At 36.2% G+C, this 57671-nt stretch carries 48 protein-coding genes (1 of these 48 running past the window's edge); 39 read left to right on the top strand and 9 right to left on the bottom strand.

The annotated features are described in order from the left end of the window. A protein-coding gene (locus JST55_13215) for a T9SS type A sorting domain-containing protein (GenBank protein MBS1494468.1) crosses the window boundary here: on the top strand, positions 1 to 349 show its end. The gene continues 2513 nt to the left of window position 1, outside the view; 349 of the gene's 2862 nt are visible here — the last part of the coding sequence; its start codon lies off the left edge, out of view; the stop codon is at positions 347 to 349. Between the two features lie 98 nt (positions 350 to 447). On the opposite strand, the gene JST55_13210 is transcribed toward JST55_13215, so the two are convergent. Further along, positions 448 to 1059 carry a hypothetical protein gene (locus JST55_13210; protein ID MBS1494467.1) on the bottom strand — a complete coding sequence of 204 codons (612 nt, stop codon included), beginning with the start codon at positions 1057 to 1059 and terminating at the stop codon, positions 448 to 450. Between the two features lie 279 nt (positions 1060 to 1338). On the opposite strand from JST55_13210, the gene JST55_13205 reads away from it, so the two are divergent. The 3 genes from JST55_13205 to JST55_13195 all read left to right on the top strand — a co-directional run bounded on the left by JST55_13205 (position 1339) and on the right by JST55_13195 (position 3376). After that, on the top strand, positions 1339 to 2379 hold the full coding sequence (locus JST55_13205) for a T9SS type A sorting domain-containing protein (GenBank protein ID MBS1494466.1): 1041 nt from the start codon (positions 1339 to 1341) through the stop codon (positions 2377 to 2379). A 115-nt stretch (positions 2380 to 2494) separates the two neighbouring features. After that, positions 2495 to 2854 carry a VOC family protein gene (locus tag JST55_13200; protein MBS1494465.1) on the top strand — a complete coding sequence of 120 codons (360 nt, stop codon included), beginning with the start codon at positions 2495 to 2497 and terminating at the stop codon, positions 2852 to 2854. A 66-nt stretch (positions 2855 to 2920) separates the two neighbouring features. After that, on the top strand, positions 2921 to 3376 hold the full coding sequence (locus JST55_13195; protein ID MBS1494464.1) for a hypothetical protein: 456 nt from the start codon (positions 2921 to 2923) through the stop codon (positions 3374 to 3376). Between the two features lie 22 nt (positions 3377 to 3398). On the opposite strand, the gene JST55_13190 is transcribed toward JST55_13195, so the two are convergent. Both JST55_13190 and pyk read right to left on the bottom strand, forming a co-directional pair. Then, a complete protein-coding gene (locus tag JST55_13190) occupies positions 3399 to 4358 on the bottom strand; it encodes a YpdA family putative bacillithiol disulfide reductase (protein MBS1494463.1) in 960 nt (319 codons plus the stop codon). Between the two features lie 10 nt (positions 4359 to 4368). Further along, positions 4369 to 5796, bottom strand: coding sequence for a pyruvate kinase (gene pyk, locus JST55_13185; GenBank protein MBS1494462.1), 1428 nt, complete (start codon positions 5794 to 5796; stop codon positions 4369 to 4371). 248 nt (positions 5797 to 6044) lie between these two features. On the opposite strand from pyk, the gene JST55_13180 reads away from it, so the two are divergent. The 4 genes from JST55_13180 to JST55_13165 all read left to right on the top strand — a co-directional run bounded on the left by JST55_13180 (position 6045) and on the right by JST55_13165 (position 11991). Continuing rightward, on the top strand, positions 6045 to 6818 hold the full coding sequence (locus JST55_13180; protein MBS1494461.1) for an SDR family NAD(P)-dependent oxidoreductase: 774 nt from the start codon (positions 6045 to 6047) through the stop codon (positions 6816 to 6818). A gap of 1114 nt (positions 6819 to 7932) precedes the next feature. Beyond that, positions 7933 to 8358, top strand: a complete 426-nt coding sequence (locus tag JST55_13175) for a T9SS type A sorting domain-containing protein (GenBank protein MBS1494460.1) — start codon at positions 7933 to 7935, stop codon at positions 8356 to 8358. Between the two features lie 1021 nt (positions 8359 to 9379). Further along, entirely contained in the window at positions 9380 to 9886 is a 507-nt protein-coding gene (locus JST55_13170) for a T9SS type A sorting domain-containing protein (protein ID MBS1494459.1), read from the top strand. Positions 9887 to 10026: 140 nt separating this feature from the next. After that, complete coding sequence (locus JST55_13165) at positions 10027 to 11991, top strand: T9SS type A sorting domain-containing protein (GenBank protein ID MBS1494458.1); 1965 nt, start codon at positions 10027 to 10029, stop codon at positions 11989 to 11991. 80 nt (positions 11992 to 12071) lie between these two features. Here the strand turns inward: JST55_13165 and JST55_13160 are convergent, their stop codons facing one another. From JST55_13160 to JST55_13140, 5 genes are all read right to left on the bottom strand, one after another. Next, entirely contained in the window at positions 12072 to 12698 is a 627-nt protein-coding gene (locus tag JST55_13160; protein ID MBS1494457.1) for an aquaporin family protein, read from the bottom strand. A 75-nt stretch (positions 12699 to 12773) separates the two neighbouring features. Further along, a complete protein-coding gene (gene bcp, locus JST55_13155; GenBank protein ID MBS1494456.1) occupies positions 12774 to 13226 on the bottom strand; it encodes a thioredoxin-dependent thiol peroxidase in 453 nt (150 codons plus the stop codon). 18 nt (positions 13227 to 13244) lie between these two features. Next, positions 13245 to 14117, bottom strand: coding sequence for an ABC transporter permease (locus tag JST55_13150; protein MBS1494455.1), 873 nt, complete (start codon positions 14115 to 14117; stop codon positions 13245 to 13247). Beyond that, positions 14114 to 14608 (bottom strand): DinB family protein, encoded by a 495-nt coding sequence (locus tag JST55_13145; GenBank protein ID MBS1494454.1) that lies wholly within the window; start codon positions 14606 to 14608, stop codon positions 14114 to 14116. The genes JST55_13150 and JST55_13145 overlap by 4 nt, the downstream gene beginning before the upstream one ends. 11 nt (positions 14609 to 14619) lie before the next feature. Continuing rightward, the gene (locus tag JST55_13140) at positions 14620 to 16386 is read right to left on the bottom strand and encodes a Na+:solute symporter (GenBank protein ID MBS1494453.1); all 1767 of its coding nucleotides are present in this window, start codon (positions 16384 to 16386) and stop codon (positions 14620 to 14622) included. A gap of 176 nt (positions 16387 to 16562) precedes the next feature. Here JST55_13140 and JST55_13135 point away from each other — a divergent pair, with 176 nt between their 5' ends. From JST55_13135 to JST55_13000, 28 genes are all read left to right on the top strand, one after another. Further along, a complete protein-coding gene (locus tag JST55_13135; GenBank protein MBS1494452.1) occupies positions 16563 to 17429 on the top strand; it encodes a T9SS type A sorting domain-containing protein in 867 nt (288 codons plus the stop codon). A 168-nt stretch (positions 17430 to 17597) separates the two neighbouring features. Then, entirely contained in the window at positions 17598 to 19658 is a 2061-nt protein-coding gene (locus JST55_13130) for a hypothetical protein (protein MBS1494451.1), read from the top strand. Between the two features lie 1247 nt (positions 19659 to 20905). Then, entirely contained in the window at positions 20906 to 21976 is a 1071-nt protein-coding gene (locus tag JST55_13125) for a T9SS type A sorting domain-containing protein (protein ID MBS1494450.1), read from the top strand. A gap of 67 nt (positions 21977 to 22043) precedes the next feature. After that, positions 22044 to 23390, top strand: coding sequence for a hypothetical protein (locus tag JST55_13120; GenBank protein ID MBS1494449.1), 1347 nt, complete (start codon positions 22044 to 22046; stop codon positions 23388 to 23390). Positions 23391 to 23417: 27 nt separating this feature from the next. Further along, on the top strand, positions 23418 to 26231 hold the full coding sequence (locus JST55_13115; GenBank protein ID MBS1494448.1) for a TonB-dependent receptor: 2814 nt from the start codon (positions 23418 to 23420) through the stop codon (positions 26229 to 26231). Between the two features lie 77 nt (positions 26232 to 26308). Then, positions 26309 to 26908, top strand: coding sequence for a carbonic anhydrase (locus JST55_13110; GenBank protein ID MBS1494447.1), 600 nt, complete (start codon positions 26309 to 26311; stop codon positions 26906 to 26908). A 72-nt stretch (positions 26909 to 26980) separates the two neighbouring features. Continuing rightward, entirely contained in the window at positions 26981 to 27676 is a 696-nt protein-coding gene (locus JST55_13105; protein ID MBS1494446.1) for a carbonic anhydrase, read from the top strand. 41 nt (positions 27677 to 27717) lie between these two features. After that, the gene (locus JST55_13100; protein MBS1494445.1) at positions 27718 to 28701 is read left to right on the top strand and encodes a PorV/PorQ family protein; all 984 of its coding nucleotides are present in this window, start codon (positions 27718 to 27720) and stop codon (positions 28699 to 28701) included. Between the two features lie 33 nt (positions 28702 to 28734). Next, entirely contained in the window at positions 28735 to 29820 is a 1086-nt protein-coding gene (locus JST55_13095; GenBank protein MBS1494444.1) for a hypothetical protein, read from the top strand. Positions 29821 to 29908: 88 nt separating this feature from the next. After that, positions 29909 to 31687 (top strand): hypothetical protein, encoded by a 1779-nt coding sequence (locus JST55_13090; GenBank protein MBS1494443.1) that lies wholly within the window; start codon positions 29909 to 29911, stop codon positions 31685 to 31687. A 2-nt stretch (positions 31688 to 31689) separates the two neighbouring features. Then, entirely contained in the window at positions 31690 to 34029 is a 2340-nt protein-coding gene (locus tag JST55_13085; GenBank protein ID MBS1494442.1) for a T9SS type A sorting domain-containing protein, read from the top strand. 103 nt (positions 34030 to 34132) lie between these two features. Beyond that, positions 34133 to 34828, top strand: a complete 696-nt coding sequence (locus JST55_13080) for a CTP synthase (GenBank protein MBS1494441.1) — start codon at positions 34133 to 34135, stop codon at positions 34826 to 34828. A gap of 705 nt (positions 34829 to 35533) precedes the next feature. Continuing rightward, positions 35534 to 36523, top strand: coding sequence for a PASTA domain-containing protein (locus tag JST55_13075; GenBank protein MBS1494440.1), 990 nt, complete (start codon positions 35534 to 35536; stop codon positions 36521 to 36523). Further along, the gene (gene rpe / locus JST55_13070) at positions 36520 to 37173 is read left to right on the top strand and encodes a ribulose-phosphate 3-epimerase (GenBank protein ID MBS1494439.1); all 654 of its coding nucleotides are present in this window, start codon (positions 36520 to 36522) and stop codon (positions 37171 to 37173) included. The genes JST55_13075 and rpe overlap by 4 nt, the downstream gene beginning before the upstream one ends. 7 nt (positions 37174 to 37180) lie before the next feature. Then, on the top strand, positions 37181 to 38737 hold the full coding sequence (locus JST55_13065; protein ID MBS1494438.1) for an NAD(P)H-hydrate dehydratase: 1557 nt from the start codon (positions 37181 to 37183) through the stop codon (positions 38735 to 38737). Then, entirely contained in the window at positions 38734 to 39138 is a 405-nt protein-coding gene (locus JST55_13060) for a VanZ family protein (protein ID MBS1494437.1), read from the top strand. The genes JST55_13065 and JST55_13060 overlap by 4 nt, the downstream gene beginning before the upstream one ends. After that, entirely contained in the window at positions 39135 to 40559 is a 1425-nt protein-coding gene (locus tag JST55_13055) for an NADH-quinone oxidoreductase subunit N (GenBank protein MBS1494436.1), read from the top strand. Before JST55_13060 ends, JST55_13055 begins: the two co-directional genes overlap by 4 nt. A gap of 140 nt (positions 40560 to 40699) precedes the next feature. After that, positions 40700 to 41662 carry a VWA domain-containing protein gene (locus JST55_13050; GenBank protein MBS1494435.1) on the top strand — a complete coding sequence of 321 codons (963 nt, stop codon included), beginning with the start codon at positions 40700 to 40702 and terminating at the stop codon, positions 41660 to 41662. Positions 41663 to 41719: 57 nt separating this feature from the next. Then, positions 41720 to 42535 (top strand): DUF1207 domain-containing protein, encoded by an 816-nt coding sequence (locus JST55_13045; protein ID MBS1494434.1) that lies wholly within the window; start codon positions 41720 to 41722, stop codon positions 42533 to 42535. A gap of 1 nt (position 42536) precedes the next feature. Next, on the top strand, positions 42537 to 43409 hold the full coding sequence (locus JST55_13040; GenBank protein ID MBS1494433.1) for a hypothetical protein: 873 nt from the start codon (positions 42537 to 42539) through the stop codon (positions 43407 to 43409). Between the two features lie 3 nt (positions 43410 to 43412). Continuing rightward, a complete protein-coding gene (locus JST55_13035) occupies positions 43413 to 43838 on the top strand; it encodes a single-stranded DNA-binding protein (GenBank protein MBS1494432.1) in 426 nt (141 codons plus the stop codon). A 137-nt stretch (positions 43839 to 43975) separates the two neighbouring features. Beyond that, complete coding sequence (locus JST55_13030; protein ID MBS1494431.1) at positions 43976 to 45289, top strand: HlyC/CorC family transporter; 1314 nt, start codon at positions 43976 to 43978, stop codon at positions 45287 to 45289. Between the two features lie 130 nt (positions 45290 to 45419). Further along, a complete protein-coding gene (locus tag JST55_13025) occupies positions 45420 to 46058 on the top strand; it encodes an ABC transporter permease (protein MBS1494430.1) in 639 nt (212 codons plus the stop codon). Positions 46059 to 46061: 3 nt separating this feature from the next. Further along, the gene (locus JST55_13020) at positions 46062 to 47339 is read left to right on the top strand and encodes a dihydroorotase (protein ID MBS1494429.1); all 1278 of its coding nucleotides are present in this window, start codon (positions 46062 to 46064) and stop codon (positions 47337 to 47339) included. Then, positions 47339 to 48013, top strand: a complete 675-nt coding sequence (locus JST55_13015; GenBank protein MBS1494428.1) for a fumarylacetoacetate hydrolase family protein — start codon at positions 47339 to 47341, stop codon at positions 48011 to 48013. Before JST55_13020 ends, JST55_13015 begins: the two co-directional genes overlap by 1 nt. A 41-nt stretch (positions 48014 to 48054) precedes the next feature. Next, positions 48055 to 48837, top strand: a complete 783-nt coding sequence (locus tag JST55_13010; GenBank protein MBS1494427.1) for a ParA family protein — start codon at positions 48055 to 48057, stop codon at positions 48835 to 48837. Positions 48838 to 48852: 15 nt separating this feature from the next. Continuing rightward, on the top strand, positions 48853 to 51486 hold the full coding sequence (locus JST55_13005; protein ID MBS1494426.1) for a valine--tRNA ligase: 2634 nt from the start codon (positions 48853 to 48855) through the stop codon (positions 51484 to 51486). Further along, a complete protein-coding gene (locus JST55_13000; protein ID MBS1494425.1) occupies positions 51487 to 51954 on the top strand; it encodes a hypothetical protein in 468 nt (155 codons plus the stop codon). On the opposite strand, the gene rocF is transcribed toward JST55_13000, so the two are convergent. After that, positions 51951 to 52895, bottom strand: a complete 945-nt coding sequence (rocF, locus tag JST55_12995) for an arginase (protein MBS1494424.1) — start codon at positions 52893 to 52895, stop codon at positions 51951 to 51953. The genes JST55_13000 and rocF overlap by 4 nt on opposite strands. A gap of 877 nt (positions 52896 to 53772) precedes the next feature. Between rocF and JST55_12990 the strand changes: the two genes are divergently transcribed. The 3 genes from JST55_12990 to JST55_12980 all read left to right on the top strand — a co-directional run. Beyond that, positions 53773 to 54237 (top strand): acyl-CoA thioesterase, encoded by a 465-nt coding sequence (locus tag JST55_12990; protein MBS1494423.1) that lies wholly within the window; start codon positions 53773 to 53775, stop codon positions 54235 to 54237. Next, positions 54238 to 55737: a beta-propeller fold lactonase family protein gene (locus tag JST55_12985; protein MBS1494422.1), complete on the top strand. Its 1500-nt coding sequence runs from the start codon at positions 54238 to 54240 to the stop codon at positions 55735 to 55737. It abuts the gene before it with no gap. A 78-nt stretch (positions 55738 to 55815) separates the two neighbouring features. Then, positions 55816 to 57671, top strand: a 1856-nt coding sequence (locus JST55_12980) for an exo-alpha-sialidase (GenBank protein ID MBS1494421.1), incomplete at its 3' end; no start/stop codon positions are given.

Raw genomic sequence — 57671 nt, 5'->3', positions numbered from 1 at the left:
AGTTAATTCCGGATCTGATATAAAATTAAATACATTTTCTTCTTATATTGTTGCAGTTGAGAAATCCGGAGCAAACATTACCGATAGTTATTCATTATCTCAAAATTACCCAAATCCGTTCAATCCAAGTACAATCATAAACTATCAGCTTCCCAAAAATAGTTTTATTAGTTTAAACGTTTACGATGCAAACGGACGTCTTATAAAAATTCTTGAAAACGGCAATAAACCGGCAGGGAACTACTCTGCAAACTTCTCCGCCGAGGGACTTTCATCAGGGGTTTATTATTACAACTTAGTTGTTGACGGAGTTGTATTTGATACAAAAAAGGCTGTGGTGATGAAATGAAAAATTATGAATTATGAATTATGAATCGAAAACTCTGTTTGAGCTTTATCTCCAATTCATAACTCATAATTCTGAATTCTGAATTCATAATTAAAAATTTATTTCTTCTTAAATTTAATTGCTGAGAAAAATACGGCTGCATGACCCGCAATTTCCCTGGCGGCATCAAGTCCGTTAATAATTTTTCTTGCATTATAAAAATCATACCCGTTATCAGTAAAGTAATTTGATAATTTCTTTCCTGTAAATGAACCATGCACCATTCCGTATTCCATAATTTTGAAAGCATTTTGGGGGTCAAGTGCAATGGAAGGGTCTTCTAATAACTCCAAATCTAAGGCATCACCAAGTTTTTTATAATTAAAGTTGTGAGTAAGCTGAACATATCCTCTGCCAAGATAATTACCACCGTTTTTTCCGTGCGGGAAAATTGTGCTGAGTGCTCCGGGATTGTGGCTCGAATAGTAGCTATAGAGCTTTCCGACTCTGTTGCTGCTCATCCAGTAGCCTTCGTTTACGGGTTTGTAAGTATCGGCAGTCTCACGTTTAATTGTGGCAAAGCCGTACGCTATTTTCGACTTTGAATCGAAATCAGTAGATTCATCAAATTTATCTAAAAGAAAATCGATGCCTTCTACCTGAGAAGCTTTGAAACCTCCGAAACTGTTTCGGCATGTGTCAAAGAAAAATTTTCTGTCAATTACGTCCATAGAGTTGTTCCTTTGGGGTTAATTTAATTACAAAAATTTTAGGCTGCAAGCTTGTAACGTTGATTAATTTACAAAAACTATAAAATATTTACAAAAAATAATTATTGGAATTGTTAGAGATAGTTTTAATAGTAAAAAACCACATAAAAATATTCTTTAAATTGCTTTTTTCACTTCACAAAAGGCTTAAATAGTTAACCAAATAGTAATATTATCTTATTTCTTATTAAGCAGAAAACCCTTATATTTATGTAATTTCGAAAACTAAAGAAAAACGCTATGAAAAGAATTTTCATTACTTTCTTATTTATCTTCGCTGTGACGCTTTCCGCAAACAGTCAGGTCAGATTTACAGAAAATTTCTCATATCCTGCAGGTGATTCCATCGGAGCACATGGTTGGGTTTATAATTCTGGTACAGTAAATCCATTATTAGTAACTGCTCCGGGTTTAACATATGTTGGATATCCTCAATCAGGTGTTGGTAATGCTTTAACAATGCAAGAAACAGGAAACGATGCTTACAAGAATTGGGATGTAGCGGATTCTGTTGGAACACTTTATTGTTCTTTCATGCTTAACGTTACAACAGCAACAGCAACAGGTGATTACATATTTGCTATGCTTCCAAATAACTCTACATCACTCTATACTTCAAGATTAACAATTGCAACAGATGCTACCGGTTATAAAATCGGCTTAAGTAAAGGTACTGTTGGTTCAGGAGTAGGATATTCAACAGTTCCATACGCTTTTAATACTACAATTTTGGTTGTTATTAAATATAAATTTAACACCGGTACAACAACTGATGATGAAACAAGCTTATATACATTTACAGCAGGAATTACTCCTGTTGAACCACCGGTTGCTACAATTCCGGTTGTGGCTAGTACTGCTAATGATGTTGGAAATCTTGGAAGATGTGCAGTAAGACAGGGTGGAGCAACTACAGGTCCTAAATGTATTATCGACGGCTTCAGAGTAGGAAAAACATGGATTGACATTGCAACTAATGTGATTCCTGTTTCAACAGTTGCTGATAAATTTTCTTTATCACAAAACTATCCAAACCCATTCAACCCAACAACAACAATCAGATTCTCTTTACCAACATCAGGCGTAACTTCATTAAAAGTTTACGACATAATGGGTAAAGAAGTAAGCAGCTTAGTTGATGCTAACATGAATGCAGGTGAATATACAACACAATTAAATGCATCTAATTTATCTTCAGGAATGTATTTCTACAAACTTGAATTCACAGGCGCTAACGGACAAAACTTCAGCGAGCAAAAGAAATTAATGCTTGTAAAATAATTTTATAGAAGTTCAGTTCTAAAATTTTAAAAGCCCTCGCTTGAAGAAAGTGAGGGCTTTTTTTATTTGTATAAAATTTTTGCTTTTATTAATTTTTCTATTAAAATTAAAATATATGTCTTGTAAACTCTCCAAAATTACAATTGCCTGTACAGATATTTTAAAGATGACAGAATTTTATTCTAAAGTTTTTAATATTCGCTTTGCAGAACATGAATTCCCCGGTTTTAAAATGTATTCTTCTAAAATTACTGATATAAATTTTTTGTTCTGCCCAAATGAAATAGCAGGTGTTATTGCCGAGCAGAACAGACATCAGTTTGATTACGTCACAGATAATATTCAGGAGGTGATTGATAACACTTTAAGTTCAGGAGGTTCCATGCACGGCGAATTACAAAAATCTGATAACGGCTCTTCTGTTACAGTTTTAGATCCGGATGGCAATACAATTAATTTTATTCAGATGAGTTAAATTAGAAGGCACTTTTTACAAAGATAACAAGTTAAATATATAAACTGAATCATTATCAGGTTATCTATGAAAATCTTATCCGCAATAATTTTAATTCTCTCATGTTTCATTGCAGTCAATGTATCTGCAATGCAAATCACAATTTACAATAAAGGCGCATCAAGCAAAGTGGAATTTACATCTGCGCAGGAAAAAAAGATACTGAATATAGTAAAAGAGCTTTATGAAAAGACCGATAAGATAAATAATCTGAATGTTGATAAGAAAAATATAACGGAAATAAAAAGTAAGGACAGATGTGTAGAAATAATTTTTGATATGAGCTATCTATTTAATAACAGCGCAATAGGGAATTCAGTTTTAAACAAAATTCTTATTCCTCTTTCAGGCACTTATGCTGGCGATATTAAAAAGGGAGGTTTAAATTTTTTTGGAGGATTAGATGACTACAACGGTAAGCAGTATTTTAATAGTAACGGAATGAAGTATGCAGAGCAAATATATCAGGAATTGCTAAAGTAATTTTTAAGTGATTCTAAAGTGATTAATGCCGATGCTTTAAAATATTTTCAATGATTTGTTTGCCGTGCTTTATAGTATTTTCAATAAATAGTTTTTCAGTTTCCATCCCTCCGCATACAACTCCCGCAAGATATAAACCTTCAATATTTGTTTCCAGAGTATCTCTGCTGTAAACAGGGCAGTGGTTTTCTATTTTTATTCCTAACTGTTCAAGAAAAGTAAAATCCGGATGGTAGCCCGTCATTGCAAATACAAAATCATTTGCGATGTTTTTCTCTTCTCCCCCTTGTTCAAAAAATAATTCATTTTCAGTAATTTTTGTTACTGATGCATTAAAAAAAGATTTTATTGTTCCTTCTTTTAATCTGTTTTCAATATCAGGTCTTACCCAATATTTAACTGATTGCTTTATATCATCTTCACGTATAATTAATGTTATATCTGCGCCTGTCCGGAAAAGCTCAAGCGATACATCGACAGCAGAATTTCCTCCGCCGATTACTGCACAGCTCTTTCCTGCGTATGGATGCGCTTCTTTGAAGTAATGAAAAACTTTATTCAACTCTTCACCGGGCACATTCATATAATTTATATTATCATAATATCCGGTTGACACGATGACATTCTTAGCTTCGTAGTTATCTTTTGAAGTCGAAACATGAAACATATTATTTTTTTTCTTTACATCTTTTACTTCTTCAAATGTATTTACTCTAAGATTATAGGCTTCTTTCACTCTACGATAATATTCAAGCGCTTCTCTGCGTGTTGCTTTCGGACCATAGGATACAAACGGCACTCCGCCGATTTCCAGTCTTTCCGAAGTAGAAAAGAATGTCATGTTGACAGGGTAATTATAAATAGAGTTCACTAAGCAACCCCTATCTATAATTAAATAGTTCAGCTTTGCCTTCTCTGCTTCAATTCCGCATGCAAGGCCGATTGGTCCTGCGCCAACTATAATTAAATCCAGCTCTTTCAAATTTTATAAATTAAATTGTGGTGACCATAATATCATTTGCAGAAGGAGCCTGCGGAATTGGATTTCTTGAAACAATCACAATTCTGTCACCCTTCTGGAAATAATCATTTGCAACAAGCCTTGACTTAATATCGTCTATGATAGTCTGCAAGTCATCCTGTTCAGTTGTAAGCATTGACTCCACACCCCATACTAATTTTAATCTCTTAAGTTTCTTCTCGTCAAAACCGACTGCAATGATCTGCGCTGCAGGTCTGTGGTTTGAAATTATAAGAGGAGTATTTCCTGTAATTGTAGGCACTGCAATAATTACTTTTGCGCTCACACGCTCTGCAATCATACAGGCAGAGTTACAAATTGTGTGTAAAATATTTTCAGGAGAATCTTCAACGAAAATTTCATTGAAGTAAGTTGTCTTCTTATGAGTCTCGGTTTTCTGAATAATTTTTTTCATCATGCTTACTGCCTGCAGGGGATAAAGCCCCGTAGAAGTCTCCGCAGATAGCATTACGCAGTCAGTTCCATCGAGGATAGAGTTTGCAACATCTGATGCTTCAGCGCGTGTAGGGGACTGGTCGTTTATCATCGACTCTAACATTTGTGTCGCCGTTATAACAGGTTTTATCTTTGCATTACATTTTTTAATAATCATCTTCTGAAGCTGAGGAACTTCTTCAACAGAAATCTCAACACCAAGGTCTCCCCGGGCAACCATTATCATATCTGCTGCTTCAATTATTTCATCAATGTTTTGTATTGCTTCAGGTCTTTCAATCTTTGCTATGATAGGCAGCTCTTTACTGCGCGAGCGAAGGATGCCTTTAAGAAGTTTAATATCGTCAAGAGTTCTAACAAAACTCATTGCGATGAAATCAACTCCGTTGTTTATTGCAAAGTCCAGATCATTCATATCCTTTTCAGTTAGAGATGGAAGTGAAAGAGCTGAGAAAGGAATATTAATGCCTTTGTTCTGTTTTAAAATTCCGCCGATGATAACTTTACAGGTAACTTCGGGTTTAGTTCTTTTTATTTCTGTTATTAAAAGTTTTATGTTGCCGTCATCAAGCAATAAAATTTCACCGACCTTAAGCTCCTGAATCAGTCCCGGAAATGTTGTGCAGAATACTGCTTCGTTGCCAAGAATTTCTTCTGAAGTAATTTGTATTTCAGCATTTTCTACGAGAGTTATGAATCCATTCTCTAATTTACCGACTCTTATCTTTGGTCCCTGGAGGTCTGCAATAATTGCGATTTGTTTGCCTGTGATTTTACAGGCTTCGCGGATATTTGTAATGTAATCTTTGTGTTTGCTGTGTTCACCGTGAGAGAAGTTCAAGCGCGCAGAATCCATTCCTGCGTTTATTAGCTGTACAATCATATCAACTGATTCCACCGAAGGCCCGATCGTGCAAATTATTTTAGTTTTCTTGTCTATCAATTTTTGTTTGTTAATTAATAAAATAATAATATTTCATCGTCAAAAAAGTAACTTGAATATAGAAACCTTTACTTTGAAATTTAGGAACTTTAAAAATAATCAATATAGCAACTATTTTATAGCCAAATTTTTATCAGTTAGCAATTAGTAATTAACAATTAACAGTTTTTATGTTATTGTTTTGCACTTTTTATAGTAACTGAATTTGGATCTGATAATTGTTAATTGTTAAATATTAATTGAAAGAAATGATTAGTTTCAAAAACAAAACCGTTTTCATAACAGGAGCATCAAGCGGAATAGGGAAGGCAGCTGCAGACTTATTCGCTGCCGACGGCGCAAAGCTATTACTCTGCGCAAGAAGATTTGAAAAGCTTGAACAGATAAAAAAAGAATACGAAGAAAAATATAATTCAAAAGTCCATATTTTTAAATTAGATGTCAGGAACAGTGACGATGTGGAGCGCGAAATAAATGCCCTGCTTGAAGAATGGAAGGACATTGATTTACTATTGAATAATGCCGGGCTCTCACGCGGACTGGATAAAATTCAGGACGGAAAAATTCAGGACTGGGATGAAATGATTGACACAAATGTGAAAGGTTTGTTATATGTTTCAAAAAATGTAATTCCTTTAATGATGAAAAAGAAATATGCTCACATAATAAATCTTGGTTCGATTGCAGGAAAGGAATTGTATCCTGCCGGAAATGTTTACTGCGCATCTAAGTTTGCAGTAGATGCCATTACTAAAGGAATGAGAATAGATTTAATGGACACTTCAATAAAAGTCTCGACTGTTGACCCCGGATTAGTGAAAACTGATTTTAGTCTTGTAAGATTCAGAGGAGATCAAGAACGGGCAAAAGTCCCTTACATGGGCATAGAAGCTTTAACTCCGGAAGATGTTGCTGAAACAATTTTTTATGTGGCTACAAGGAACGAGAATGTAAATATAGCGGAAGTAACTATGTTTCCTAAAGCGCAGGCCGGTGCAGCATTTATTTTAAGGAAAAACTAAGCCTATTAGTAGTAATGGGGAAGAAAAGATTTTCTTCTATCAGGATTTTATGTATATTTGATTTGCAAAAGAGATTAATAAAGATGCATGAAAAAATGTGACAATAATGTGACAATTTATAATTTACAAAAACCCGACTATTTCCCGACTTTTTTTCAATTAACAATTATCAGTTAACAATTAACAGAAAACCCGACAAAAATCCAACTCTATAAACAAATAATTTTGAACTTGAAACTTGAAATTTGGAACTGAATTAAGAATCCGACTATTTCCCGACTTTTTATCTTACGAGAAATTGAATTTTTTAAGCAATAATAAATGTTACAATAATGTGACCTTTGTTATACGGTTTCAGGTCTGTTCATTGTTAAATACTAATTGTTAATTGCATAGATTTTCTATTGCATTTAAAAAAGAAAACTCATAGTATTACTTAATTATTTTAAATAAACTTAAAGCGGGGACACAAAAAATGAAGAAGATTCTACTCTCATTTTTAATCGTATTTACCTTCTCAATTTCCAACAATTCTTTCTCACAAACAACAGGTAACACTACAAATGCAGTGCTCGAGTATTGTACAGGCACATGGTGCCAGTATTGCCCGTGTGGACACGATATTATCAACGGTATTTTATCCAATTATCCTAACACAACTGTAGTTGCTTATCACGGCGGCGGAAGCAGCGATCCATGGCTTGCTCCTTCATCAGGAATGATTTCAACTTTTGGATTTAACTCGTATCCTACAGGTGTAGTCGGAAGAAAAACCGGAATTATTGACAGAGGTGTATGGAACAATAAAGTTATAGTCCAATCATTTGCTTCACCTACTGTTACAATTGCTATTACAAACAGAAACTACAATTCAGCAACAAGAACTTTTTCATGTGACGTAAATCTTACAGCTAGAGTAGATTTGACCGGTAACTTTTCAATGAATGAAATTTTAACTGAGAACAATCTTATTTATTCACAGACAGGAAACTCAGGCTGCATAGGAGCAGCAGCTTATCATCATAACCATGTTGTGAAAGCCATGATTAACGGCAATATGGGTGAATCTGTTTCAACAGGAAGCTGGACAACAGGTACAACAATTACAAAGCATATGAATTATGTAATTCCTGCAGATGTAGTTGCAGATAATTCTGTTGTCAATATTTTTGTTTACAAAAACGGAACTTCGATCTCAACTGATTATGATATACAGCAGTCATTAAATTTCTCACCGACTATCACAACAGGCGTTGGAAATAACGGCTCACTTGTTACTGATTATTCATTATCACAGAATTATCCTAATCCTTTCAATCCGACTACAAATATCAGATACTCAATTCCGAAAGACGGAAACGTAACTTTCAAAGTATATGATATGCTTGGAAACGAAATCGGAACATATGTAGATGGTATTCAGCAAGCCGGTACATATTCAGTAGTATTTGACGGAGCTAATCTATCAAGCGGAATTTATTACTACAAACTCGAAGCAAACGGCTTCAGCGAAACCAAAAAAATGATGTTGGTTAAATAATATTTGAAGTTTTACAAAAGGGAGGGGATTTAATTCCTCTCCCGTTCTTTCACCTCTGAGATAATTCCCAAATACTTTAATACAGATTTTTATTCTAAAAATTTTTATATTGTTTCAATTATTTAATTAAAAAACTTAAACGGAGATTGGTTTGAAGAAATTAACCTACATTTTTATCGTTACCCTCTTAGTATTAAGCTCCAATGTATTTGCTCAATGGAGTTTCGTTGGCGGAGTTACAGGTATTGCCGGAAGCGGTGAATCACCTAGTATTTCAGTATGTTCACCAACATGTGCATGGGTCGCAACAGGTTCCAGCGGAACAGCACCACTTGTAGCCAGAACTACAAATGGCGGTGTTACATGGACACCTACAGGAACAACCGGTTTAGCTGCATTCGATTTATTCTGCTGCTGGGCAGTAGATTCACTTACATGTTACGTAGGTAACGGCGGTGGTTCAGGCGGTGCAGGCGGAAACGCAACATTCTACAAAACAACTAACGGCGGTACATCCTGGACAGCAGTTGCAAGCACAGGTGGTACAGGCGGATTCTTCAACGGAATAGTTTTCGGTAGAAACGCTTCTAACTTCGGTGTTGCTCAATCAGATCCTCCTACAGGTTTAGGCGGTGCTTATTATATTAATACAACAACAAACAACGGTGCAAGCTGGACGGTATTAGCTACACCTCCTCCGGGAATTGCAAATTGCGCATCAGCACAGAATTCCATTTTCGTAAATGATGCAAGTTTCTTCGGTTTTGGTGTCAGTGTTGGTTCAGCTGCTGCAATCAGATTCTACATGACAACAAACGGTGGTGCTAACTGGGTATTAAGAACAACAGCTTTAGCAACAGGTACATTCACACCATGTATTGCTTTTGCTGATAACAAATTAACAGGTGTTGTTGCAAGCTCTACATCTTTACCAAACATTGCAAGAACAACTGACGGCGGCGCTACATTCACAAATATCGCAACAGGCGTTACAGTTGGTGGCGCTTCACAAATTAAATGGATGAAGAACTCAAACACTGTTTACATGAGCGGTGGTACAGGTGCTTCAGGCTGCGTAATGAAAAGCACAAACGGCGGTTTAAACTGGACAGTACAATCAACATCAGGTCTTACTGGTATAACTTCAATGGATATTTTACAAAACGGAAATACAATCTATGGTTATGCAATTTGCGCAGACGGTTCAGTATTAAAAATCAACGAAACAATCACAGGTGTTGAAAATCCATCAACTATCGTTCCTGATAATTATTCATTAGAGCAAAACTTCCCAAATCCTTTCAATCCTACAACAACAATTAACTATTCATTACCTGTTGCTACAGATGTATCATTAAAAGTTTATGATGCATTAGGTAACGAAGTAATGAGCCTTGTTAACGGATTCAAGAATGCAGGAACACACTCAATTACAATGAATGCATCTGAATTAACTTCAGGTATCTATTTCTATAAATTACAAGCAGGTAACTTTGTATCAACAAAGAAACTTACTTTAATAAAATAAGATTTATTTAAAACCGGTTTCGGTTTTTAAAAGCCCGTTGGAGAAGATCCGGCGGGCTTTTTTAATATATACTTATAAAATACAATACCATTCAATCATTTTTTTTCCTATTTTTAGGGACTAAAAACTAAACCCTCAGTATGAGAAAAATATTCATCATTTTTACAATGTTGATTTCAGCCAATTTGTTTGCGCAGATGGACTGGAGTCAATATAACCCAAACTACGTTCCGCTTCCATTAAAAACAATTTTCCCGAAAGTCTATGCACCAGAGGCTTACGGAGTAGATGCAGTGGTTTCAGTAGGAGCATTCGATAACTACAAAGTAACAACAACTCCGGGATTTGCAGAAACACATATAGCAGTAAACCCAAGAAATCCGCTAAACTTTATAGCAGGTGATAACAGAGCTGTTGTTTCCTCTACAAACGTTTATGTAACTACAAACGGCGGAGTATCATGGAGCAATATTGCTACCAGTGTTTCACAAGGTGATCCTGTATTTGCCTTTGACAGTTTAGGTAATGCATATTATACAGTTTTAAACAACGGTGTTAGAATTTGGAAATCTACTAACGGCGGATTGAACTGGACAAACTTGGGAAACATTTTTTCTAATTCAAGCGCTGATAAACAATGGATTGAATGTGACCAAACTGCAGGACCATATTCAAATTACATTTATGTAGGCTATACAGATTTTTCTGTTACTCCTGCACCAATAAGATTTTACAGAAGTACAAACCAAGGTGTAAGCTGGTCTGCACCTATACAGCTTTCTACTACAAACTCACAAGGTTCAAACATTGCAGTAGGACCTGACGGAAGAGTTGTTGTAGCGTGGAGCCAGGGCGGAGCTGCAGTAAGATATTCTACTGACGGCGGAGCTACTTTTGCTCCTCAAGTTCAAGCTGCTTCTTATACTGAACCGGGTGTTTTCAATTCCACATTCGGCAGATATGTTTTAAAGGGTGATATCAGAGTGAGCGGATTCCCGCAGATTGCCTGTGACTTAAGCAACGGACCATACAGAGGTACTTATTATATTAACTATGCTGCAAATCCTTTAGGACCGGATAATGCCGATATCTTTGTAGTTAAATCAACAGATAAAGGTGTGACCTGGAATAACTTAACACCTACAAGAGTAAATGATGACGTAGGCACAACAGATCAGTGGATGTCAGATATTTCAGTTGATAACCAAGGAAGAGTATGGGTAATGTGGTATGATTCAAGAAATGACCCTTCAAATATTTTAACAGAGACATATTGCGCAGTATCAACAGATGGCGGCGCAACATTCACAAATATAAAAACCGCAAACCAAAGCTTTAACCCGGGTAATGTAAAACAATCACAGGGTTCAGGACAGGCATATTATATTGGCGACTACCATTCAATCGCAGGTAAAACCATTACCATGCCTTTCTGGATGGACGGAAGAAATAACACATTGGATGATTATTCAGCATACTTACCTGATTATGGAATTTCATTTTCAAAGCCTGTTGACTCAATCAATGTAAATTCATCAAGACAAAACAGATTGAGACTTCCTGCAATGGGACCTATGACCGGACCAATTAATTTTACAGCGACAGTATTAAATCCTCCTGCAGTAGGAACCTTAACAGTTTCTTTAAGTAACGGCGGAGTAGTAAATAACTTCCCTGATTCATTGATTATAAATCAGAGCACTAATGCGTTAGTACCTATTGGAACATATAATATTCAGATTACAGGTACTGAACCGGGCGGTGTGAGAAACCACACAAGAACTTATCAGTTAGTTGTAAGTCCTTTAGTTGGAATTTCAGGAAGCGAAAATTCAACTCCTGTTAAATATTCTTTGGAGCAGAACTTCCCGAATCCGTTTAACCCGGTTACAAAAATTGCATACTCTATAGAGAAGGCAGGATTTGTAAAACTAACAGTGTTTGATATAACAGGAAGAGAAGTTCAGACATTAGTTAATGGAAACGTTAACAGCGGTTCATACTCAATAGATTTTGATGCATCGAAATTAAACAGCGGAATGTATTTCTATAAATTAGAAGCAGGTGATTACAGAGAAGTTAGAAAAATGATTTTGGTTAAGTAAGAAAAATAAACAAAGAATAAATAAAAAAGCCCGTTCGGCATAAGCAGAACGGGCTTTTCTTTTTATAAATAGTAAAAATTTTATGCCTGATACTCGTCAGGATTACAAATTCTGAAAACAATTGCTGCAATAGCTCCGCCTGCAAAACATCCGACGATATAATACCAGCTGTACATAATTGAAGAGCCGCCTTTAATTGCGTCAACAATCTGCGGTCCTAATGCCACGGCAGGATTGAATGCTCCGCCGGATATTGGTCCGAATGCAAATGCAGATGCAAGTACTGTAAAACCGATTGCCAGACCGAAGTAACTGTTACCTGCAGCTTTTTTTGTAGTTGCTACATTCAGCACTACAGAAACTAAAGCAAATGTACCAAGTACTTCACAAAGAATAACTTTTACGAAGTCTCTGCCAACAGCAGGAACAACCTGCATTGTTTTAGTTGTAAGAACAAATACCACAAAGGCTGCAATGATAGCGCCGAATAACTGGAATACCCAGTACATTATCATATCTTTTGCGTCAATTTTTCCTCTGATGAAAACTCCAAGAGTAACAGCAGGATTATAATGTCCGCCTGAAATATTTCCTCCCATATAAATCATTACCATCAGGATTGCTCCGATTGCAAGAGGATTGCCGGTTAATCCTATTACAAGGATTAGAAAAAATGCGCCGATGAACTCGGTTAGGTATTTATTCATGGGGTGTGATTTTTTGGTTAATAAAATGGATTTGGTGGAAAAATAATTATAACAATATTATAAGTAAAGTTAATTCTATAATTTTGATATTACATCTTCTATATGACCTTTAACGGAAACTTTATCCCAGATTTCTTTTATAATTCCTTTTTCATCTATGATAAAAGTAGTCCTTATTATGCCCATATATTTTTTTCCGAACATACTTTTTTCTTTCCATACTCCGTAAGCTTCAAGCATTTCTCTGTTTTCATCACTGAGCAAAGGAAAGTTAAGGTCATACTTCTTTTTGAATTTTACATGTGACTTAGTGTTATCTTTACTTACACCGATGACAACTGCGTTTTTCTTTTCGATAACTTTAATGTTATCACGGAATGAACATGCTTCTTCTGTGCATGCTTCCGTATCATCCTTTGGGTAGAAATACAAAACAACTTTTTTGCCTCTTAAATCTTTTAATGAAACATTTTTACCTTCATCACTTATTAAAGTGAACTCGGGCGCTTTATCACCAACTTTTAACATTAGAATTTTATTTTTAAATTAACTGTCAAATTTTAAATATCGTCTTATTGATATTGCGCTTCCTGCAATACCGAGAATTATTCCGAGAACTATTACAATCAGGACATAAAAGAATCTTCCTATTTCTATATACACATTCACTTCTCCAAGCTTACCTGCAACATACTCCATAAGGACATATAAAAAAACAGATGCAATAATTCCTCCTATGAGTCCCTGCATAAATCCTTCAATCAAGAAAGGTGAGCGGATGAATTTTTTGGTAGCGCCGAGAAGCTTCATTGTGTAAATCAGTTTCTCTTTGGAGGCAATTACAAGCCGGATTGTATTTGATACTAAGAATATTGAAGAGATAGTGATAACTATAAGAATAATAAGATTGAGTGAAAGAATGGATGAAAAGTTCTTATCAACCATTTCAAGATTTTTTTTAGGATAGATAACATCTGAAACAAATCCTAACTCTGAAATCTGCTTTTTTAATTTTTCAACTTTATCGACCGTTTTATATTCATCGTACAAAGCAAGTTTGAATGAAGAGGGAAGGGGATTTCCTTCGAGTATTTCAAGCATTTCCTTGCCGTATTCCTTCTCGAAAATTTTAGCAGCTTCTTCCTTTGATACAAATGTAATCTGTTTAACTCCGCCGAGGCGTTTTAAATTTTCTTTGAGAGAATCGAGTTCATTTATAGAGTAACCGTCCTGCAGAAAAACTTCCAGCTCAACTTTATCTTTTATTTTTTTTGTGTACGAAGAAGAATTAACCGAGATAAAAAAATAAATGCCTATGATTATCAGTGACAGGGCAATAGTAGAGACTGAAGCTAATGTACTTAGCTTTGCCGAATTAAAACCTCGTAATGATTCTTTTATTAAGTATGAATACTTCAATTAAGTGCTACTTTCGTTTGCGACACCCATACAGGTAAATCGTGATCTATCTGACCTAATAATAAATTCAGCTGTCCGGTATGATGCTGGACGTGCCTTAGATTATAAATTAACATTTCAAATATACTGTAATTCTTCCATTTGTTTATCCATCGCATCTTTGCCTTTTCTTCAGTTAATCCTGAGAGAAGTTTCCGGCACTTTTCCCGGCAAAACTTTGTGTAGCTGATTAACTCTTCCTTTGTATAAACTTTTGGGGGCATAGTCCCTTCCTCAAATTCTGAAAGTGTAAATGGTACAGGAGGATGAAAATTATCAGGGTCTTCCGATAAATAATAATCAGTGTAAAATAAAGTATGGAATGCCCAATACCAGACAATGGTATCTTTATTGTTCCATAATTCAGCCGGACATTTCTCAATAGCATTTTCAAACATATCGAGTGCAGCGCCGAACTGTTTCCACAAATCGTTTTTTATAATCTCTATCATGAAGTTATGTTTTAATTGATGGACTTCCATCCTCTTCTGTTTAGGTCCCAGAAAATTACTCCTGCTGCTGCAAGTCCTATTAATATAAATACTGAGCCCATAAGATAATCATGGAATAAAATTTTACCCATTCCGAACAGGAACATATATACTAAAACAATTCCGCAAGCCCAGTCAACAAACAAAAAGAAATATCCTGAGTCGGGTGTTACATCAGTAAGTTTATCTGAAATTTTCTTCCAGCCTATACCGCCCGGATGAACCTGTCTATAGAATGAAGTTAACTTTTCATCGTCAACGGGCTTTGTAAGATACATTGCAATTATCCAGACTAAAGTAGTGATTGGAACAATAACATATAACGACTGCGGGAACTGAATATTGAATTTTCCAAAATATAAAACTCCGTATACTATAAAAGGAGTAACAGTTGCAGCTATTTCTGCAATAGCATTTACTCTCCACCAGAACCATCTTAATATTAAGACCAATCCTAAACCTGCGCCGCATTCAATAACGAAACTCCAAACTCCGGAAATACTTTTCATCTGTGTTGTTACTAAAATAGAAAGTATCATAAAGACGATTGTCATTAAGCGTGAGACAGTAACATAACTTTTTTCACTGCCGTCTTTTTTGATGAAGCGTTTATAAAAATCATTTATAAAGTATGATGTTCCCCAGTTAAGGTGAGTTGAAATTGTTGACATGTATGCGGCAAAAAATGCAGCGAGTAATAACCCTTTTAATCCTACAGGAAGAAAATCATTCATAGCTTTTACAAAGCCGAGTCCTTTATCTGCGTGCGATAAATCAGGATATAAAATTAAGGATGATAGTCCTACTAAAATCCACGGCCATGGTCTTAAGCAATAATGAGCAATCTGGAAAAACAAAGTTGCGAACAAAGAATTTTTTTCATCTTTAGCGCTCATCATTCTTTGAGCAATATATCCGCCGCCGCCGGGTTCTGCGCCCGGGTACCATGAAGCCCACCATTGTATGCCTATGAAAGCAAGGAATGAAGAAATGGTCATTGCCAATGCGCCGCTTGTATCGGCTACGGGAGTTTCGCTCGTAATTTGTGGAGTGAACCTTAATGCCCAGTCAGGAAGTTTTGCCTGTAAGCCGTCTATTCCTCCTATCTGCGGTGAGTTTACAACTATCACTGCTAAAACTATACAACCGCCCATTGCAAGAATAAACTGAAATGCATCTGTAACTGCAACTCCCCATAATCCCGAGAGTGCTGAATAACCTGCGGTAAGGACCATACAAATTCCAACATACAAAATAGCATTGCCTTCATTCACATATTCAGGGAACATTCCTATAAGAATTTTTATCATTGCAAGGTTTACCCAGCCCATGATAATTGTATTCATAAAGATACCCATGTAAATTCCTTTAAATCCTCTCAGCACTGCTGCAGATTTACCTGAGTATCTCAATTCAATAAACTCAACATCGGTTAAAATATTTGCGCGTCTCCATAATCTTGAAAAAAAGAACACAGTCATCATTCCGCCAATAAGCATATTCCACCATAGCCAGTTGCCCGCGATACCGTTTTGTCCGACTAACTCAGTTACAGCCAGGGGAGTATCGGCAGCAAACGTTGTTGCCACCATCGATATACCCGCAAGCCACCATGGAAGCTGTCTACCAGAAAGGAAAAAATTTTCAGTGGAACTTCCGGCTCTTTTAGAGTAAACAATTCCAATCAGCAGAGATATAACAAAATACAATGCTACAATAATCCAATCTATTAGATGCATTAATGTTGAGATTTAAATGAAGTGAAAATTTGATGAAGATAATTATTTTTTTGTTGTTATAAAGTAGAGATTTTAATCTTAAATGATATAAAAAGTAATCAAGAAGATACTGCAAAATAAATTGAATGTTTCAAAGCATAAGACTAAATTATATAAAACTAAAAAGATAATCCTCAATGTTACGAAAATTCACCATTTCAATTCTGGCGATAGGATTCATTTCAATTCTCTACATTAATTTAACAGCATTTCCCGACGGCATTTTTGACACAACTAAAAGGCCCGGCACGAACAGTTTTGACAAAGGATGTATCTGTCATAACGAAACACAGCCTGCACCTGAGGTTAAAGTTTTATTCTTTGGACCTACAAGTGTAAGAGCAGGGGACACTGCAACTTTTAAATTAAAAATTACCGGCGGACCTGATAGCGCAGGCGGATGCAACATTGCCTCATATTACGGGAAATTAACTACATCGCCGCTGGACCCATTTGTTCAGATAAAAGAAAATGTTTATTATGGTGGTACAGCAGATTCGGTTCGTAAAAATGAACTGACTCATACTATGCCTAAACCTTCATTACTGGATACAATTACATTTACATTCAGATACATTGCTCCGAATGTACCAAATTTAGTAGATACACTTTATGCAAACGGGAACTCGGTAATAGTTGACTTCGACCCTCATGATGATAAATGGAATTTTGCAAATAACAGACTAGTCAGTATTACTTCAACCGGGATAAATGATCCGTCTGAAGTTGTAAAAAACTTCACGCTTGAACAAAACTATCCTAACCCGTTTAATCCGAATACAAAGATAAGTTTTACTTTGGATAAAGCATCATTAGTAACTCTTAAAGTTTTTGATTTGAACGGAAAGGAAGTAAGTTCACTTATAAATAATAAAAATTACAGCATCGGAAATTACAGCTTAAACTTCGATGCAGCTAAACTTAATCTAAACAGCGGAGTTTATTTTTACAAGCTTGAGGCTAACGGTTTCAGCGAAGTGAAAAAAATGATGCTGATAAAATAATTTTTTCATAGGTAAAAAGCCCGGTCCCGCTAAAGCGGGATCGGGTTTTTTGTTGCACAATTTCTTTTTTAAATAACCAAAAAATATTTATTTTAACCTTTAATATATAAGTTTCTTTATATTATTTTAATAAACCTAAGATAATTTTCTCTTAATAAAATTTAACTCTTGAACATTAAGAAAACTCTACGACTTGTTTTACTTTCAATTACCTGTTTGTTCTTCATTGATGCCGCATCTTATAGAATTTATCACATAGAAGATGATATTAATAATAAATACACAAACATCGGTAATATTGCACTGACAGTTACTAACTATGGTACCATAGGAAACGGATTTGCCAATTTTCCGGCTCAACCGTCATGTCAGTATCCTATAGGTTCAGGTATTGAAAATATGTTTTTATCGGGCTTATGGATTGGCGGCGTAAAAAGCGGCCAGACTTCAGTTACAACAGGAGCAATCGACGTATCTACAGCGAACAGAACCGAGGGCTTTGAGTTCAGTAACGCTCCTGACGGAACAATATTAGAACGTTCCTCACTTCAGACATCACCTGTTTACTCAGCAAATGCAATTTCACATCAGGACTTCGTAACAGAATTTACAGATACAAGTTTAACACCAGGAGGAATTCCGATTGTTAATCATACTCCGCTTGGCGTAAAAGTATTACTGCAAACCTATGCTTACAATCTTAACTTTGCTAATAACTGGGTAATCCTTAATTATAAAATTATAAATATCGGTAAAGGAACAGATACATCTCCAATTGATAGTTTGTTTGTCGGCTTATGGCACGATTGTGTTGTAAGAAACACAAATATTACACCTCCCGGAGGAACATCATTCTATAATAAAGGTGCAAACGGATTTGTTGACAGTTTGAATATGACTTATGCATATGATTACAGTGGAGACGTTGGTTTCACGGATAACTATGCTGCTATTAAATTACTTGGCGTAAATCCTAAGCCAAGTTTTGAATCAGTTCAGAAAAGAACTCACTGGACAGTATGGCAGTTTAAAAATACAACTGACTTATATTATTTCTCACCTACATTAGATAACGACCCTGTAGTTGCGGGAAGATATCAGAAAATGCACGGATATTTAAGAGGTACCGATACTATGAATACTGAAAGACTTAATAATGTAAGATTATCTCCGAATAACAGAGTAGCATTGATTTCATACGGGCCGTTCAGAAATCCTGACGGAAGCAAGTATTCATTAAGATATCTTCAGGACACATTAAATTTTGTTACTGCAGTTATTTGTGCCAAGAAATATGGAACAGACCCTGCAACTTACGATTCATCTTATCAGAAAACAAATTTATATGTCAGTGCGGGCTGGGCTCAGAGAGCATATGATAACGGTTATAAACTTCCTGCACCTCCTGATATTCCAAAGACAAAAGCAATAATTGAAAACCAAAAAGTGACTTTATACTGGTCTGCTAATGCAGAGTATTCAGTTGACCCTATTTCAGGAAAAAAAGATTTTGAAGGTTATAGATTATACAGAACTAATCCCGGCTCCGAATTAGGATTGAATACCGATTTAACCAGCCAGCTTAAGCTGATTGCTGATTTTGATTCTGCAGGTAACAGATATTTTAATAATACCGGTTTCGGATTTGTAAAATTAAATACACCGGTTCTTTTTGACGGAGATACCACTAAATACTGGTATAAATTCGATTTCACTAATCAGTTGAACGGTTTCCAGTATATTTATTCAATAACAGCGTACGATAAAGGTGATTCTGCCCAGCAGTTAGGTTCGTTAGAAAGTTCTTTGCTTGCAAATACACAAAGAATTATAGTAGGTACACCTGCAAATAATAATGAAGATGCCGAGATTGGAGTATATCCAAATCCTTACTACAGCAGCGCTTATTGGGATGGAACCGGAGTAAAAACAGAAGTATTAAGAAAAATTTATTTCTATAATCTTCCTTCAAAGTGCGATATTTCTATCTGGACTTTAGCAGGGGATTTAGTTGATAAATTCTCTCATGATGCTGCTACTTATAACGGAACAGATATTGAATGGTTTAAAACATATTCAAATGGTACACAGAAGTTCGCCGGCGGTGAACATGCCTGGGATTTAATATCCAAGAGCGAGCAGGCAATAGCTTCAGGGTTATATATATTCACGGTTAAGGACCAGGTAACCGGAAAAGTTAAAAAAGGTAAATTTTTAATCGTTAAATAAAATTCATCATTATGAAAAAAATGCTAAAGTACATTCCGCTTGTATTAGTGATAGTTTACATTGCTTACTCTCTGGGATTCAGTTTACTCCCCCCGTTCAGAGCAGTTACTATACAAGAAATCCAGTCCAAGCAAACCGACTCGCTGGCTATAGGTAGAGACCGGTCAAATATATTAGGTGACTCAGTTACAATTGTTGGTAGAGTTGTTGCTCCGCCGAGAGTTTCACCTGCAAACAATGATTTCAGAACATTATTAAGAGGCTCAACAAGCTGGCAGTGTTATATTCAGGATACGGCAAGCGGTCTTTTTGGTGGTATTACATTAAGACAAGCTACAAGAGGTCCTCAGACAGCTTTAGATTTAATAGACACAGGTGCAGTTATCAGAGTAAAAGGATATGTTCAGGAATTCTGGGGAACAGGTTCACCAACACCTGCATACACAGGATGGTTAACACAATTACAAATTGATACACTTTCTTCTCCGTTACAAATTGATATTCTACAAAGTTCAGGAAAAAGACCTACACCTAAACCTGTTAACATTACAGATTTCGGTACAGGCGTTCCCGGATCAGGTACAAGCACCATTAACTTCGTTAATGGTGAAAAATATGAAGGTATGTATGTTGAATTCAGAAACGTTACTGCCGGCGCAGGTTTAGCAAACAGACAGCCATTCTCAATCATTGATGAGAACGGAAATCTAATGTACATCAGAGACTTTTCAAATTTCTATTCGAGATCTCCATCAGGAGACACACTGGTACCGGGATGGACACCTCCACCTGCAGGAACTGCAATTAACTACATCAGAGGTGTTATAATTAATGCTAATAATGAAGGTGTATTCGGTACAACATTACCATACGCTTTGGTTCCGATTTATCCAAATGATATGAGTGTAGGTAACGCACCTCCGACATTATCAGCACCAACAAGAGCACCGGGAGTTCCAACTCCATCAGATAGTCCTGTAATTACCGTTACAGCGGTCGATCCTGCTTTAAATCCGTTAACTGTTTCTACAGTAAAATTATTCTGGAGAACTAACGGCGGCGCATTCAATAATGTGAATATGCCTGTAGTAACAGGAAACATTTACTCTGCATCATTACCAACTACAGCTAACGGTACTTTAGTTGAGTATTTTATGAGAGCAGAAGATAATTCAGGCGGTGTAAAATTATTACCATCAGATACATCATTATCAAAATTATTCTATGTAACAAGATCATCAGATTCTATGAGTGTTCAGGACGTTCAGTATTGTCCGAACAGAAGCGGACGTTCAGGTTTTGAAAACGCTTCAGTGAGAGGTATTGAGGGTATAGTTACAGCAGATACAAGTGATATTCAAAACTTCAGTTACAGCGGAGCTGGCGGAACACAAACATCTCCGGCACGTGTAATAATTCAAAACGGTCAAGGTCAGTATTCAGGTATCTGGATTTTCGGAACACCTACAAATACTTTACACAGAGGCGACAGAGTAAGAGTAAAAGGTACAGTTGAAGAAAACTTTGGTGTAACGAGAATAAATACTTCTTCAGCTTCAGATGTGGTTGTATTAGGAACAAACCAACCTTTACCGACTGCTGAAAACCTTTCAACATCCGTATTTGCAAATAATAAACCTGACGGCGACCCAACTGTTGAACCATGGGAAAGCGTATTTATCAGAATAAATACTACATCAAGTATTACATGTATTAACGCAGCACAAGGTATTTCATGTACTTCACAGGAACCGCTTCAGGATACAGCATTCAGAAGAAATTTTGGTGAAATTCTCGTAAAAGATAATTCAAATATTGAAGCAAGAATTGAATTACAAGACGGTAATCATCATTACAGAAACGGATGGAACCCTGCACAAGTTAACTCTCCTTATATTTTGTTAACAAAGTATGATGAGGAAACTTTCTATCAGGGAATTTTATTCTATTCGTTCAGTAACTGGAAACTTGTTCCAAGAAGAGATACAGATTTCGGTGTATTAACACCAATCGGTATTAAGAACCTGAATGAAGTTGTTTCTTCATATCAGTTATTCCAGAACTACCCGAATCCGTTCAACCCTACAACAACAATCAAATTCAGCATTCCGTCAAACGGATTTGTAACATTGCAGATATTTGACATGCTGGGCAGGGAAGTTAAATCACTTGTGAATAATCAAATGAACGCAGGTTTCTATTCATATGATTTCAATGCATCTGAATTATCAAGCGGAATTTATTTCTACAGAATTCAGGTAAACGGTGATAAGGGAGTTCAATTTGTAAATACAAAGAGAATGGTTCTTGTAAAATAAAAAATAAATTTCATATTCTAATAAGGGGCGTATTTTTTACGCCCCTAAATTTAAGTGATATAAAGATTTGACAAAATATTTACTAATACTCGTTTCGATTTTTGCTTCGGTTTATATGATGTCGTGCAGCGACCCGGCAAATTCTCCGGTAGCAAATCTTCCGCCCGATACTCATTTAACTTTATTCCCGGACAGCACTATTGCTCCCGGTTCAACATCGAAAAAAATCAGCTGGTGGGGTGATTCACCTCAGGGTTTTGTTGTCGGCTACAGAATTTCATTCGATGGAATCAATTGGGGCTTTACTACAAAGCAGGACAGTACATTTCTTTTAAGCATCGCAGGTACTGATTCTACTTTCAGATTTTATGTAGCGGCAGTTGATGATAAGGGTCTTATAGATCCTACTCCTGCTTCAAATTTATACCCGGTATATAATTCAGCGCCGACAATAGCGTTCAATTATAACTATGCTGTACCGGATACAGTATTTCCTGTAGTTACGGTTATATGGAATGCTAATGATCCGGACGGTAACAATACTATAAAAAATATATACTATTCTATAAACGATACTAATAATTACAAACCTATTGCAGGTAATTTATCCCAAATGACATTAACTGCAGATAGTGGTCTTACCTTAAACGGAAATAACAGAATTTTTATCAGAGCCAGAGATAATGCAGGAGCATATAGCAATACTTCTGTACTTCCTGATAGCGGCAGAACCTTTTATGTAAAGAAAAATACTGCGCGTACTCTTTTAATTATGGATACTCCGGATTTAGGCCAGGCATATTCTTACTATGCAAATGCATTGGATACGGTGAAATACGATGTACTTGATATAAAATCATACGGCGGAAAGCTCACTCCTAAAATTGTGAATCCGATGTTCGTAGAAACACTCAAATTATTTAAAGTTGTAATCTGGTCAGGCGGACAGGGTAATTCAGGTAATGTGGCTAACTTCACATTAGCTCAGGCTTCACTTCCGTTCTATAAACAGGCAGGCGGTAAAGTTATTTTCTCATCCGGTTTTGTAACAAATACAAATCCGAACGGACAAGTTGATAACTTCGCGCAGATTGATAGTATATCAGGATGTGCGGTTGCAATTATCGGCTCCGGTAATCAGTATAACGGGTTGCAGGCAGGTTATCCGACTCTTACAGCGTCGGCATTTGTGCAGAATTTAAGAAATATTTATTTCTCCGGAACAGTTGTTCCGCTTTACAGCTACACAACTGCTTCAGGATGTGTCGGTGAAAACAAATTCATGATTAAGGATAATGCAACGAATCCCAAAATTGTTTATTGTGATATTCCTTTGTATGTATTAAACGGCAATGCAGCCAATAATAAACTATTATTCCAAAAGATTTTATTCGGTGAATTCGGTTTGAATTAATCCTTATAACTAAATTGAAAGTTATAAATGAAAAGAATTTTATTACTTATTTGTATTTTATTTCTCAGCGGTGAAATTTACTCTCAGACTAACGGAGTAGTTTTCGGTGTTGTTACTGATTCTACTAAAAGTCCGGTTATTGCGGCAGTTGTAAAGCTAAAGGGTACATACTTTGGGGCAGTTACTGAAGCAGACGGGTCTTACAGAATTGAAAACATTACTCCGGGAACATTCTCTTTTCAGGTTGATGCAGAAGGTTTCAGAACCGTTGAGTACACAAATTTCGAAGTCAAAGAAGGTGAAAACAAAGAATTTAATGTTGTTCTTAAGTCATCTTCATTCACTGTTGACCAGACCATTGAAGTTATCGGCGACAGGCCTTTGCTTGATATCGAACAGACGGACAGTAAGCACATTGTTTCTTCAGATGAAATTTCGAAGAGCATTGTTACCAGTCTGACTGATATCGTTACTCAGCAGGCAGGTGTTGTTACTGATGATAACTCAATTTATATTCGGGGCGGCCGCTCATCGGATAATGCAGTACTTCTGGACGGAGTTTCAGTACAGGATCCGCTTTCCGGCACAGGCTTCGGCTTACAAATGTCAGCTAATTCATTAGAAGAGGTTGAAGTTATCACAGGCGGATACAACGCCGAATACGGGCAGGCAACTTCCGGTGTTGTTAACGCAAAAACAAAAGACGGACATTACGACGAATTCAATTTCTACTTATCATATAAAAGAGATAACTTCGGCGGAACTAACCTTAACTCAGGAAGCAGTTTCAATACTGATATTCTTGAAGCTAACTTAAGCGGTCCTGAACCTATTACAAAATATCTATTTAAAGCCTTAAAAATAAAACCTCCGGGAGAAATTACATTCTTCGGAAATTTCTTTATGGGACTTTCCGACGGTTATTATGTAAATAAGAACGGCGGCAAAAAAGCAACTCAGCTTTACTCTTCAATATTCGGAGGAAGCCGTTTTGCACCAAGAAATGATAATAACTGGTACTGGCTTGGTAAATTGACATGGAAGTTTACACCAACTATGAAGCTTTCATATTCATTCAATCAGTCAGTTTCTATAAATCAGAACTCCACATCACTCCAGTCTAACTTAGAGTATGTAGAGCCTTCACCGGGTTATCAGTATAACTTCCAGGAAATTTTAGATAATGCAAATACATACAGCAATAATGCTATAATCAATACACTCTCCTGGACTCATACAACAAGCCCTACCACTTTCTATGAAATTAAACTCAATAAATTTTATGTAAATTTAAGAGTTGATGCTAACGGAAGAAACTGGGACCAGTATACAGAGCCTCTTGACCTGGTAAAACCTCCTTTTGTTTATTATCCTATTGATAGTACTCATACAGGAATTATTCCGGGAGACGGATTCTATGATACAGGAAATCCTTACACATGGCATGACCACTATGTAGAAGAGTATTCTGCTAAAATTGATTTAACACATAACTTCAACCCTAAGAGTAAATTCAAAGCTGGTATCGAATCCAGCTTCCAGGAAATGCAGCTGATTGATATTTATCAGCCCTGGATAAAGCCTTTAGGTTTAAACAACGACGTATATAAAGTTTATCCTGCTTTCGGTGATATCTATGCTCAGCACAGTATCACATTTAAAGGGATGATTTTAAATTACGGATTAAGATTTGATTACTGGTTCCCTGGTAAATATGTTGATGATGCTATTAACGATCCTAATGTTGCTACAATTCCCGATGCTACAAGATTAAAATACGAAGAAGATACATACAATTTATTCGGAAGAAGATGGAAGGGAAGACTTTCACCGAGAATTGGTATTTCTCACCCTATTACAAATAATCAGACATTGTTTTTCTCATATGGTCACTTCAGCAAGAGACCAAAACCGCAGTTCGTATATGCTAAGTTAAGTCCGCAGAGTGCAAAATCAACATTCCAGAAATTCGGAAATCCTGATTTGAATCCTGAGACGACAGTTTCATATGAGCTTGGTATCAGAAATCAATTCTCTATGAATGACGTTCTTACGGTAACAGCTTACTATAAAAATATTTATGATTACGTTGCGACAAGAAGCATCAGTATCAACAGCGGCAGATTAATAGGACAGAGCTTTATTACATATTTCAATCAGGATTACGCTCGAACCCGCGGTATTGAAATTGAATACCAAAAAAGATTCGGCGACTGGTTCAACGGAAGATTTAACTTCACATATTCAGTTGCAACAGGAAAAAGCTCAACATCCGATGCAGGTTACTTAGTTGTAACCCGAGGCGCTCAGGAATCTATTTCAGAAGTTTATCTTAACTGGGATAGACCATTCCAGGCAAGCGCTAACTTGTATTTCAATGCAAGAAAAGGCAAAGGAATATTCGGCTTCGGAAGAAACATTCTTGATGATATTTCTTTTAAGACAAGAATTTCGATGCAGGCAGGAAAAAGATATACTCAGCAAATTCTAACCGGTTACTTAGACGGCGGAAGACCTGAATATACACCTGACTATAACAATGTAAACGGTGAAGTAGCTGATAACTGGTTCAATATTGATTTAGATATCGAAAAATATTTTATATGGCAGGGAGTAAACTTTACTGCTAATGTATCGATAACAAATCTTCTTGATAATCAGAATTCAGCAATTATTAATCCGGTTACAGGAAGAGCTTATCAATACGGCGATCCGACACCAAATTCATATAACGATCCATTATATCCGGATTTACAGGCACCAATAGATCCATATCCATATAATCCGGCAAGATTTTCAACACCAAGACAGATTAAGTTTGGTGTATCAATGAAATTCTAATATAAGGAATTTCATACGTTCTTTATTTTACCTGTTAGGTCAGAAACTTGTATTCTTTTTAATTTAAAAAATAAACATTGCCATATAAATCTCCGCAAGTAGCTTTGCAAAAACTGAAAGAAGGCAACGTAAGGTTTGTTGAAGGTAAAAGCACACATAAAGATTATCAGGCACAGGTTCAGGAAACTTCAAAAGGTCAATATCCTTTTGCCATTATTCTGAGTTGTATGGATTCCCGTTCACCGTCAGAAATTATTTTTGATGTAGGAATAGGGGATATATTCAATGTAAGAATAGCGGGCAACATAGTAGATGAAGATGTTTTAGGCTCTATGGAGTTTGCCTGCAAAGTAACCGGTTCAAAGCTCATACTTGTTATGGGACATACTAACTGCGGCGCAATAAGAGGCGCCTGTGATAATGTGAAACTGGGAAACTTGACTTCACTGCTGGAAAAAATAATGCCGGCAGTAAATGCAGTTCCTTTTGAAGAAGGAAAGAGAAATTCAGATAACGACGAGTTCGTAGAAAAAGTGTCAAAGGAGAACGTAATGCGGGCACTTAAATATATACGAAGTAACAGTCCGATACTGAAAGAGATGTTAGATGAAGGTGAAATCATGTTAGTCGGTTCAATGTATGATGTTGCAACAGGTAAAGTAACATTTTATGAATAGAGAGTATCACCAAATGGAGAAAATTTATGTACCTAAAAAGTTAAACCACAACTTAATCTTATCATAAAATCAATGAAAACGTTTAAAAACCTTCTTGTTATACTGGTAATCTCTTTTTTATACATAAATTGCTATTCTCAGGATTACGTTACACAGACTAAAGAGTCACAGAGTAAAATGACTCCTAAGGAAGCTTTACAAATGTTAAAAGATGGCAATGAGAGATTTGTCTCGGGAAAAATTTTGAACCGAAATTTAAGCGACCAGGTTAAACAGACCTCAAAGGGTCAGTATCCGTTTGGAACTGTTTTAAGCTGCATTGACTCAAGATCTCCTGCAGAATTTGTGTTTGACCAGGGGATTGGAGATATATTTAATGCAAGAATTGCGGGAAATGTTGTTGATGAAGATGTTCTTGGAAGTTTAGAGTTTGCATCTAAAATTGTGGGTGCAAAAATAATCTTAGTACTGGGACACACAGATTGCGGCGCAGTTAAAGGTGCAGTTGACGATGCCAAAATGGGTAACCTTACTGCTCTTTTAAGTAAAATTAAACCTGCCGTTGATGCAGTCACAACTGATAATTCAGATAGAACATCTAAGAATTATGAGTTTGTTGCAAAAGTGGCAAAAGAAAATGTACTTCTGGCAATAAAAAATATAACTGATAGAAGCCAAGTTTTAAAAGAAATGGTTGAAAAAGGTGAAATTATTATTGTCGGCGGTATGTATGATATTGCCACAGGTAAAGTAACATTTTATGAATAAAATATTCAGATTAATAGTCTGATAGAATAAAAAATAATTTAATGAAAGTATTTTATACATTAGTTTTTCTTCTTATTTTCTCTACTTCATATTCTCAATTGCTCCCGAACCTTGGCGGGCAAAGAACAGGAACTGCATCACTGCAATTCTTAAAGATAGGAAACGGAGCAAGAAGCGCTGGCATGGGTGAAAGTTTCGTAGCTGTATCGAACGATATCTCTTCTTTATATTATAACCCCGCAGGATTAGTATTATTCAAAGAAAACGGAATTACCGTTTCACATACTGAATGGTTTGTGGACACCAGACTTGAATACGCAGGCGGTGTTTATCACTTCGGCGGTAATAACGCAGTTGGTCTGAGCGTAACTTCATTAAGAACTGAAGATATGAAAGTTACTACAGAGCTTCAGCCTATCGGAACAGGGGCTTATTTCAGATTCTCCGATATGGCTATCGGATTATCTTTTGCAAGACAAATGACTGAACAATTCTCATTTGGAGCAACCATAAAATATGTTGAAGAAACTTTGGGTGAAGTAAAAATGAGAAGCGTCCTTGGTGATTTAGGAACTTACTACAAGACCGGGCTTGGTACCTCAAGATTCTCTGTAGTAATTTCAAACTTCGGAAGCCAGGTCAAGCCAACCGGTTCGGTTCAATTAATTGGCGATAGAACTGCTAATACTTTCCAGCAGTTTCCTCCACCTACAATTTTTAAGATCGGATTTGCACTTGAGCCGGTTTTAAATGAAAAGAATCGTTTGACTACATCAATTCAGTTAAACAGCCCGAACGACAACGCTGAATATTTAAACTTTGGCGCAGAGTACGCCTTTAAAGAATATCTTTTCCTCAGAGGCGGTTACAAAATAAATGTTGATGCTGAGAATTTTTCAGTAGGAGCAGGATTAAGACTTCCGCTTACTTTTGCGATGTTAAATCTGGATTACGCTCTTTCAAATTACAAAGAATTGGGCTTTGCTCAAAGACTTTCCTTAAACGTTATGTTTGCAAGGAAATAATACATTAGAATATAATTTATTTTCACTCTTATAATGAATATAAAAATAAAATACTTAAGTTTACTGATTTTACTTACTACATCGCTTATATACTGGGGATGCGCTGAAAAGCTGGATTTAGGGACATTTCCGATAACAAATAACGGAAATCCTGTAACATCTACCGATACATCATATGTGCAGCAAAGTCCGGTATGGACAGGCTTTAATGCACCTGAAGATATTTTGCTTGGGAAAGAACCGTTAGTATATGTTGCCGACACTAAAAATAACAGAGTTGCACAGCTCGATTTATCAGGAGTTGAAATCGGAAGCATTGCAGTTGCTAATCCGATTGCTTTAGCTCAGGATAATAATTTTGATATACTTGTACTTGCTGATACCGTGCTTAATTCTACAGGCGATACACTTAGTGTATTATACAGAATTAAATTAGTTGAAGTCGGCGGAAATATTTCAAACGCATCATTGATAAGGCTTTTATCTAGTGATTATCCTACACCTTTAACAAGCCGTAAAAGAAGATTTTCGGGAGTTTCTGTATATCCGGATAACTCAATCCTTATTTCAAGAAGAGGCCCTGATAACTCAAATAACTTAGACCCTGACAATGCCATTATAAAATGCAAAGGCGTAAACTCAGTTACAATAGAGCTTTATACGGGATTCCAGGTTGCCGGTAACGGTGTTTATTCTATAGATAAAGTTTCGAGTGTATGGGCAGCAGGAAATAATAATTATGATTTCTTCCTTACAAGAAACACAACTCAAAGCGGATTTAAAACACAATGGTTTGAATACGATAACTCAACAGGGGCATTTAATCCCAGATACTTACCTGAAGGTAATTCAGATATCTTGAAGGAAGAGTTTGCAACACCTGAAGATATTACAACTGACCCGAATAAAAATATATTTATAGTTGATGCAGGAAAAGATTCACTGTACAAATTCAATTCTTCCGGTAAACTTTTAAAAGAGTCTTTCGGCGGAAACGGAAGCGGTGAGAACAAACTGAACGGACCAAAGGGCGTTGCATTCTTCAACAGAGTACTCTATATCGCAGATACAGGAAATAACCGTATCGTGAGATTTAAATTATCGACAGATTTACAATAATATTACAACCACTACAAAAGTATAATCCGTCCCGCTAAAGCAGGACGGATTTTTTATTTATACCTGAATTTTTTCACTTTATAAATAAATGGCCAAACAAAAAGCGAAAAGTCCTCAAACAAAATCTTATACTGCAAACCCTTTATTCGATTATGCACTCCTTGCATCTTTTGCTTTATTCATAATCTTCTTCACCACATTCAAAATCTCCGGCGATGATGACGTATTCTGGCACTTAGCTACAGGAAAATACGTGATGGAAACAGGTCATGTGCCTTCACAGGATATATTCGGCTATGTTACCCAAGGTCAGGAATGGATGCCTTTTGAGTGGGGATGGGATGTTATTACCTATAATATTTATAAGCCGTTCGGCTATACCGGACTTTCAGTTTTCCGCACAATAATTTTTCTTCTGATATTTTTAATTTATTATTTAATACTCCGGAAGTTTAAAGTAAGCGCAACACTAAGCGTTTTTATGTTTATTGTGATTACTTTCGGAATTATTGACAGGCTTACGCCTCGTCCGCATATTATATCCCTGTTGTTTTTTGTTTTACTCTTGTACCTGATTATTTCTTTCAGATATTTTAACAGAAAGAACATATACCTTTATTTTATACCGCTTATATTTCTTGTATGGGCAAATATGCATATGGGTATAATAGCAGGTATTCTTTTACTGGGAATTTATGTAATCACTGAGGTAATATCTTATTTTTCAAAATCATCTTTATCTACAAAGGAAGTTCCTGCTCTTGATAAAAAACAGTTATTGCTGCTTATTATTATTTTTGCCGTATCGTTATTAGTAATGCTTATAAATCCAAACGGATTCGCTACTTATATTTATGCTTACTCACATACCAAAATGAAGCTGCTCGAAACAATTAACGAATGGCGTTCACCGTTTGATAAAATGTTCAGCGGATTTGTCGGAAATATTTATAAAATTCTTGTAGTGGGCGGAGCAATAACACTTTATTACGCATTAAAGAAAAAAGATTTATTTTTTGCTCTTATATATATCGGCTTCGCATTTTATTCTGTAAGAGCAGTAAGGTTTACAGTGGACTATATAATTATCATTGCAATATTTGTAACTGTTGCAGTAAATTTTATTATCATTAATTTAAGAAACAGAGGTGTCTCAACTTTTATAAGTGATAAACCTGTATTTAAAGTTGCTCTAACAATTTTACTTTTATTTTTTACTTTCAGTATTCCGAACGATAACCTTTATCTGAAGACTCTTGAGTACTATCGTATTTCAGGATTTGGTATTAACTCAGATTTCATCCCGACTCAGATGTTTGATTTTATGAAAGAAAATAAAATCACTGAAATAGGGGAGCATCCGCTTAATCATTTCGGCACCGGCGGTTACTTAGTCTGGAATTTCCCGGGAACGAAAAATTTTATAGACAGCAGAAATCTTAACGATAATATCTTTAATGAGTATAACGGTTTGATTTCAAAAAAGCCCGGATTTGAAAAAAAGCTGAATGATTACGGTATAGACTACGTTTTGTATTTAGCACCTGATCTTACCCGCGCGCCTCAGGAAATGCAGAGTACAATTATTTCATATCTCTCGCAAAAAAATGATGAATGGAAGCTTGTATTCTGGGATGATAAATCATTTTTATTTGTCAGAAATATCCCTAAATTCAAAGAAGTAATAGATAAAAACGAATACAAATACATCACTCCCTTTAACATTGTTTATCAGCCTCAGTCTGTAGAAAAGGGATTTCAAAACAACAAAGAAGAATTCAAAAACGAGTTAAACAGACATAAAAATCTCGAACCTAACGGCGCTTTTATTAATTCAGTACTAAACAAATATCAATCAAAACTATAAAAATGAAAAAACTACTATTCGCATTGGCTATTCTGATGTGTTATATTTCGGTAAGTGCTCAGGTTGTTCCGATTGTAACTATCAGACAGAACACCTCGACAGGTGTCCCCCTAGATTCAGGTCAATATAAAACCGTAACAGGTATTGTAACAGTAGCAAACGAATTCGGCGGTCCGTCTTATATTCAGGATAATACAGCCGGAGTTGCAGTATTCTATCAGGATTTTTCAGCCGCAGTTAAAATCGGTGACAGTGTTATCGTCACTGCAAAACTGACGCAGTTTAACGGATTAACCGAGTTAACTTATACACCTACAGGCTGTTCTTTTTCAAAAATCGATTCCAACAAAACTGTAGTTCCCGTAGATGTAACTTTGCTGCAATATACAACTCAGGATTATTCAGGTGTGGAAGCATATGAAGGAAGATTAGTCAGGATTAATAATGTAACTACTACTGCTACAGGACTTTGGGCTTATACAAATTATCCGTTGACCGATAATACAGGTACGTATGCAAGTGTACTCAGAATTGATAACAATACGAATTTAATAGGAACAACAATTCCAACAGGAACATTTTCTATATTAGCAGTAGGCAGTCAGTTTGTGTCTGCTCCACCATATAGTACCGGTTATCAGGTGCTTTCAAGAATGACTTCTGATATGATACTTGGCGCTGGTCCTAATATTTTAAATCCTCCTACTGAAAGCGCTATTGGTCCAAACTCAGTTACAATAACTTGGACAACACAAAATGCTTCTGATTCAAAAGTAAGATATATGCTTACAGATTCAAATTATCAGCCCGTCATATTCAGAGATTCAGTCTCAAATGCAACGATGACGACTACTCATACAGTAACGCTTAACAATCTTCGTCCCGGAAAAATTTATTATATGAACGTAACATCTACAAACGGACAAGGTACAAGCACCAGCTCGGGAAATTATTTTTCAACAAGTTCTGCACCTTCATCAACCGGAAGATGGGAAGTTTACTTCAATAAATCAGTCGATAACTCATTCGCAATTCCGGGTAACAACGCTAACGGCAATACAAATTTAGCAACTCGATTAAAGGAAAGAATTGATTCTGCTAAATTCTCAATTGACTTTGCGATTTATTCGTTCAACGATTTAACACAGATAAGAGATGCATTGATTAATGCAGTAGTAAGAGGTGTGAAACTAAGAGTAGTTTACGACAGCAGAACAAATCAGGCATTAATGCAGGATTTAATTAATGCAGGTATTCTTGTTCAAAAAAGAAATACAGGTACAGGTGCAATTATGCATGACAAGTTCATGATATTTGACCATAGAGATACAACATCTGCTTCAGATGACTGGCTCTGGGGCGGTTCTGCAAATATTACTGCAGACCAGTTTAATGTAGATGCTCAGAATGTGATTTTAATTCAGGACCAAGCAATTTGCGGTGCCTATGAAAGAGAGTTTGAAGAAATGTGGGGCTCACATATCAACATAAATGACCCGGTAAGAGCAAGATTTGGTCCCGCGAAAACAGATAATACGCCACACTTGTTCTTTGTGAACGGAAAGAGAATTGAAATTTATTTCTCTCCTTCAGATAACGTATCAGGACAAATTGAAAATATGATTGGTAACAATACAAATAAATCAATCAATTTCTGTATTTATGCTTTTACAAGATTTAATATTTCAAACAAGATGAAGACTCAGTTCAGTCCTCCAAATAAAATGGTGAGAGGTGTATTTGATGCATCTAACAGCGCAGCCGGCGGAGTATATGAAGAAATGAAAGGATTAGGCGGACAAACTCCATGGAATCCTGCAGCTCCTGTATATCTTGAAAACCAGACTGGATTACTTCACAGCAAATATATGTTAATTGATGCAGACATTCCTTCAAGCAATCCGATTGTTGAAACAGGTTCATACAATTATTCCAACGCTGCTACATTCGATAACGATGAGAACTGCATGATAATTTATGATTCATTGATTGCAAATCAGTATTATCAGGAATTCGCTGCAAGATATATTCAGAACGGCGGAAGCCTAGGAATAACACATATGGAAAACTCTGTAACAGAAAATTATTTCATGAAGCAGAACTATCCAAATCCGTTCAATCCTTCAACAACAATTGAATTCGGAATTCCTAAACAGGAATTTGTTTCATTGAAAATTTACGATATGCTTGGAAGAGAAATTTCAACATTGGTATCACAGCCGTTAGGAATGGGAGTTTACAAATATAAATTTGAAACAACCGGACTTTCGAGCGGAATGTATTTCTATGTATTGAATTCAGGCAGCTTCAAGCAGACGAAGCAGATGGTATTAATAAAATAAATTTATTTTTAATTTTTACTCCTTCCCAACGTCCTCGCTGGGAAGGTAATTTTCCTTCCTGATGAAAATCGGGAGGGATTTTTTTTATACAGTCACATTAAAAATGAAAATAGGAATAATAGGTGAGTTCAATCCGGGATATTATACACAGGTAGCTTTGAATGAAGCATTCGTTCACTCAGCAAAATTTTTGAATAAGAAATTTTCATTAGAATGGATTCCAACAGATATGCTTTCGCAAAGTTTTGAGAGGGAAGTTAAAGAACTGGATGGGATATTGATGTCAATGGGAACGCCGTACCGGGATATGGATGCCGCGTTAAAGATTATAAAATATGCAAGAGAGAATGATGTTCCGCTTTTGGCAATATGCGGAGGATTCCAGCATGTGCAGATTGAGCATGCAAGAAATGTAAAAGGGATAGAGGATGCAGAACACGAGGAAACAAGTCCCGGCGCAAAGAATTTATTAATATCTGCATTGAGCTGTTCGTTAGTCGGTGAGACAGAAAATTTGAGAGTAATTAATAAAGACAGCAAAGTGTATGAAATACTCGGAACAGAAAATTTAGAAGGTAAGTATCATTGCAATTACGGGCTGAATAAAAAATATGAAAGTATTTTGTTTGACGGAAATTTACTAGCTACTGTGGTGAATGAAAAAGGCGAAATAAGAGGAATTGAATTAAGAGAGCATAAGTTTTTTATCGGGACACTTTTTCAGCATCAGTTGGATTCGGAAGAAGGAAGTCCATCAAAATTGCTTAATGAGTTTATCCTGTCAAGCTTTAAAAAATAAATTTTCCTATTAGCTGCAATAGGGAAGTTTATGTTTGAGAATTTGTATTTTCTATTTATATTAAAAAAGTTCTATTAAAAAACCAGTAAATATTTTTAAGTTTTTAAAAATTTAAAATTCGAATTAATCGCAGAATAAAATCCGACTTTTTCCCGACTTTACAAATGGCTTCCCCCTCCTTTACAAGGAGGGGGACTGAGCTGGCGGTATCAAATAAGTTAAATTTATTAGATAAGCGTTTTAAAAATCCGACTTTTTCCCGACTATTAGTAAAATCTTTTTATTTCTGTAATGCCCCCTCCTTTTCAAGGAGAGCTTGTCCCGCCAAAGGCGGGAGGGTTGGGGGTGGTTAAATTTTAAAGATACGTTCCAACGCTGGAGCATTGGAACGAGGTGATAAAAACCCGACCAAAATCCGACTTTTTTTAAAATTGTAAATCGACGGTATTGTTTTTACAACAATGATTTATGGAATCCGACAATTTTCCGACTTTTTTTGCAAAAATAAATTGAAATTTAAGATTTGAAATTTGAAATTAAAAGAATCCGACTTTTTCCCGACTTATTTTAAAAATATATTAGGATTCAATATGAGAGTAAACAGATGTAAAATACTAATTAACCGAAACTTTTTCTATATAGAGGCAGTTAAATATAGTTATATACATTTCATTTTTAAAACACGTTAAGTAACTTGTAAAATATATGTGGAAAAGACTATTAATACTATTTGTCGGCGTTATTGCCATGGTTTTGCTGTTTAACAGCGTAATTATGCCCTGGTATGTAAAGCATACCGATACTGCAAAAGTCCCGAATGTTGTCGGCTTGAATTTTTTAGAAGCTAAGAAGAAGATAGAGGCTGTCGGACTTGAAGTAAAGCAGGGCGATATCCGTTACGATGAAAACAAACCTATCGGGGAAATAATTGACCAGAATCCTCCGGCTGACCAGATAGTAAAATACGGAAGAAGAATATACCTTACAGTTTGCGGCGGCGAGCAGCTTGTTGAAGTCCCTGCTCTTAAAGGAAGAACTCTGCGTGATGCTAAGTTTACACTTGAGCAGAGAGGACTGCAGTTAGGCGAGTCAGTAAGAAAAAACTCAAATGATGTTAAAGAAGATTGTGTCATTTCTCAGATAATTCAGCCCGGAAGCAAAGTTAAAAGAAGCACGAAGATTGATCTGATTATCAGCGATGGAATGGTTAAGGGCGATTTGATTGTGCCTGATTTAATCGGAAAGAAACTTGAAGATGCTAAGAAACTTATAGCTGATAAAAAGCTTAAGCTTGGTAAGATAACGTATCAGACAAATAATGATATTCCTGCAGGACAGATTGTTGACCAGTATCCTAAGAAAGACAAAACTGCCAATGAAAGCACTACAGTAGATTTGTTTGTATCTCGCAAGAAGAAAGTTGAAACTGAAGAGAAACCGGCAAACGATAATACACCAAACGATAAAAAAGTACCCGACCCTGATAGTAAAACTGATAAAGGTGAAAAGAAGAAGAACGGAACTGAGAAGAAAGAAACCGGAGATAAAGAAGTTACGAGCCCGAAATCCGGACCTGAAACTCCAAAGAAAGATACTGAAAAGAAGAAGGGAATAGAGCCGAAGAAAGACGATAAGAAAACGACTGACACTAAGAAAAAGCCAACCGATACTAAACCGAAGGAAGGTGCTAAATGAAGTATATATGTCCCTCAATTTTATCGGCAGATTTTTCTAAGTTAGGTGATGAAATAAAAGAAGTTGAAAAGGCGGGCGCAGATATAATTCATTGTGATATAATGGACGGCAATTTTGTTCCGAATATTAGCTTTGGTCAATCCATTGTTAAGCAGGTGAACAAGATGACGGATTTACCTCTTGATGTTCATCTTATGATAAACGAGCCGACAAGATACATTAAAGATTTTGCTGATGCAGGCGCTGATTTTATATCGGTACATTACGAGAATAATTTCCATCTTAACAGAGTAGTAAACCAGATCAAAGATTTAGGCGTAAAGGCGGGAGTAGTCATAAATCCCGCTACTCCCATTAGCATTTTAGAAAATATTTTGCCGTATGCTGATTATGTTTTACTGATGAGTGTAAATCCGGGATTCGGCGGCCAAAAATTTATACCTAACGTAACAGAAAAAGTATCAGCTTTGAAAAAGATGATTGATGAAAAAAGCCTTAACTGTAAAATTGAAATTGACGGCGGAGTGGATCTGGAAAATATTAAGATGCTTTCGGATGCAGGTGTGGATATGTTCGTATGTGGTAATTCAGTATTCGGCAGCAAGGACAGAGCAGGTGTAATAAAACAAATGAAAGCTTTAATTTCATAAACAAAATATGAAAAGCGTATTTTTCAACAGTGAGGTTCTCAATGTTGAAAAAAAAATCATAGACAGACTTTCAATTCCTTCCATAATCCTTATGGAAAATGCAGGCAGAAATGCTGCAGACTTCATTGTATCAAAATTAAATTCAAATTCTAAAGTCGTAATCCTTGCAGGCAAAGGCAACAACACCGGCGACGGATTTGTTATTGCACGGCATCTCGCAAATCATAAAATCAAATCTTCAGTCATATTACTTTATCCTCAATCTGATTTAAAAGGAGATGCACTGATTAATTTTGATATACTTAAATCATATAAGAATTCGGTCAGTCTTAATTTTATAAATTCATGGACTCAGATGAAAAGCTTCTTTGATAATAAAAATCTGGTTATCATTGATGCAGTGTTCGGAATTGGATTTAAAGGAGAACTTGAACCAAGACTTCAAACAATATTTAAAGAAGTAAATGAAATAAAGAGAAAAACGGTGTTTGCAATTGATACGCCATCGGGATTGTATAATTATAATCAGACTACTGTATGCATTAAAGCTGATCACACTATTTCTATGGGAGTGAAGAAATTTCATTCTCTTTTTTTTAATGGAAGGGAAGCAGCCAGTGAAATTTATACAGTCGATATTGGAGTATCTGAAAAATTCTTTGATGATTATAATGAAACGAAGATGTATGTAGTTGAAGAAAAGGACATTACTAAATTTATTCCTACGAGAAAAGTTAACAGCTATAAATACTCAAGCGGAAAAGTCTTTGCATTAGCGGGTTCGAAAGGATTAACTGGCGCAGCATATTTGTGCTCCCAGTCAGCTTTAGTTGCAGGCAGCGGAGCAGTTATTTTAGGAGTGCCGGATTCACTTAACACAATCCTTGCGAGGAAATTAACTGAAGTAATGACGGCAGTTTTACCTGAGACAAGCGACCATACATTTTCGCCCACGGGATATGATAAGATAAAAGAAAAGATAAAGTGGGCTGATTGTTTGTTAATCGGTCCCGGAGTTTCTAAAAATCCTGAAACGTTAGAGCTCGTATCAAAAATTATAAATGAAAACGATATTCCGGTTGTATTAGATGCAGACGGATTGACTGCATTTAAAAATGCGAAATCAAAACGAAGGAAGAACAAAATAATTTTAACTCCCCACATAGGGGAGTTTGCAAATTTACTGAACATTTCAACTGAAGAAGTTAAAAAGGATTTTTACAACCTGTCAGTAAAGTTTGCTAAAGAAAAGAATGTAATTCTGATCTTAAAAGGTTCGCCTTCCATAATCACAGACGGAGATTCATTCTACATAAATTCATCGGGAAATTCTATTCTCTCAACTGCAGGCAGCGGAGATGTTTTATCGGGAATAATTGCATCTATTTACTCAAGAACAAAAATTCCAATGGAGAGCGCTCTTGCAGGAGTTTACATTCACGGAAAATGCGCTGATTTACTTTATACAAATAGAAAGAACAATTTCACCTTCCAAGCATCTAATATAATAGATAAAATTCCACTAGCTGTTAATGCCATTCTTAATTCAACTGATTTATATTGAACCGGAAAATCTTTCATTATTTACTTTTAGGATACATCATAGCAATTTTCATTGAGTCCTCATTACACGGGGACGATTTCCCGAAAATAGATATAACTTTAATAGATAAGTACGTTCATTTTATAATATATTTCGGATTATGTTTATTATTTTTTTATTCCTTAAATAATCAAACAAAATTTACTAAATTACATGAATATCCGTTAGTTTTTGCTTTGATATTCACTTCATTGTACGGAGTGACGGATGAACTGCACCAGTACTTTGTTCCGGGAAGGTCATGCGATATTCTTGACTGGACTGCCGATACAATCGGTGCTTTAATTTGTCTATTAGTAATAAAGATTTTTTACAAGAAACTACCATTTATAAACTCGAATAAATCTGAAACAACTCAATGATTCCTTTAAAAGACTTTGCTGAAATTATTCCGTTTCTTATTATTACATGCGCGGCTTTGCTTACTATGGTTATTGAAATTACGTTCAAAAAGAATGCTTCAATTATTTACGGCTTCAGTATCATTTCTGTGATAGCAGCCATTGCAACTTCGTTTACAGGTCTTAACAAAGACCAGATAATTTTTAATAATTATTTCCATCTTACGAATGTAACAATCGCATTTACTGTTACGATTCTCATTGGAATGCTTATCACAATCATAAGCGCAAAAAGTTATCTCGAAAAAGAAGATATAGATTTCGGTGAGTTCTATTCGCTGCTGCTCTTTGCAATAATGGGAATGTTCATGATGATATGGGGCAATGACATCCTTGTAATTTTTATCGGACTTGAGTTGATGTCAATCTGTTTCTACATACTCGCAGGCTTCCTCAGAAAAAGAATTAAGTCAAATGAAAGTGCTCTGAAGTATTTTTTACTCGGTGCTTTTATGACGGGATTTCTTTTATATGGAATAGCTTTGATGTATGGAGTAACCGGCACAACAAATCTTACAATACTTTATTCCAATCCGGAAAATTTCAAAAGCTCAATTTTTGTAATAGGTTTCGGTTTATATCTTATAGGCTTTATGTTTAAGATGGGTATCTTTCCGTTCCACATGTGGATTCCTGATGTTTACGATGGTGCGCCGACAGTTGTATCAGGTATGATGTCTACCGCAGGTAAAATAGCCGCTGTTGCAACGATACTTCCGTTCATTTTGAATGTTCATCTTACGGAATTCCAGCAGGTGTTTTCAGTGCTTGCAGTTGTAACAATGTTGTTCGGAAATGTTATAGCCCTTGCTCAGACAAACATAAAAAGACTTCTTGCATACTCATCTATCTCCAGCGCAGGCTACATAATGGTTGGTATTGCTTCAATGAATGAGTTAGCTACAAAGGGAATCGCATACTATCTTGTTGCTTATACTTTCATGCAGCTTGGCGCATTTTTAGTTGTAGCATTAATTGAAAAGAAAACAGCAGATTCAAAAGACTATGCAAATTTAAATTTAGATTCATATAAAGGTCTTGCAAAACGCAACCCGTGGCTTGCAACTTTTATGACGTTATTTTTATTTTCATTAGCAGGTATACCTCCGTTCGCGGGATTCTGGGGCAAGTATTATTTGTTCTATGCTTCGATTAAAGCGGGATTGATATGGTTATCTGTAATAGGTATTGTGCTTAGCTTGATTTCAATTTACTACTACTTAAGAGTTATAGTTTATATGTGGTTCAGCGAAGCTGATACAGCACAGGAAAAAGAAAGTGTAAGTGTAATGAGCATGACGGGACTTTCATTAGCAATATTAGGTACTTTGATTTTCGGTTTATTCCCGAATTTGTTTTTCAATTTGTTTAAGTTTTTATAAGATAAGAAAAATTGAATATTCTTTATTCACAATGGCGTCCTGATTCATTGACTGATGATAAGAGATTGGAAAATCTCATATCAATCTACAACTACATTCTTATTCAAACGAATGGAGATGTAGAAGAAGCTCTTGAATGGATGCGAATGCTGAATGAAGAAAACAATTTTTTTGATGACGAACTTTCATTCTCTGATTTTGTTGATGAACTAAAGAAGAAAGGTTACATTTCCGAGAAAGACGGACTGATGAAGTTAACTCCCAAAGGCTCACAAAGAATTCGGCTGGATGCGATGAACAACATTTTTTCGGGCTTGAAACCTGATACCACAGGTTTTCATGAAACGAATAAGACAGGTTCAGGCGTTGAAAAGATGGCTGAGCTGAAGAAATATAAATTCGGCGACCAGATTACAAACATAGATTTGACTTCAACCATTAAGAATGCTTTTTTAAAAACCGACCTTAATAATTTTCAATTAGAGGAAGATGATATAGAAGTTTTTGAAACAGAAGCGCAGACAACCGTTGCAACTGTGTTAATGATTGATATTTCTCACAGTATGATTTTATACGGAGAGGACAGAATTACTCCGGCTAAAGAAGTCGCGCTGGCTTTATCAGAATTGATACTATCTAAATTCCCAAAAGATAAACTTGATATAATTGTTTTCGGCGATGATGCAAAATCAATTTCACTGAGAGATTTGCCGTTCCTTTCAGTAGGACCTTATCATACTAATACAAAAGCAGGTTTAAGACTTGCAAGAAATATTCTTAAGAGAAAAGGAGCAAGCAACAAACAGATCTTTATGATAACTGACGGAAAACCTTCTGCGATTTTTACTGATGACGGAAGGTTGTATAAAAATTCATTCGGACTTGATCCGAGGATTGTAAACAAGACTCTTGATGAAGCTGTTGCATGCCGAAAAGACAGGATTAAAATAACTACATTTATGATTGCGCAGGATTATTATTTAAGAAATTTCATTGAGGATTTTACAAAGGCAAACAGCGGTTCGGCGTACTATTCAGGACTTGATAAGCTGGGGCAGTTCATTTTTACAGACTATTTAAAAAGCAGACGCAAATATAATTAAGTAAATAAACTTATTCATTTGAAATTATCTTTAAAGATTTTTAAGGGTTCAGTCCTTTTGGGATTAACCCTTTTTTTATTTCACGGCAATCTTTACTCGCAGGAGATTTATTTTTTACATTCAAACGAGCTCTTCAGACCGATAGAGGCTTCCGTATTTGAATCGAAAATTGGTATCAGTTCAAATATTCAGCAGGAAAATCTTAAACTGGATATAGGCGCTTCAGTTGATATCACGGGAATAAAAGCGAAGAATTACTTAGCATCGTTTGGAGCAGAGTTCTTTACTTTTTCAAATTTAAGAAAAGAAGCTAACTTTAAATTTCCTGTCGATGCAATTGATTATTACTTTGGTGTGTCACTTAATTTTAAGAAAGAATTGAATCCGATTTCAACTGTTTCAACACGATTAAGAGTAGCTCATATCTCTTCTCACTTTGAAGACGGCCATAAGTTTGAAAGAACCGATACAATTTTTACACCTATTGTTTACAGCAGGGAGTTTATAGATTTAGCAGGGATTTATGATTATAAGATAAGACCTAACTTTGTATTAAGAACATTATTGGGTGTTAATTTGCTTATGCACAGCATACCTGATGACTTTGGAAAAATATCTATCCAAATAGGAAACGAATTAAGATATTCAATCAATAATTATTTTGGCTTATATTTATCCAATGACTTGAGAAGCGCAATTGTTAAAGGAAGTTCAAATTTTAACGAAAGCTTTGAGACAGGAATTAACATTGGCGGATTTGACAGCAGGGGAGTGAATATATTTTTCTCAATATACAACGGTCAGGATTATAAAGGTCAGTACTATGATAAGTCATTAAATATTAAATCAATCGGAACACACATACTCTTTTAAAATGATATTTTTATTCTTACTAAATATTCTTACATGGTTAACGGTTCCTCATTTTGAAGAGGGCGGAGTATTAGTAAAACAATATGAAGTTAAAGGATTTCAGAATGCAGTTTCGCTTTCGCCTGATAATCTCGGCAAAATTTATATACTGGATAATAAAGCAAATCAGGTAATTAAGCTTAATGAAAATCTTGTAGAAGTAAAACGAAACGGTAAGCAGGGATGGGGCGACGGATTATTTGATACTCCTACAAGCATTGATGCATCAACGGGACTTGATATTTTTATTTGCGACGGGAAGAATAACCGTGTGCAGCGTTTTGACAGAAATCTGAATTATATCTCTTCGCTTGTTACAAATCTTACAACATTTTTACCGCAATATCAGTTTAATACTCCTGTATCTTCAATTTTAATGAATTCAAATGATTTGTACGTATATGATAAGGATAATAAACGAGTTGTCATTTATAAAGACGGATTGACTCCTGTTAATTCATTCGGAGAATATCAGAGTTCGGAGGGGCGTATTGTACGCGGAAGAAAAATGGTTAAGGATAAGAACAATTATATTTTTATACATGATATCGGACAGAATGCCGTTTTGAAATATGATAACTTTGGTACCTTTGTAAAAAAAATTCAGGTTGATACTATATATTCGATTTCAGTTTACGATAATAATCTTTACCTGCTGACTAATAATAAAATTTACTCTTACAATATTGAAAAGAGTACTTTTGAGGATATGTATGATCTATTTGAGTATAATACCATTTCAGATTTTACCGATTTCGTCGTTTTGAGCAAGGAAAAGTATTTAATATTAGAAAAAAATAAGTTAAGTTATTGGAAGTTAATAAATAAAAATTAATTTATGGCAAGAGACATAAATAAAGTTATCTTAATTGGACGTCTCGGAAAAGACCCGGACCTGCGTTATACCCCCAAAGGCACAGCAGTTTGCTCTTTTACAATTGCAACAAATAATGATTATAACGGTGAAGATGGTAATTTAGTAAAGCGTGTTGAATGGCATAACATAAGCGCATGGAGCAAGCTTGCGGAGATCTGCTCAAAGTATTTAAAGAAAGGCTCTAAGATTTACTGCGAGGGAAGATTGCAATACGATGAATATGAAAAAGATGGTATAAAAAGATTTTCTACCAAGATAATTATGAGCGATATGCAGATGCTTGATACAAAAGGTGAAGGGGGCGGTTCAGGCTCATCTTCATCGAGCAGTTCAAGTTCTTCTGATAGCTCTTCAAGCCAAAACGATGACAGTGATTTACCATTTTAAATAACAGATTACACAACAATTTTGAAATCCCCATTCAAGTAATTGGATGGGGATTTTTTTATAATAATTTTTCAAAAATAAACCTATTTCTTAGTAAATTGAAGATGCAATCGAATTTAAGTATTTTGCAGTAATATATGGAATCATTCCAATCAGTATTTTTTGATGCGTTTTTAATTGCGACTCTTATAATTGTAAATGCGCTTTTTGTTGCTGCGGAGTTTGCCTTAGTAAGGGTACGTTCAACGGAACTTGACGCAATAATAAATAAAGGCAATAAACAAGCTAAGCTCTCTAAGAAAATTATAGAGAATATAAATTCTTATATTTCTGCAACACAGCTTGGTATTACAATTGTAAACCTTACATTAGGTTGGATAGGCGAAGATGTTTTTACTAAATTGCTTTATCCTGTGTTTGTTTTTTTTGGTATTCAGGATCCGCTTAGCCATACTTTAGCTGTAATTCTCGGTTTGTTAATTATTACTTTTTTTGCAGTTACAATAGGTGAAATTGCCCCTAAGACAATTGCAATTAAGTTTCCGTTAAAAATTACACTTTGGTTTTCATTTCCACTTCAGATATTTTATAAAATATTTAAGCCATTCATCTGGCTTTTAAATAAAAGCGCAGATTTAACTCTGCTAATCTTCGGCATAAAACCAGCATCAAAGGATGAGATGGCTCACTCTGAAGAAGAGATACGGCAGATTATAAAAGAAGGCAGAAGTACGGGTGTAATTGATTCTACTGAACATCAGCTTATAGAAAAAATATTTGATTTCAACGATAAGACAGTTGACGAAATTATGATTCCCCGCAACAATATGTTTGCGATAGATATAAACGATAGCAGGGATTCAATTATCCATAAAGTTATTGAGGAAGGATTTTCCAGGATACCTGTATATAATGAATCAGTTGATAATATAATTGGTATTATTTATTCAAAGGATATCATCAGCGCAGCGGAGCATAAAGATGTAATCGTACTTCAGGATATTTTAAGACCTGCATTTTTTGTCCCCGAAACAAAACACATTGGCGAGCTTTTAAAAGAACTTCAGCGTAAAAGAATTCACCTCGCAATTGTTGTAAATGAACATGGCGGAGTTGAAGGACTTGTTACTCTTGAAGATATAATCGAAGAGATAGTCGGTGAAATAGAAGATGAATATGATGTAGAGAATAAGACAATTGAAGTCGGCAAAAAAGGTGTTTACTTAGTAAATCCGAATATCTCAATAGAAGAATTCAATAATAAATTTAAAGCTGATATTCCGGTCGATGATGATGAATATCAGACATTGAGCGGATTTTTGCAGCAGGTTACGGGACATATTCCGGAGATTTATGAGCGCATTGATTACAAAGGAATATCAATGACTGTTACAAAAAAATCAGCGAACAAGTTATTACAAATAAAAATACAAAAGTTAGGAGCATCATAGTAGTTTGAATTATATAAAAAATAAAGCGTTGGCACTTTTTGATTCTCTGGGTGAATATTACAAAATGTGTTTCGGTGTATTTCTGAATTTACGAAGAGTATTTCTTGACAGAAAACTAATACTTGATCAGATGGTTCACGTAGGTGTTAACTCACTTGTTCTTATGTCTATCATAGGTATTTTCACAGGAGCGGTTTCGTGTTTTCAGGCAGCGTATCAGATAAAAGGGTTAATTCCGCTAAGTTATCTTGGCTCGGCAACTTCAAAAGCAATAATAGTTGAGCTTGGTCCAGTGCTTGCTGCGTTAGTTTTAGCCGGAAGAATTGGCGCATCTATCTCTGCCGAGTTAGGTACAATGAAAGTAACTGAACAGATTGATGCGCTTGAAGCAATGGCAATAAGTCCCGTAAGATATTTGGCGGCCCCGAGAGTAATTGCAGTTACATTGATGTTACCTGTGCTTGTTATATATGCAAGCGCTATTGCTATCTTAGGTTCATATCTCGTTGCAACACTTTTTCTTGGTGTATCATCGGCAGCTTTCATGAACGGATTTCAGCACGAGCTTGCTTACAAAGATGTTTATACCTCGGTGATTAAGTCTTTATTTTTCGGATTAACAATTTCTTCCATTGGGGTTTTCATCGGCTTTCAGACTGAAGGCGGGGCTGAAGGTGTTGGTAATACTACAATCCGCTCGTTTGTTATCTGCGCCGCGATGATTCTTATAATGGATTACGTACTCTGGAACTTCTTATTAGGGAGCTAAGAATTGAGGATACTTATAAAAAATATATTTGTAAACTCTCCTTTAGATAAGATAAAACGAAAGACCGATTTAGTTATTAATAACGGAGTATTTGAGAAAATAGGGAAGGCAGCATTAAAAAAAGTTGATGCTGAATTTGATTTTGACGGACTTACCGCAGTACCGGGATTTTTTGATATGCATGTTCATTTCAGAGAGCCGGGACAGACGCATAAAGAAGATATGTTTACCGGTTCACTAAGCGCTATGAACGGAGGATTTACGGGAGTTATGATAATGCCAAATACAAATCCGCCGATTGATAATCCTAAAATTATAAAAGAGCTATTAAAGTTTAATAAGAAATCACTGCTCGATATAAATATTTCAGCTTGTGTTACAAAGAACAGAGAAGGGAAAGACTTAAATAATTTAGCAGCTCTTAAAAAAAGCGGAGCAGTTTCTTTTACCGATGACGGAAGCCCTGTTTATAATCCGCACCTGATGCGTCTTGCACTTGAAGAAGCAGGCAAGATAAATTGTATGATTGTTCAGCATGCCGAAGATATGGACTTATCCAATCATGGTGTAATGAATGAAGGAGCTGTATCTAAGAAACTGAAAGTGAAAGGCATTCCCGAAATAAGTGAGACGATGATTGTTGAACGTGACATTCTTATAACAGAATTTGTTAAGAAAGCTCACTACCATGTACAGCATATTTCATGCGCAAGAAGTATTGAAATGCTTAGAGATGCCCGAAAGAAAAAAATAAATGTCACCGGTGAAGCATGTCCGCACCATTTTATACTGGATGATTCTGCTTTACTAAAGCATGGAACGAATGCAAAGATGAATCCTCCATTGAGAACAAAAAAAGATGTTGAAGGAATTTTAAACGGAATAAAAGACGGAACTATAGATGTAATTTGTACAGACCATGCGCCTCATACAAAAGAGGAAAAAGCTAAAGGGTTAAACAAAGCTCCGTTTGGAATTGTGGGACTTGAATCATCAATAGGATTGACATATACATACTTAGTAAAGAAGAAAATCATTTCATTTGAAAGAATGATTGAGCTGATGTCGATTAATCCAAGGAAGCTTTTGAATTTGAAGCAGCCGAGAATTAAAGTCGGTGAGAAAGCAAATCTTACTATACTTGATACAAATGCAAAATGGAAATTCGATGTGACTAAGACAAAATCAAAATCAAGGAATACTCCATTTAACGGATACGATTTGCAATGCAAGCCTGTGGCAGTAATTAACAAATCAAAAATATACTTTACAGATTTATAATGATTGAGCTAAACATAAAAGATTCATCAGAAAAAGTAAGAGTTAACAATATTTTTTGCATAGGTAAAAATTATGTTGACCATATACATGAGTTTGCAAATCCCGAGATACCAAAAGAACCGGTTGTATTCATGAAGCCTAATACATCTGTTATTACTAATAACGGTAAGGTTGGAATACCGGAACTTAACGGGGCAAAAATTTCAAATGATTTACAGAATGAAGTAGAAGTTATAATTGTAATCGGAAAAGATACTCATAAAGTCAGTAAGGAAAATGCGTTTGATCATATTTCAGGATATGCTATAGGATTAGATTTAACATTAAGAGACATTCAAGCTTATGAAAAATCCAAAGGCTTGCCATGGACAACTGCAAAAGGATTTTATTCTTCCTGCGCTGTATCAGATATTATTACTAAGGATAAAATATCAAATCCATTAGATATTAATTTTGGATTGGAAAAGAACGGTGAAAAAATTCAAACAGGTAATACGTCGTTAATGATTTTTAATATTCCGACTATAATAAATTACCTCTCACATATTTTCAAGCTTGTGGAAGGTGATTTGATTTTTACAGGAACTCCTAGCGGTATTTCAACTTTGCATTCAGGTGATAAGCTCCACGCAAAGTTAGAAGACCTTGTTGATTTAAATGTTCAAGTAGAATAGAATTATTAATTACCCATTACACATTATTAATTAAAGGAACCTTGGCAAAAGTAATTTCAATATGTATTCCTAAAGGCGGAGTCGGTAAAACAACTACTGCTGTTAATCTTGCTGCATCTCTTGCATTAGCAGAAAAGAGAACGCTTCTTATTGACGTTGATCCGTTCGGCGGTTCGGCAATTGCCTTAGGTTATACTCCTGAAAATATAAAAGGCGGACTGTTTGAGATATTCAACTTCTCAAGGTCGCTTAAAAGTGTTATTCATAAAACCGATATAGCTTATCTGGATTTTGTGCCATCTAATATTTATACAATTCAGATGTATGAGAAGTTTAATGCAAACTCAGACAGCAACAAAGTTCTTATAAAAAATTCATTAAGAGAAGTCGCTGCTAACTATGACTATATAATTTTCGATTGCCCCCCTGTCTTAAAAGGAATTACCAATAGCGCTCTTATTGCTTCCAACTCAGTTCTTATGCCTGTAAAGTGCGCGCACTTTTCATTGGACTCAGTTGACCGTATGTTCAGCTTTGTTACATGGTTCCGAGAAGTTTCAAATCCGCATCTTAACATTGAAGGAATAGTTTTAACTATGTATGAAAAAGACTCGAAGGTCACTAAGATATCGGAACGCGAACTTAAGCTTAAATACAAAAATTATTTACTCAATACCGTCATACCAAATTCAAATTTACTTAATGAATCTACTTTCTATGGAAAGCCATTATGTTTATACAGATTAAAATCTGAAGGAGCCGAAGCTTATCTTGAACTCGCTTATGAAATTATTACAAAGAACAAACCAAACCCCGAAAATTAATACATACATTCTATAATGAAAGAGTTTTTACCAAAATATGATTTCAATGCCTCTGAAAGCAAGTGGCAAAAAGTATGGGAAGATAACAGACTATACGAAGCAAAAATTGTTAAAGGCAAACCAAAGTACTCAGTTGTAATTCCACCGCCGAATATTACCGGAATATTGCATATCGGACACATGTTGAATAACACCATACAGGATATCTTCTGCCGGGTAAAACGTATGCAGGGATATGAAGTCTGTTGGGTGCCGGGCATTGACCATGCAGGGATTTCAACACAGCACGTACTTGAAAGAGAACTGAAAGCGCAGGGCAAGACTAAGCATGATATCGGACGTGAAGCATTTGTCGCTATGGGCTGGGAATGGAAAGAGAAATATGGCGGCATCATATTAAAGCAATTAAGAAAGCTCGGTGTATCCGTTGACTGGTCTAAAGAACGATTTACTCTCGATGAAGGTCTTAATAAAGCTGTCCGTGAAGTATTTGTTGACCTGTATAAAAAAGGACTGATATACAGAGGCAAGCGTATCGTTAACTGGGACCCCAAGGCAATGACTGCAGTCAGCGACGATGAAATAGAATACAAAGAGAAACGAGATAAGCTGTACTTCATAAAATATAAAGTAGCCGGAACAGATAAACATGTTACCGTTGCTACCACACGACCTGAAACAATGTTCGGTGATACTGCTGTAGCAGTAAATCCAGATGATGAACGATATAAAAGCTTAGGTGATGTTAATGTCATTCTGCCTTTGGCTAATAAAGAAATCCCGCTTATAAGAGATTCGTATGTTGATAAAGAATTTGGTACAGGAGCTTTGAAAGTAACTCCCGCCCATGATGTAAATGATTTTGAAATAGGGCAGAGACACAACCTTGAAGCTATAAATGTACTGAACAAAGATTCCACTCTGAACGAACACGGACTGGAATGGCAGGGGCTTGATATCTTTGTTGCCCGTAAGAAAATTGTTGTTAAGCTTGAAGAGCTTGGCCTCATTGAAAAGATAGAAGAGATAACTCACAACGTTAACTATGCATCGAAGTCAGGCGCTGTTATTGAGCCGTATCTATCTGACCAGTGGTTTGTTTCTATGAAGCCGCTTGCAGAGCCTGCGCTTAAAGTTGTTAATGACGGACAGATCAAGTTTCATCCTGAGCGCTGGGTGAAGACGTACAATCACTGGATGCAAAACGTCCGTGACTGGTGTATCTCACGTCAGCTCTGGTGGGGACATCAAATCCCAATCTGGTATCACAATGAAACAGGCGAAATCTATTGCGAGATTGAGCCGCCAAAGGATATAAAAAACTGGACTCAAGACCCCGACGTTCTTGATACATGGTTCTCCTCATGGCTATGGCCGTTCTCCGTTTTCGGATGGGAGAACAACAAGGAGAAGGATAAAGCCAACGAAGCGCTTCAGTATTTTTATCCGACTGACTTCCTCGGCACAGCTGCCGATATCATTTTCCTATGGGTTGCCCGCATGATAATGGCAGGGCTTGAATACATGGACGCTATTCCGTTCAAGGATGTTTACTTCAACTCCATCGTCCGAGACGGGCAGGGAAGGAAGATGTCTAAAACGCTTGGTAATTCACCTGACCCGCTTGATATCATTGATAAGTACGGTGCTGATGCAATGCGCTTTACTCTTGTTTACCTTGCCCCTTTAGGGAACGATGTTATGTTTGATGAGACAAACACTGAAATTGGCCGTAACTTTATTACAAAGCTATGGAATGCCGGCAGATTTATTGCCATGAATACGGAGAAATATAAAAATGAACCTATTAGTACGGATTATCAAATTGACATCATAGACGAATGGATTAACAGCCGTCTTAATTCTTCACTGAAAGCTATAAATGAAAATCTCGAAGCGTTCCGACTGAACGACTACTCCAAGCAGATATACAATTTTGTATGGAGTGATTTTTGTGACTGGTACATTGAGCTTATAAAAATTAAAGCAACTCTTAAGCCTGAAAATGCAAAGCAGATTTTTGAAAACGCGCAAGCCAATTATTTAACGATTTTAAAAATCCTTCATCCTATAACTCCCGGAGTAACTGAAGAGCTTTGGCATATCTTCAATGATATCGAAGACACACAGAGCATTTCGTTTGAATCATTCCCTGAAATTGACGAAAACAAAATCAATCTTAAGATTGAAAATGAGTTCCAGTCATTACAGGAGCTTGTTACCGGTATTAGAAATACAAGAGCAGAAAACAATATTCCTAACTCAAAGAAATGTACCGTTTACATCAACAAGATTAACGATTCCATTACTGAGCTTAGCGGTGATATCTTAAATTATATAAAGAACTTATGCAATCTTGATGAACTGAATTCTGCTGCAAAGCCGGAGGGAAACTATGCATCTAAAATTCTTCCTGATTACGAAATCTATCTCTCGCTAGAAGGCTTAGTTGATAAGGCCAAGCAGAAAGAGAAGCTTGAAAAAGAACTTGAGAACCTTACGAAGTTTTATAATACATTGGATAAGAAATTATCCAACGAAGGATTTTTAGCTAAGGCCGCTCCGCAGGTTATAGAGACAGAAAAAGAAAAACAAAACAACGCTAAAGTACAGATTGAAAAGATAAAAGAAGCGTTGGAAGTATTATAAATGATTCAAAAATTTTATATTTGCACTCCTAATAAGTCAGAAGCTGAACAAATTAATAATCTATTTTCTGACTACAAAATTGAGTCTAAAGAAATTAAGATTGGTACTTTTAGCACTTTAGAATTCGATGTAATAAATCTTTTCGCTCTTAGTGCAGAGTACTATGGTAAAAATCCGTTGCCAATGGATACGCAGATTATTTTGAATACAAATCCTTATATACCTGCAAAGTATGTTGTTCCAAGTCCGACTTTTCCAACTTCATTAGAGTTATCCTCCTCTGAAATGTTTAAAGAACAAATTGAAATTCCTTTGAATAAAGTTTTAGAATATGAAAACTTAAGGCAAGTAAATTTCACTTACGCAATTCACACAGAAATTGCATTTTGCTATGAAGAAAACTTTGAAAAAGCTTTAGAAAAATTTCTTGAAATTTTAAAGAACTACCCACAGTTAAAAAAATCTTAATCCCACAGCGTATTCTTACCCAAGGCTGAGGCAATAAGCTCAGTTGCCAGTACAGCAGTTTTATTTTTATAATCAAGTATCGGATTTACTTCTAGGACTTCAAGCGAATTCATGCTTCCGCTTGATGCAATTGTTTCCATGATAAGCTGCGACTCGCGGTAGGTAAGTCCGCCCGGTACAGGCGTACCGACACCTTCAGCATAGTCCGGGTCAATACCGTCCATATCAAAGCTGATGTGAATATGATCAACGCGCGATTTAAAATCCTCAAGAACCTTAGTCATAATATTGTGAATGCCCATTTTATCAACTTCTGACATTGTGTATACCGTTACTCCGAGCTTTTTAATTGTCTCTGCTTCAAGAGGGTCAACATCGCGAATGCCAATCATTGCAACATTTTCTACTTTAACTTTTGGCTTAAAACCGCCAATATTTACAAGGCGTTTATCTCCAAGTCCTAATGCTGCGGCTAGCGGCATTCCGTGAATATTCCCTGAAGGAGTCGTTTCCGGAGTGTTCATATCAGGGTGAGCATCAATCCAGATTACACCCAAAGTTTTATTTTTCTTTTTGCAATACGAGGCAATTCCGGCAATGCTGCCTAGGGCAGTTGCGTGGTCACCGCCAAGAATAAGAGGGAAGTATTTCTTATTCATAATACCTTCCACTTTTTTGGCAAGAACTTTTGATGTCTTAACAATTTCCGATAAGTATTTCAGCTTCGGGTCGCGGATTCTCTGTGTCTCGGAAATCTCTACATCTATATCGCCGTAGTCAGTTACTTTATAGCCAAGGTCTTCAAGTTTATTTTCTAAGTTAGCATATCGCAGGGCGGAAGGCCCCATATCAACACCTCTTCGGTCGGCGCCTAAATCCATCGGGAAGCCAATCATTCCGATATTTCTGTTAATCTTTTTATTTCTTTTCTGATTTATCATAAAGTTTGAAATTTGCTAAATATAAAAAAAAGGCACTGCAAAATAGAGAGAGAAAATTTTCTCACATTTAAGATTTAAGATTTTAGATTATTCACTCCCGCGTTCCGATGCTCCGGCTTCGGAACGTTTCTTTAAAATAGTCGGAAAAAAGTCGGATTCTTATTTCAGTTTCAAATTCCAAGTTTCAAATCTTTTTTGTAAAAGTCGGATTTTGTTTTCTCACTCCTCGTTCCAATGCTCCAGCGTTGGAACGTATCTTTAAAATTTAACCACCCCTAACCCTCCCGCTTTTGGCGGGACAAGCTCTCCTTGAAAAGGAGGGGACTTTAATTGAGATATTAGAATCTTATTTATTTTAAAATAGTTGGGAAAAAGTCGGGTTTTGGTTTTCCCTCATTCCTAACGTCCTCGTTAGGAATGTACATCCCGATTTTTAAATCAATTGCAAAATTAAACAAATTAATCACACGGCGTTCCCAACGAGGATCCCGCTAAAGCGGGACAGGCAGTTGGGAACGAGAAGGAAAACTTAATTAGCTCTTCCTTTTACCCCCTTAGTTAAGAAGAGGGAATTCGATTTTTGAAAGTCACATTATTGTAACATTTTTATTTAATCAATATTGTTTTTTCAATACTGACTTTTTTGTTTTTTTAAAAAGTAGGGAAAAAGTCGGGTTTTGTTTCAGTTTCAAGTCTCATATAAAATTCTGCATTCTAAATTCTGAATTGATTACAATTTACAAATTCTATTTTTCCCATCATAGCAATTCTATCCCATTACTACTAATAGGGAAACTTTCTTTCTTACTTACCATCAGATAAAAAACTGCGATTAGGATAATTAATTACATTAATTTTCAAAATTAAATTTTTTAAAATGGAGCAGGTGGGAAGCGAAAAATATAATCACAAAATTCAGGTTAGGGTAAGGACTTTTGAAGTGGACTCACAGGGCATTGTTCACAATGCAGTCTATCTTCAGTACTTAGAAACGGCGCGGATTGAATACAGAAGAAACCTCGGCTACACAATTTTACCTAACGGAATTTTTAATGACGGATTAAAGGTTGTTGTTGTTAACAACAATATTAATTACAAAGGATTCGGATTATTAGATGACGTGCTGAACGTTTACACAAGAATTGAATGGATAAAAAACTCGAGCTTCTGCTTCGACCAGATAATTGAAAATGATAACACCAAAGCTCTTATCTGTGAAGCAAAAGGAATACTCGTCAATCTCCATCCCACAAATAATACCCCTGAAAGTCTGGCTGACAATTTTATAGAAGATATAAAAAAATTTGAACCTGAACTTAAACTACTTAACAAAACAAACTAAATGAACTTCCTTAAAAAAAGCTATAAACTTTTTTTCTTAATATTATTTATAATTTCCACAACAACATTTTTTTATGCCTGTAAGCAGGACTTCGTTACGAACGAAACTCCTACAGGTACACCGTTCCCGGATAGCATTGCAACACTTTTCAGCACTACATATAATTCATCTGCAAATACCTGTACGAATTCTTCCTGCCATAATACATCATCAAAAGCAGGCGGACTTGATTTGCAGGACTGGTCATCGGCAATGAAGGGTTCTAATAACGGAACAATGATAATTCCTTATAATGCCTTCTGGTCGCACATTACATCGGTCGTTAACAACGATACAAACATTTCACCCGTATCGCAGGTTTTACCTGACCTTCATAAAATGCCTTCTGATAAAGTTGCGATTTTAATGAGATGGATAAACAACGGAGCGCCGAACAAAGACGGACAAATCGCTAATCAGGATTTTACTAAAAAAGCTTTTATAACTAATCAGGCAGCGGATTTAGTTTCAGTAGTAAACACTGAAACGAATATTGTTACAAGAATGATTCCTGTAGGTGGAAGAACAAGCCTGGATTCGCCTCACTATATAATAGTTGACCCGCAGCAGAAATATTTTTATATAAGCTTAATTCAGGAAGGCTATGTTGAAAAGTATGATGTCAATACTTATCAGCTGATTGGAAGAATTGCCGCAGGCGTAAATCCCGCGCACATAGTTGTTTCACCGGATAACAATTTTATTTATGTCACAAATTTTGAAGCGTCAGGAACAACAAAAAGAACATTGAAGATAAGTACTGCCGGAGGTATGAGCATAGTTGATACTGCAACTGCGCCGCAGATGACTGCCCCTCACGGAATGGCTATCACTAAAAACGGACAATACATTTTTGTTACAAGCCAGCTTGGAGAATATATTTTCAAGATAAACACAAGTACGATGGATGTTGAAATTGCGAAACCTGTTGCAGACGGAGTTCCGCCTTCAGGAAACGGAACAGGTACTCACAGACCTTATCAGTGCGTACTTTCACCGGACGATTCCACATTATATGTTACATGCGTTGGCATAGCAGGAAATACAGGAAAAGATTATGTAAGAGTGTTTAATGCCAACACGTTAAATCCTTCAGCAACAACTCCAACAATACTGGTAGGGGATAATCCTTTATTAATGAAATATTCAAGAAATTATCAGTATATTTTCGTATGTAACAGAAACGATAGTACAGTTACAGTTATCAATCCAACAACTAATACCCCCTTTAAAACTATTACCGGAGTCGGTGTTCAGCCGCATGGTGTAGATTTTTCATCAGACGGAACTTACGCATACATTGCATGCGAAACACAGGCAGGGCAGGACGGGCATCATCCTACAACCGGCAGTTACAAAGTAGGTGTAACAAGAATAATAAATATGTCAGACCTAACAGTAAATTCCCGCAAACTTGAAATGGGCTCTTTCCCGGCGGGCATTTCTTGTATACCGTACTAATATTTTTGTAAGCAATCAAAAGCTTGTTATATGTATTAAATTAAACCAAACGCAACTCTTAAAGAAGGAGAATCTCTCGTGAGGAAAATCATACTGTTGTTTTCCGTTGCGATTTTTGGATTTGTAATTTTTACAGGTCAGAAATCACAAGATACACCCCAGAAATGGGCAGTCGACCCGACATGGGTATTCGACGCAAGTAAAACTTATACCGGCGCACTTCCTGTCGGAAAAGTAGATTATATTCACCCAAACACAGAAACAAAAGTAATAAGAACACCACAGGGAACCTTCATGGTTGCTCCGAATGTTCGCGTTCTTCCCCGCGTAAACAGCGCGCAGACAGAAGTTGTCATCGTTAGAAACCCTGTCAATCCTTTGATAATGTTCGGTTCTTCCAATGCTATCAATGTAGCAGGCTCTTCCTTATTTATAAGTGAAGGTGTTTATGTAACAACGGATGGCGGTATATCCTGGTTCGGAAGCGATACATTACAAGGCGCTCCAATCGGAAACCACGGCGGTGACCCGGGACCAACAATTGATAAAGACGGAAGAATCCATATGACTCACTTAGGATTCTCTACTTCAGGTATGTTTGCAAATACTTCAACCAATAATGGATTAACATGGACAGGTAACTTTACAATTGAATCAGGTTCAGTAGATAAAAACTTAGCAGGAACAGATGACGTTCCCGGAAGCCCATTCTACGGAAGAAGCTACTGCGTTTATACAACATTCAGTTCACCATACCCCGCAAGATGTTCTTATACATCTAACGGCGGAACAACATGGTCAACACCGGTTACAATGGTAACTCCCGCTTCAGGTTATACAGCAAGAGGTGAGGATGTTGCAGTCGGTCCGGGCGGAGTTGTTTACTCTGTATGGAGTAACACTCTTGGAAGCGCTGCAGAAGATTTCTTAAGCTTTGCAAAATCAACAGACGGCGGTGTTACTTTCACAGGACAAAACAATGTTGTTGATATGAACGGCTTGCTAGTATTCGGAACAGGCTTCGCTCCATATAATATCAGAATGAATAGTTTCCCGAGAATCGCAGTTGATAAAACAGGCGGACCGAGAAACGGATGGATTTATGTAGTTGCATCCGGAAAAAACATTTCTCCATTAGGAAGTGACGCAGATATCGTTATGTGGAAATCCACAAACGGCGGAACAAACTGGTCTTCAGGCGTAAGAGTAAACCAAGACCCTATGAACAACGGCAAATTACAATTCTATAATGCAATCTGCGTTGACCAAACAGGCGGCGTAAATATCGTTTATTATGATAACAGAAATACTGCAGCTGACTCTGCTGAAGTAATGATGTCACGTTCTATCGACGGCGGAAATACATTCACAGATGTTGTTGTAAGTGACCACAGATTCAAACCAAAATCAGTAACATTATCAGGTGTAGCAGCAGGTTATGCAGGTGACTACATCGGCGTTACATCACAAGGTACAAAGATATGGCCTTTATGGATGGACGACGTAACCGGCATGTATAATGCATGGACAGCAGGAATTCAGGTTGCAACATATCCGTTAAGCGCATTTAATATTCAGACACCAACAGCCGGTTCCAGAATTGTTACCTTCCCGGGCTCTACAACTCCGGTAACATTAACATGGGATACATCAGCTACAGGCGCAACATATAAATGGATATTCGGAAACGTAGCAACACCAAGAAGAGTACAGATTAACGCTTCAACAAATTCCATTACAACTACATTAGGAGCATTAGATGATATTCTTGCTGCAGCAGGATTTACAAACACAGGCGCAGCATCGGATTCATTGGTAGGTCAGTTTGATATCTGGGCTTATAAAGTACCTGGAGCTTCAGGCGCTGACTCATTAAAAGCTTCAAACGGACCGAGAGCAATTACTTTCAGAAGAGGACAGGTAAACGTAACTCC

The organism is Bacteroidota bacterium (genome assembly GCA_018266835.1).
GTDB lineage: Bacteria > Bacteroidota > Ignavibacteria > Tepidaquicellales > Tepidaquicellaceae > JAFDZO01.
This window is presented reverse-complemented; position numbering and strand designations above follow the sequence as displayed.

Excerpts from the sequence above, each read along its gene's own strand:
- JST55_13100 (MBS1494445.1), top strand. The coding sequence starts at position 27,718 with ATGAAAGTATTTTATACATTAGTTTTTCTTCTTATTTTCTCTACTTCA.
- JST55_13135 (MBS1494452.1), top strand. The coding sequence starts at position 16,563 with ATGTTACGAAAATTCACCATTTCAATTCTGGCGATAGGATTCATTTCA.
- rocF (MBS1494424.1), bottom strand. The coding sequence starts at position 52,895 with ATGATAAATCAGAAAAGAAATAAAAAGATTAACAGAAATATCGGAATG.
- JST55_13125 (MBS1494450.1), top strand. The coding sequence starts at position 20,906 with ATGAGTGTTCAGGACGTTCAGTATTGTCCGAACAGAAGCGGACGTTCA.
- JST55_13115 (MBS1494448.1), top strand. The coding sequence starts at position 23,418 with ATGAAAAGAATTTTATTACTTATTTGTATTTTATTTCTCAGCGGTGAA.
- JST55_12985 (MBS1494422.1), top strand. The coding sequence starts at position 54,238 with ATGAACTTCCTTAAAAAAAGCTATAAACTTTTTTTCTTAATATTATTT.
- JST55_13170 (MBS1494459.1), top strand. The coding sequence starts at position 9,380 with ATGAAGAACTCAAACACTGTTTACATGAGCGGTGGTACAGGTGCTTCA.
- JST55_13065 (MBS1494438.1), top strand. The coding sequence starts at position 37,181 with ATGAAAAGCGTATTTTTCAACAGTGAGGTTCTCAATGTTGAAAAAAAA.
- JST55_13055 (MBS1494436.1), top strand. The coding sequence starts at position 39,135 with ATGATTCCTTTAAAAGACTTTGCTGAAATTATTCCGTTTCTTATTATT.
- JST55_13205 (MBS1494466.1), top strand. The coding sequence starts at position 1,339 with ATGAAAAGAATTTTCATTACTTTCTTATTTATCTTCGCTGTGACGCTT.
- JST55_13175 (MBS1494460.1), top strand. The coding sequence starts at position 7,933 with ATGAATTATGTAATTCCTGCAGATGTAGTTGCAGATAATTCTGTTGTC.
- JST55_13095 (MBS1494444.1), top strand. The coding sequence starts at position 28,735 with ATGAATATAAAAATAAAATACTTAAGTTTACTGATTTTACTTACTACA.
- JST55_13000 (MBS1494425.1), top strand. The coding sequence starts at position 51,487 with ATGATTCAAAAATTTTATATTTGCACTCCTAATAAGTCAGAAGCTGAA.
- JST55_13195 (MBS1494464.1), top strand. The coding sequence starts at position 2,921 with ATGAAAATCTTATCCGCAATAATTTTAATTCTCTCATGTTTCATTGCA.
- JST55_13165 (MBS1494458.1), top strand. The coding sequence starts at position 10,027 with ATGAGAAAAATATTCATCATTTTTACAATGTTGATTTCAGCCAATTTG.
- JST55_13025 (MBS1494430.1), top strand. The coding sequence starts at position 45,420 with ATGGTTCACGTAGGTGTTAACTCACTTGTTCTTATGTCTATCATAGGT.
- JST55_13200 (MBS1494465.1), top strand. The coding sequence starts at position 2,495 with ATGTCTTGTAAACTCTCCAAAATTACAATTGCCTGTACAGATATTTTA.
- JST55_12990 (MBS1494423.1), top strand. The coding sequence starts at position 53,773 with ATGGAGCAGGTGGGAAGCGAAAAATATAATCACAAAATTCAGGTTAGG.
- rpe (MBS1494439.1), top strand. The coding sequence starts at position 36,520 with ATGAAGTATATATGTCCCTCAATTTTATCGGCAGATTTTTCTAAGTTA.
- JST55_13035 (MBS1494432.1), top strand. The coding sequence starts at position 43,413 with ATGGCAAGAGACATAAATAAAGTTATCTTAATTGGACGTCTCGGAAAA.
- JST55_13140 (MBS1494453.1), bottom strand. The coding sequence starts at position 16,386 with ATGCATCTAATAGATTGGATTATTGTAGCATTGTATTTTGTTATATCT.
- JST55_13180 (MBS1494461.1), top strand. The coding sequence starts at position 6,045 with ATGATTAGTTTCAAAAACAAAACCGTTTTCATAACAGGAGCATCAAGC.
- JST55_13080 (MBS1494441.1), top strand. The coding sequence starts at position 34,133 with ATGAAAATAGGAATAATAGGTGAGTTCAATCCGGGATATTATACACAG.
- JST55_13015 (MBS1494428.1), top strand. The coding sequence starts at position 47,339 with ATGATTGAGCTAAACATAAAAGATTCATCAGAAAAAGTAAGAGTTAAC.
- JST55_13160 (MBS1494457.1), bottom strand. The coding sequence starts at position 12,698 with ATGAATAAATACCTAACCGAGTTCATCGGCGCATTTTTTCTAATCCTT.
- JST55_13040 (MBS1494433.1), top strand. The coding sequence starts at position 42,537 with ATGATATTTTTATTCTTACTAAATATTCTTACATGGTTAACGGTTCCT.
- bcp (MBS1494456.1), bottom strand. The coding sequence starts at position 13,226 with ATGTTAAAAGTTGGTGATAAAGCGCCCGAGTTCACTTTAATAAGTGAT.
- JST55_13210 (MBS1494467.1), bottom strand. The coding sequence starts at position 1,059 with ATGGACGTAATTGACAGAAAATTTTTCTTTGACACATGCCGAAACAGT.
- JST55_13145 (MBS1494454.1), bottom strand. The coding sequence starts at position 14,608 with ATGATAGAGATTATAAAAAACGATTTGTGGAAACAGTTCGGCGCTGCA.
- JST55_13105 (MBS1494446.1), top strand. The coding sequence starts at position 26,981 with ATGAAAACGTTTAAAAACCTTCTTGTTATACTGGTAATCTCTTTTTTA.
- JST55_13075 (MBS1494440.1), top strand. The coding sequence starts at position 35,534 with ATGTGGAAAAGACTATTAATACTATTTGTCGGCGTTATTGCCATGGTT.
- JST55_13050 (MBS1494435.1), top strand. The coding sequence starts at position 40,700 with ATGCGAATGCTGAATGAAGAAAACAATTTTTTTGATGACGAACTTTCA.
- JST55_13090 (MBS1494443.1), top strand. The coding sequence starts at position 29,909 with ATGGCCAAACAAAAAGCGAAAAGTCCTCAAACAAAATCTTATACTGCA.
- JST55_13005 (MBS1494426.1), top strand. The coding sequence starts at position 48,853 with ATGAAAGAGTTTTTACCAAAATATGATTTCAATGCCTCTGAAAGCAAG.
- JST55_13085 (MBS1494442.1), top strand. The coding sequence starts at position 31,690 with ATGAAAAAACTACTATTCGCATTGGCTATTCTGATGTGTTATATTTCG.
- JST55_13030 (MBS1494431.1), top strand. The coding sequence starts at position 43,976 with ATGGAATCATTCCAATCAGTATTTTTTGATGCGTTTTTAATTGCGACT.